General features: G+C 66.9%; 38 protein-coding genes (1 of these 38 running past the window's edge). 21 read left to right on the forward strand and 17 right to left on the reverse strand.

Going from position 1 to position 56,260, the window contains the following annotated elements; all coding sequences use genetic code 11:
* The 10 genes from KF833_09655 to KF833_09700 all read left to right on the forward strand — a co-directional run.
* Nucleotides 1-10,540, forward strand: partial view of a hypothetical protein gene (locus tag KF833_09655; protein MBX3745560.1) — the 3' portion only. The gene continues 1,280 nt to the left of window position 1, outside the view; only the last 10,540 of its 11,820 coding nucleotides appear in the window; the start codon falls outside the window, past its left edge; it ends in the stop codon at nucleotides 10,538-10,540.
* Nucleotides 10,541-10,626: 86 nt separating this feature from the next.
* The gene (locus tag KF833_09660; GenBank protein ID MBX3745561.1) at nucleotides 10,627-11,448 is read left to right on the forward strand and encodes a hypothetical protein; all 822 of its coding nucleotides are present in this window, start codon (nucleotides 10,627-10,629) and stop codon (nucleotides 11,446-11,448) included.
* Nucleotides 11,449-11,690: 242 nt separating this feature from the next.
* On the forward strand, nucleotides 11,691-11,906 hold the full coding sequence (locus KF833_09665; protein ID MBX3745562.1) for a hypothetical protein: 216 nt from the start codon (nucleotides 11,691-11,693) through the stop codon (nucleotides 11,904-11,906).
* On the forward strand, nucleotides 11,903-12,328 hold the full coding sequence (locus KF833_09670) for a four helix bundle protein (protein ID MBX3745563.1): 426 nt from the start codon (nucleotides 11,903-11,905) through the stop codon (nucleotides 12,326-12,328). The genes KF833_09665 and KF833_09670 overlap by 4 nt, the downstream gene beginning before the upstream one ends.
* 954 nt (nucleotides 12,329-13,282) lie before the next feature.
* A complete protein-coding gene (locus tag KF833_09675) occupies nucleotides 13,283-13,576 on the forward strand; it encodes a hypothetical protein (GenBank protein ID MBX3745564.1) in 294 nt (97 codons plus the stop codon).
* 378 nt (nucleotides 13,577-13,954) lie between these two features.
* Nucleotides 13,955-15,439, forward strand: coding sequence for an Eco57I restriction-modification methylase domain-containing protein (locus KF833_09680; protein MBX3745565.1), 1,485 nt, complete (start codon nucleotides 13,955-13,957; stop codon nucleotides 15,437-15,439).
* Nucleotides 15,426-15,914 carry a hypothetical protein gene (locus tag KF833_09685; protein MBX3745566.1) on the forward strand — a complete coding sequence of 163 codons (489 nt, stop codon included), beginning with the start codon at nucleotides 15,426-15,428 and terminating at the stop codon, nucleotides 15,912-15,914. Before KF833_09680 ends, KF833_09685 begins: the two co-directional genes overlap by 14 nt.
* Nucleotides 15,915-16,014: 100 nt before the next feature.
* Nucleotides 16,015-16,431, forward strand: a complete 417-nt coding sequence (locus tag KF833_09690) for a hypothetical protein (GenBank protein MBX3745567.1) — start codon at nucleotides 16,015-16,017, stop codon at nucleotides 16,429-16,431.
* 438 nt (nucleotides 16,432-16,869) lie between these two features.
* Nucleotides 16,870-17,571 carry a hypothetical protein gene (locus KF833_09695; protein ID MBX3745568.1) on the forward strand — a complete coding sequence of 234 codons (702 nt, stop codon included), beginning with the start codon at nucleotides 16,870-16,872 and terminating at the stop codon, nucleotides 17,569-17,571.
* A gap of 142 nt (nucleotides 17,572-17,713) precedes the next feature.
* Nucleotides 17,714-18,742, forward strand: a complete 1,029-nt coding sequence (locus KF833_09700; protein MBX3745569.1) for a hypothetical protein — start codon at nucleotides 17,714-17,716, stop codon at nucleotides 18,740-18,742.
* 247 nt (nucleotides 18,743-18,989) lie between these two features.
* On the opposite strand, the gene pnp is transcribed toward KF833_09700, so the two are convergent.
* The 7 genes from pnp to KF833_09735 form a co-directional block, all read right to left on the reverse strand.
* Nucleotides 18,990-21,128, reverse strand: a complete 2,139-nt coding sequence (pnp, locus tag KF833_09705; protein ID MBX3745570.1) for a polyribonucleotide nucleotidyltransferase — start codon at nucleotides 21,126-21,128, stop codon at nucleotides 18,990-18,992.
* 243 nt (nucleotides 21,129-21,371) lie between these two features.
* Nucleotides 21,372-21,635: a 30S ribosomal protein S15 gene (gene rpsO / locus KF833_09710; protein ID MBX3745571.1), complete on the reverse strand. Its 264-nt coding sequence runs from the start codon at nucleotides 21,633-21,635 to the stop codon at nucleotides 21,372-21,374.
* A 394-nt stretch (nucleotides 21,636-22,029) separates the two neighbouring features.
* Nucleotides 22,030-22,635, reverse strand: coding sequence for a hypothetical protein (locus tag KF833_09715; protein MBX3745572.1), 606 nt, complete (start codon nucleotides 22,633-22,635; stop codon nucleotides 22,030-22,032).
* Nucleotides 22,636-22,721: 86 nt separating this feature from the next.
* Nucleotides 22,722-23,147, reverse strand: coding sequence for a hypothetical protein (locus KF833_09720; GenBank protein MBX3745573.1), 426 nt, complete (start codon nucleotides 23,145-23,147; stop codon nucleotides 22,722-22,724).
* Complete coding sequence (locus tag KF833_09725; protein MBX3745574.1) at nucleotides 23,144-23,428, reverse strand: hypothetical protein; 285 nt, start codon at nucleotides 23,426-23,428, stop codon at nucleotides 23,144-23,146. Before KF833_09725 ends, KF833_09720 begins: the two co-directional genes overlap by 4 nt.
* Nucleotides 23,415-24,017, reverse strand: a complete 603-nt coding sequence (locus KF833_09730; protein ID MBX3745575.1) for a sigma-70 family RNA polymerase sigma factor — start codon at nucleotides 24,015-24,017, stop codon at nucleotides 23,415-23,417. Before KF833_09730 ends, KF833_09725 begins: the two co-directional genes overlap by 14 nt.
* A gap of 111 nt (nucleotides 24,018-24,128) precedes the next feature.
* Nucleotides 24,129-24,752 carry a sigma-70 family RNA polymerase sigma factor gene (locus KF833_09735; GenBank protein ID MBX3745576.1) on the reverse strand — a complete coding sequence of 208 codons (624 nt, stop codon included), beginning with the start codon at nucleotides 24,750-24,752 and terminating at the stop codon, nucleotides 24,129-24,131.
* A 215-nt stretch (nucleotides 24,753-24,967) separates the two neighbouring features.
* On the opposite strand from KF833_09735, the gene KF833_09740 reads away from it, so the two are divergent.
* From KF833_09740 to KF833_09760, 5 genes are all read left to right on the forward strand, one after another.
* Nucleotides 24,968-32,266, forward strand: coding sequence for a hypothetical protein (locus tag KF833_09740; GenBank protein MBX3745577.1), 7,299 nt, complete (start codon nucleotides 24,968-24,970; stop codon nucleotides 32,264-32,266).
* A 61-nt stretch (nucleotides 32,267-32,327) separates the two neighbouring features.
* Nucleotides 32,328-33,224 carry a hypothetical protein gene (locus tag KF833_09745; protein MBX3745578.1) on the forward strand — a complete coding sequence of 299 codons (897 nt, stop codon included), beginning with the start codon at nucleotides 32,328-32,330 and terminating at the stop codon, nucleotides 33,222-33,224.
* A gap of 101 nt (nucleotides 33,225-33,325) precedes the next feature.
* The gene (locus KF833_09750; GenBank protein ID MBX3745579.1) at nucleotides 33,326-37,003 is read left to right on the forward strand and encodes a hypothetical protein; all 3,678 of its coding nucleotides are present in this window, start codon (nucleotides 33,326-33,328) and stop codon (nucleotides 37,001-37,003) included.
* 2 nt (nucleotides 37,004-37,005) lie between these two features.
* Nucleotides 37,006-39,993, forward strand: coding sequence for a hypothetical protein (locus KF833_09755; GenBank protein MBX3745580.1), 2,988 nt, complete (start codon nucleotides 37,006-37,008; stop codon nucleotides 39,991-39,993).
* 77 nt (nucleotides 39,994-40,070) lie between these two features.
* On the forward strand, nucleotides 40,071-41,315 hold the full coding sequence (locus KF833_09760) for a tail fiber protein (GenBank protein MBX3745581.1): 1,245 nt from the start codon (nucleotides 40,071-40,073) through the stop codon (nucleotides 41,313-41,315).
* 12 nt (nucleotides 41,316-41,327) lie between these two features.
* On the opposite strand, the gene KF833_09765 is transcribed toward KF833_09760, so the two are convergent.
* From KF833_09765 to KF833_09775, 3 genes are all read right to left on the reverse strand, one after another.
* Nucleotides 41,328-42,770 (reverse strand): alkaline phosphatase family protein, encoded by a 1,443-nt coding sequence (locus tag KF833_09765; protein ID MBX3745582.1) that lies wholly within the window; start codon nucleotides 42,768-42,770, stop codon nucleotides 41,328-41,330.
* Between the two features lie 194 nt (nucleotides 42,771-42,964).
* Entirely contained in the window at nucleotides 42,965-43,612 is a 648-nt protein-coding gene (locus tag KF833_09770; protein ID MBX3745583.1) for a DUF1080 domain-containing protein, read from the reverse strand.
* A gap of 132 nt (nucleotides 43,613-43,744) precedes the next feature.
* Nucleotides 43,745-45,031 carry a polysaccharide pyruvyl transferase family protein gene (locus KF833_09775; GenBank protein MBX3745584.1) on the reverse strand — a complete coding sequence of 429 codons (1,287 nt, stop codon included), beginning with the start codon at nucleotides 45,029-45,031 and terminating at the stop codon, nucleotides 43,745-43,747.
* A 558-nt stretch (nucleotides 45,032-45,589) separates the two neighbouring features.
* Between KF833_09775 and KF833_09780 the strand changes: the two genes are divergently transcribed.
* Nucleotides 45,590-46,225: a site-2 protease family protein gene (locus tag KF833_09780; GenBank protein MBX3745585.1), complete on the forward strand. Its 636-nt coding sequence runs from the start codon at nucleotides 45,590-45,592 to the stop codon at nucleotides 46,223-46,225.
* 122 nt (nucleotides 46,226-46,347) lie between these two features.
* Here the strand turns inward: KF833_09780 and icd are convergent, their stop codons facing one another.
* The 3 genes from icd to KF833_09795 form a co-directional block, all read right to left on the reverse strand.
* Nucleotides 46,348-47,670 carry an NADP-dependent isocitrate dehydrogenase gene (icd, locus tag KF833_09785; protein MBX3745586.1) on the reverse strand — a complete coding sequence of 441 codons (1,323 nt, stop codon included), beginning with the start codon at nucleotides 47,668-47,670 and terminating at the stop codon, nucleotides 46,348-46,350.
* Between the two features lie 254 nt (nucleotides 47,671-47,924).
* Entirely contained in the window at nucleotides 47,925-48,074 is a 150-nt protein-coding gene (locus KF833_09790) for a lmo0937 family membrane protein (protein MBX3745587.1), read from the reverse strand.
* Between the two features lie 82 nt (nucleotides 48,075-48,156).
* On the reverse strand, nucleotides 48,157-48,462 hold the full coding sequence (locus KF833_09795) for a DUF883 domain-containing protein (GenBank protein ID MBX3745588.1): 306 nt from the start codon (nucleotides 48,460-48,462) through the stop codon (nucleotides 48,157-48,159).
* Nucleotides 48,463-48,852: 390 nt separating this feature from the next.
* Between KF833_09795 and KF833_09800 the strand changes: the two genes are divergently transcribed.
* The 4 genes from KF833_09800 to obgE all read left to right on the forward strand — a co-directional run bounded on the left by KF833_09800 (nucleotide 48,853) and on the right by obgE (nucleotide 51,120).
* Nucleotides 48,853-49,047, forward strand: coding sequence for a CsbD family protein (locus tag KF833_09800; GenBank protein MBX3745589.1), 195 nt, complete (start codon nucleotides 48,853-48,855; stop codon nucleotides 49,045-49,047).
* A gap of 153 nt (nucleotides 49,048-49,200) precedes the next feature.
* On the forward strand, nucleotides 49,201-49,512 hold the full coding sequence (gene rplU / locus KF833_09805) for a 50S ribosomal protein L21 (GenBank protein MBX3745590.1): 312 nt from the start codon (nucleotides 49,201-49,203) through the stop codon (nucleotides 49,510-49,512).
* Nucleotides 49,513-49,521: 9 nt separating this feature from the next.
* Nucleotides 49,522-49,824 (forward strand): 50S ribosomal protein L27, encoded by a 303-nt coding sequence (gene rpmA, locus KF833_09810; protein MBX3745591.1) that lies wholly within the window; start codon nucleotides 49,522-49,524, stop codon nucleotides 49,822-49,824.
* 66 nt (nucleotides 49,825-49,890) lie between these two features.
* Nucleotides 49,891-51,120 carry a GTPase ObgE gene (gene obgE, locus KF833_09815; protein MBX3745592.1) on the forward strand — a complete coding sequence of 410 codons (1,230 nt, stop codon included), beginning with the start codon at nucleotides 49,891-49,893 and terminating at the stop codon, nucleotides 51,118-51,120.
* Between the two features lie 63 nt (nucleotides 51,121-51,183).
* Here obgE and KF833_09820 read toward each other — a convergent pair whose 3' ends face one another.
* Together KF833_09820 and nadB are read right to left on the reverse strand one after the other, a co-directional pair.
* Complete coding sequence (locus tag KF833_09820; protein ID MBX3745593.1) at nucleotides 51,184-51,750, reverse strand: DUF4126 domain-containing protein; 567 nt, start codon at nucleotides 51,748-51,750, stop codon at nucleotides 51,184-51,186.
* A gap of 50 nt (nucleotides 51,751-51,800) precedes the next feature.
* Nucleotides 51,801-53,423 carry an L-aspartate oxidase gene (nadB, locus tag KF833_09825; GenBank protein ID MBX3745594.1) on the reverse strand — a complete coding sequence of 541 codons (1,623 nt, stop codon included), beginning with the start codon at nucleotides 53,421-53,423 and terminating at the stop codon, nucleotides 51,801-51,803.
* Nucleotides 53,424-53,767: 344 nt separating this feature from the next.
* On the opposite strand from nadB, the gene KF833_09830 reads away from it, so the two are divergent.
* Nucleotides 53,768-55,153 (forward strand): Gfo/Idh/MocA family oxidoreductase, encoded by a 1,386-nt coding sequence (locus KF833_09830; GenBank protein ID MBX3745595.1) that lies wholly within the window; start codon nucleotides 53,768-53,770, stop codon nucleotides 55,151-55,153.
* A 157-nt stretch (nucleotides 55,154-55,310) separates the two neighbouring features.
* On the opposite strand, the gene KF833_09835 is transcribed toward KF833_09830, so the two are convergent.
* The gene (locus KF833_09835; protein ID MBX3745596.1) at nucleotides 55,311-55,790 is read right to left on the reverse strand and encodes an Lrp/AsnC family transcriptional regulator; all 480 of its coding nucleotides are present in this window, start codon (nucleotides 55,788-55,790) and stop codon (nucleotides 55,311-55,313) included.
* Between the two features lie 286 nt (nucleotides 55,791-56,076).
* Nucleotides 56,077-56,260 (reverse strand): chemotaxis protein CheW (locus KF833_09840; protein ID MBX3745597.1); only part of this gene is annotated, 184 nt, incomplete at its 5' end.

Raw genomic sequence — 56,260 nt, forward strand, 5'->3', positions numbered from 1 at the left:
CCCCGCCTCCGGCAAGGTCACCGTCAAGGTCACCGACGGCTCGGGCGACTCGGCCAGCAGCAGCTTCACGCTCTATACCTACAACCAGCCGCTGCCGCCCGCCGTCCTCGGCGGCGGCACCGCCCTGGCGCTCAACGACGAGGGCCCCGTCGCGGTCCAGGCCCGCCAATACGCCGTGGACGCCAACGCCACCGATACCGGCGCCGGTTCCACAGCCACCCTCGAGGCCTGGGTCTTCGCCACCGCCCTGCCGGCACCTGACCTCAACGTCGTCGCCGCCATGGGAACACCCTTGAAAACCCGCGGCGTCATCCTCGCCGTCCAGCAGGACGGCAGCCCCGCCCTGGCCAATTGGCTCAATGACTTCGTCCCCACCAACGCCACGGTGAAGATCACCACCAACCGCTGGCATCACGTTGCCAGCGTGGTCAACGGCCGGGCCGTGTCGCTGTACGTGGACGGCCAGATCTCGGCCCGGGGCACCCTGAACGACGCGGCCGACCTGCTGCCCAAGTACGTGTACCTCGGCCACGAACCCTTCGAGGACAACCTCGACCGCCCCTGGTTCGGCTATCTCGACAACGTCCGGCTCTGGAATACCGCCCGTTCCGCCGCCGACATCGCCGCCAACTTCAACCGCCTCGTGCCGCCCGATGCGCCGGGCCTCGTGCGCGACTTCCGCTGCGAGGACGGCTTCGTCCACTTCGACGGTGCCAACCCCGCCCTCGCCCCGGCCGGCGTGCCGGTGGGCGGCCGGTTGCAGGACTTCAGCGCCCGGCAGCGCCACGCCACGCTGGTGGGCTTCCCCGCCTTCGTGCCCGGCGTCTCCCCCGGAGCCACCGTCCATGTGCCCGAGGATCAGCCCGCCTCCTTCGGCCTCGGCGCCGTCCCCGATGGCACCCGGGTCTGGGGCCCCGCCGGCCTGAAGCGTGAGATCTACTTCGGCCCGGTCAACGCGGGGCTCCAGGCCGGCCTGGGCGGCAGCCCCGGCTGGCCGGACCGGCCCGACGCGGTCCTGGCCCTTGGCACGGGTCTCGAGCTGCCGCCCGGCGGACCCGTCGCCTACGGTCAACGTCTCAGCGGCTGGCTGCTCCCGCCCGAGACCGGCAACTACACCTTCGCCATCGCCAGCGCCAACGAGGCCTGGCTGTGGCTCAGCTCCAACGACAGCCCGGATAACCTGTCCGTCCTCGCCCGCTCGCCGGCCAGCGGCGTCGGCTTCCGGCGCTTCGACTTCAACCCCGCGCAGCAGACCGCCACCGTCCATCTCAACGCCGGGCAACGCTATTACCTCGAGGTCCGCCACCAGGCCGACAACGGCGCCAACGGCAGCGCCCACCTGTCGGTCCAATGGACCCTCCCCAGCGGTCTCGTCGAGACCCCCATCCCCGCCTACCGCTTCCAACCCCTCGGCACCCCCAGACTTCCTGCCGACGCGCTGACCTTCACCGTGGAGGTGCCCCCCGCCGCCGGCTCGCTCACCCTCAGCAACGGCGTCGCCACCTACTCGCCCGTACCCAACTTCTTCGGGACCGACTCCTTCGTGTACCGCGCCGCCTACCTCGGGCGCACCTCCGCCCCCGTGGTGGTGAACCTGAACGTGTTGAACCGCGACGACGACCCGGTGGCCGGTTCGGGCAACGCCCTGCAACTGGGCGACGGCCCTTTCACCGTGGCCTCCGCCACCGAACTCAACCTGCGGGGCGGCTCCTTCACCCTCGAACTCTGGGCCCGCCGCGCCAGTGCCAATCCGCCCCCGGCCAACACCACGCAAACCCTCTGGCACCTCGCACCCGACGACCCCGGCAGCGCCAGCTCCCAAGCCTTCCTCGCCTGGCAACCCAACGGCACCGTCGGCGTCTTCCTCGCCCGCCAGGAACCCGATCCACTCCTCCTCAGCGGCACTCCCTACCTCGACACCGACTGGCACCATTGGGCGGTCGTCTTCGACGCAGCGACCGGCCGCCGCGAGCTGTTCCGCGACGGGATCAGCCTCGGCACCGATACCACCACCCAACCGCCGCCCACCTTCGCCCGCCTTCACCTCGGCGCCATGCACAGCCAGTCGAATCGCTTCCAGGGTGACCTCGATGAAGTCCGGCTTTGGACCCGGGCCCGCACCGCCGGGGAACTGCAGGCCACCATGCGCACCCCGCTCACCGGCACCGAAACGGATCTGCTCGCCTACTACCGCCTCGATGAAGGCAACGGCCTCACCGCCCGCGACTCGAGCCCTCCCAAACCCGGCGGCCTCACCTTCGACCTCAGCCTCGTCAACCCGGTCTCCTGGACCACCGGCCTCACCAACCTCGCCACCACGACCGTGCCGCGGAACAGTCCCGGACAGCGCCTCTTCCTGCCCGCCTTCGATCCGGATGGCCAAACGCTCGCCTGGCAGATCCTGTCGCCCACGCCCGCCAACGGCCGCCTCATCCCCGACCCCCTCATCCCAGGGGCCTTCACGTACATCCCCAACCCCAACTTCCACGGCCCCGACCCGGTCCGCTACCAGGTCACCGCCGGAAGCCGGACGTCGCCCGTCGCCACGCTGCTGGTGGACGTCCAGTTCCTGCCCATTCCGCCCACCATCGCCCCGCTCCGCGACGTGGAACTCGAGGAGGAAGACCCGCCGCGCGTCCTCCCCATCGTCCTGTCCGATGTGGACGATCCCACCGGCACCAGCCTCTCGCTGACGGTGCGCTCGTCGAACCCCTCCCTGCTGCCCACCAACAACATCGCCTTCGGCGGCTCCGGCAACGCGCGCTCCGTCACGCTGAACCCGGTGCCCGGCGAGGTCGGCACGGCCACGGTCGAGATCGAGGTCAGCAACGGCGCCCTCTCCGCCTCCGCGTCCTTCCAGGTCCGGGTCAACCCGCGTCTGGCCTTCGTGGTGGTCAATACCGGCGAGCCCACCAGCTTCCCGTCCGGCGTCGCCACCGCCCTCAACCAGGCCGGCCAGCTCGCCGGCTGGGTTGCCGGCTCCGCCGCCCAGACCAACAGCCAGCCCTTCCTCTACGCCGGCTACGGCACCGCCGTCCCGACCCACCTCACCGCCAACCTCGGCGGCAACACCGGCGGCGCCCTCGGCATCAACAACGCCGGCCTTCTGGTCGGTGCCGCCGCCGATTCCCTTGGCGCCACCCGCGCCTTCCTCGTGGACCCCCGACGCGACACGTTGCCCACGGACCTCGGCCTCCTGCCCGGTGGCAATCTCAGCGTCGCCACCGCCGTCAACGATTCCGGCCTCGTCGTCGGTTATGGCCAGCTCGGCGACGGCACCTTCCGCGCCTTCACCGCCGGTACCGGCCCCCTCACCGCCCTCGCCCTCACCAACGGTTACGCCGAAATGTGGGCCACCGCTGTGAACGCCGCCGGCGAGATCGCCGGGTATGCGCGGCTCGCCCAGGGCGGCGCCACCAACGCCTTCCTCCATGCCGCCGGCCAAACCCGCGACCTCGGCCGCCCCAACGGCGCCAACCACGTCTTCGTCACCGCCGTCAACGCCGGCGGCACCGTCTTCGGTCACGCCATCTACCCCACCGGCGCCACCTCCCGCGTGGTCCGCTGGGACGCCGGTCAATGGGTCGAACTGGGTGACATGCTCGGCGGCGGCCGGGCCGAGGTGACCGGCGCCAACCGCTACGGCCAGATCGTCGGTCGTGCCCTCGATCCCCACGGCGTCTGGCGCGCCTTCCTCTACAGCGACGGCCGGGCTTCCGACCTCAATGCCCTGCTGACCATGGGCCCGGGCTGGATCCTCAACGGCGCCGCTGCCATCAACGACCTCAGCCAGATCGCCGCCAACGGCAGCCAGTCCGGCGGACTGTCCCAGGCGCTCTTGCTCTTCCCCGCCACTGAAATCGGTCGCCGCGTCTTCCGACCCGAGGGCACGCTCGCCGAGTTGCCGGACATCACCCTCCTCTCCGGCGGCGGGCATGACCAGTCGGCCAACGCCTTCTTCTGGAGCGCCGGCGACCGCAAACTCTTCGCCATCCGCCCCGTGGTCGCCGAAATCCGCTGGCGCACCGGCACCTACGAAGTCGTCACCAACCTCACCGAGTTCGGCGACACCTTCATCCGGCAGAGGTTCACCAACGAAATCAAACTGCCCACCCTGTCCTTCAACGTTTGGCCCGCCGATCCCGATGTTCATGTCGTGGGCACCCCGGTGCAGGTGGAACCGGACCAGCCGGACTTCCAGTACGGCTTCGTGGATCTCTCCTATACGGAAGCCGACGGCGCGGCCGTGAACGCCGCCAGCAAGGAGTTCACCAGCCCTTCCACCGGCTACAGCGTGCTCCACTACCTCCGCACCGGAGGCCGCGCCCCCAATCCCCAGCTCCAGCCCCACCAGTTCCGCGTGGTGCGCTCCGCCCTCTGGAACGATCCCGGACTCCTCGTCACCCATGTCGCCTGGTCCATCGGTTCCCCCGTCACCAACGCCCTTCACAACGATTACCCCGGTCTCAACGGCTTCATCCTCTTCACCAACGCCCCCTACGACGGCTTCGGTTCCCAGGCCGCCTACGACCGAGCCACGCGCACCGGCCCCATCCTGCCCGTCAACACCCACACCGAAGGTGGCAACCTCGTCGTCGTCTGGTACCGACAAAACCCACTCGGCGTCGCCTGGTCCAGCCTGCCGTACCAGTACGCGCTGAACTGGCCCACCAACGCAGACCGCATCGTCATCGCCAGCCAGCTCGGCTCCGGCCCCCTCTCGCCCGCCCTCTATCCCCAGGCGCACGTGTACCACCAGCCCGATCCCTCCCGGCCGGGCTTCAACCCGAACGAGGAGCACGCCCTCCTCGCCGGTGGTGTGCTCTACGCCCTCCGCAACGACCTCAATGCCCGCGTGAACCCCAAGGCGTCCGATCCGTTCGTCCTCCTCAAGCACCTCGACCCCGCCCGCGGCGAATGGCGCATGAAACCCTACGCCGTGGTGGACGAACAGGCGCCGTGGTTCTTCCGCTTCGACGGCCTCGCCGGTACCGAAATCCAGCCTCCCCTGCCCCTCTCCACCCTGCCACTCATGACCCAGGCCAACCGCATGGTCTCCGGACCCGCCTGGCAGGATGTCCAGGGCAGGTTCTACGCCCGCGCTGCCGGCCTCGACGGCGGGGATGCCGACGTCGTCCTCCAATGGTTCTACCCGCTGCAGCCGGACTTCTTCTACGACCTCGACCGCAACGGCGTCCCCGACTTGCAGCCCGGGCAACCCGTGCCCTGGCTCGACCGCCGCCCCGGCGGCATCACCGGACAACCGATGAACGTCACCTACGTCATCCGCTGGCCCTCAGGCACCCCACCCCTCCTGGTCGGCCAATCCCTCACCACCGCCACCGGAGGCCTGCCGGACATCGCCGACATGGCGGCGGCACAGGTCGTCTTCGACAGCATGGACCCCAACGGCAACCGCCCCGCCAGTGCCGCCGCCCGCCTCTACGATCCGCTCAGCCCCCGCACCGTGACGTTGGAGGAATCCTTCACCTTCCCGGACTCCGTGCGCCGCAGCGTGGACCCAACCACCGGTCTCGAGGTCTTCCCCGATCTCCCCTACGTCCTGCGCGTCCGCCTGTTCCACGATCCCCGGAACCGCCTCCTCGGCTTCCGCGGCGTCGTGTACACCCCGCCCGACGGCGGAGCTGCCATCACGCTCGTCAACGTCATGAATTCGCGCGAACGCGAAACCATCGCCGCCCTTGACACCTCCGGCGGCACGGCCTTCGCCGAAGTCGTCGCGGCCCTCTACCTCAAAAGCCGCAACCCCAACGGGGTGGACCTCGATGGCGACGCCAAACCCGACGAGGCCCTGCTCATCGGCCTGACCATGCAGTCGGTCACCAACAACGGGATCGTCACCAACATCGTCGTCCGCGAAACGCTGCTCGGGCCCAAGGCCCTGACCGCCGGCCAGCCCGTGCCGCCCCTCGCCCCGCCCCCGGCATATGCCGTGCACTTCAACGGCGCGGACGCCGCCATGCAGGTCGGCCCCGTGTTCACGAATGTCACGGACAACTTCACCATCGAGTTCTGGGTCCGACCGGAGAAGGGCATCCTGCAGCCTCCGGAACGTAACGATGCCAACGACGCCCGCCTGGGCCAGAACTTTGCCGTGTTCCCGGTGAACGGAGGGATGGCCTACGGAGGCGGCGCCGGTTGCGGGGTGTCGGTCGGGACCAACGGTGTGGCCGTGGTGCTCCAGGACTACTACCTGTTTGCGGCCCCGCTGGTGTACATGACCAACCTGGTCGGGTGGCATCATGTCGCCGTGGTGTACCATCAGCAGCAGCCCCTCCTGTATCTGAATGGCGCGCTCGTCCACCTCGGGCTCCCCGGACCGGAAAGCATCCGTCCCTCAGCCGACATCTCAGTCAGCCCGTTCACGGATCCGGGCTATGGGTCCAATCCAGGCCCCTTCCTCGGCAGTCTCTCCCATCTCAGGATCTGGGACCACGCTCGGCTGCCATCGGAAATCGCCGTCAACATGTTCCTGCATCTTACCGGCAATGAAACCGGCCTCGTCGGCTTGTGGCCCTTCGAGGAAAACTCCGGCACCACCGTCGCCGACACCTCCCCCTCCGCGAATCCCGGCACGCTGCTCGGCGGCGCCACCTGGACCTCCGACGCACCCGCCCGCGCACCCGCCTCCCGCTACGTGGTCGTGGCCGAAAACAACGATCCGTCCCTCGCCGGCTTGCCCGTGGGCCTTCACGTCCTCCGTGTCGATGACGCCCTCGCCCGCGGTGCCCTCGCCCTTATCCAGCCCGACAATGTCCTCGACGAGCGGGTCACGCTCCGGCACACCGCCGACTTCGCCGGGCAACCCGAAAGCTTCGTCTTCGAATGGTTCTACCAGTTCGATGCCCAGGGCTTCGATCCCACGATCGTCCCAGCCGGGGACAGTTCCGGCTCCCTCACCAACCTCAATTCCTGGGTGCCCTATCCAGCCACCGGCGCCGGGATTAACGACATCACCCTCGGCACCGGCGGTGAATCCAGCCTGCTCTCCCTCTCCGACACCTGGTGGGTGATGCGCTATGGCGTGGCCACCGCCGCCGGCCAGACCAACTGGAGCGGCTGGGTCGGCGACCCCGCCGGCAGCGCCGCCGCGCCGCGCGCGATGCTCGTCCCCGGCTGGATCAAGCGCGTCCTCGGCGGCATCAACCTCTTCGCCCAGCGCAGCACCGACTTCCTCGATAACCCCGTCAACACCCTCGCCAGCACGATCGCCGAGGCCGGACCCCGCTACGAGGGCGATGTGGCCCTCAACCCCGATGTCCTCGACAACTTCGGCCTGATCGAAATCTACGAGACCATCCTCCGCCGCGGCCGTTCCCTCAGCATCGATGGCACGCCCCCCGTGGACTTCCCCCCCGCCGACCAGGCGCTGCTCCTCGCCGCCGGCCGCATCGCCGACCTCTACCTGCTCCACGCCAATGAGGCCTTCGCCGATGCCGCCGATCCCACTGTCGGCCTCACCACCGACTCCACGGAACTGGGCAGCGTGGCGTCCTCGATCTTCGCCTTCGAAAATCAGGTGGATTCCCTGATCGAGGAGGAACTCGCCCTGCTCCGCGGACGCGACGACACCTCCGGCGGCGTCGGCGCCGCCCCGGTGTACAACCGCCTGCTCTGGAACTTCACCGGCAGCGACGGCGAGGTCGCCTACGTGGCCACCTACGGCATCCCCGACCAGAACAGCGACGGCTTCATCAACGCCGCCGATGCCCGCATCCTCTACCCCCAGGGCCACGGTGATGCCTGGGGCCATTACCTCAGCGCCCTCACCACCTACTACGACCTCCTCAGGCACCCGAACTTCACCTGGATCCCCCGCGCCCAGTCCACCCTCGTCGCCGGCATCCCCATCCAGGTCAATTACGAGGACGAACGCCGCTTCGCCCTCGCCGCTGCCGCCAAGGCCCGCACCGGCGTCGAAATCGCCGACCGCGCCTGGCGCCTCAATGACACCGCCGACCCCGTCGCCCAGTTCCGCGGCGACGACGATCCCAACCCGCAACGCGCCTGGAGCCCCACCGACTGGGCCCGCCGCACCACCCTGGGCGCCTACTTCGACTGGGTCACCGGCAATGCCATCCTGCCCCCCACCGACCCCACCCAAACCGGCATCCAACGCGTGGACCGCACCACCGTCCTCGAACTGGTCCAGATCGTGACCGAAGCCGCTTCGGTGATGTCCGTCCTCGACCGTGCCGATGCCGGATTGAACCCCGCCGGACTGGCGCGCGGCACCGTTCCCTTCGACATCGATCCCGACATCCTTCGCACCGGCTTCACCCGCGTAACCCACTTCGAGCAGGTGTACGGGCGCGCCTTGCAGGCCCTCCAGAACGCCGAGGTCACCTTCAACCGCGCCAGCGCCCTCAGCAGCGAACTCCGCAAACAACAGAACTCCGTGTCCGACTACTCAGTGGCCGTCGCCGGGCAGGAAATGGACTTCAGAAACCAGCTCCTCGGTATCTTCGGCTACCCCCACGCCGGCAACCTCGGCGCCGGCCGGCCCTTCCCCGCCAACTACGACGGCCCGGACCTGACGTTTTGGATGTACGTGGACACCCTCGACGTGACCCCGGCCAACAACGCGCGCCGCAGCGAGTTTCTCGGCCTGCAGGACAAGTTCACGGCCCTCACCACCGACTGGAGCGCGAAGTTTTCGCAGGCGGTCACCGACCTCCTGAACCCGGCCACGAACCGCCTGATCGAAGTCGAGTTCCCCGTCTCCACCGCCGATTACGCCTTCCAGGCGCCGTCCGCCTGGGGACGCCGCCGCGCCGAGGGTCGGCTCCAGGCCAACCTTCGCTCCCTCGTGCTCGCCCAGGCCCAACTGCGCCAAACGCTCGGGGCCTACGAGCATCTGGTTACCGAACTGGAGGTGCAGGCCGACCTCATGGACCTGCGCTACGGCCTGCAACGCGACCAGGTCAACCTCCTGAACGCCAAGTTCGCCACGACCGACACGCTCAATGCGGTGATCCTCGCGGCCAAGACCACCAGGATCGTCCTCGGCGGGCTCACCCGAGACGTTCAAAAGCTGTTCGATGACATCGCCGATGGCCTTCCCGGTGTCGAAGGCTTGTCCGTGGACGCGCTGGCGGGCATCCGCCTCTCCATCCTCCTATCCGGTCAGTTCGCTAAATCCGTCCCCGCGAAAGTCGCAGAGGCGGCAGAGATTGCCGAAATCGCCCTCGACTTCGCCAAGGAACTCGCCGTCCTCGAAATCGAACGCGGGGCCCATGCCAAGGAGCAGAACTTCGAAGTCACCCAACGCCTCAAGGAACTCGAAGGCCTCGTCCGCCACGAACCCGGTCTTCGCCTCGATCTCTTCAACGCCACCCAGGCCATCCTCCAGGCCGCCCGCGATCTCGAAGCCACCCTCGCCGAGGGCCAGCGCCTGCTCGTGCAGCGCACGATCTTCCGCCAGGCCACCGCCGGCACCATCCAGGCCGACCGCTATCGCGACCTCGGCCTCCGCATCTTCCGCAACGATGCCCTCCAGAAATACGAGGCCCAGTTCAACCTCGCCTCCCGCTACGTCCACCTCGCCGCCGCCGCCTACGACTACGAACTCAACCTCGGCACCGACGCCGGCGCCGGCGCCATCCTCGGCGCCCAGATCGTCCGCGAACGCAGCCTCGGCGAACTCGCCGGCGGCGAACCCGTGGTCGGCCGCGTCGGCCTCGCCAGTGTCCTCGGCCGCCTCCGCCAGAACTTCGATGTCCTCAAGCCGCAGCTTGGGCTGAACAACGACCGGCCCGAACGCACCCGCTTCTCCCTTCGCACCGAGGCCTTCCGCATCCTCCCCGCCGGCACCAACGACACCTCCAACGCCAGCTGGCGCACCCTCCTCCAGCAGGCCGCCGTCACCAACCTCTGGGACGTCCCCGAGTTCCGCCGTTACTGCCGCCCCTTCGCCCCCGAGTCCGCCGGACCCCAGCCCGGCCTCGTGCTCCGCTTCGGCACCACCATCAACGCCAGTCGCAACTTCTTCGACCAGCCCCTCGGACCCCTCGACTCCAGCTACGACCCGTCCGAGTTCGCCACCCGCATCCGTTCCATGGCGGTCTGGCTCTCCGACTACGACACCGCCGGCCTCGCCGCCCGGCCCCGCGTCTATCTCGTCCCCGTCGGCACCGACCGCCTCCGCGCCTCCGACGCCTACGACTTCACCGTCCACGACTGGCAGGTCCTCGACCAGCGCATCCCCGTCCCCTATCCCCTCACCCCGGCCAGCCTCCTCGGCGCCGGCCCGCAACCCCTCCTGCCGTCCGCCGATGGCGACTTCACCGAACTCCGCCGCCATTCCGCCTTCCGCGCCTACCAGGACGCCGCCTTCGACCTCGAGGAATTCAACGAGACCAGCCGCCTCGTCGGCCGCTCCGTCTGGAACACCCAATGGGTCCTCATCATCCCCGGTGCCTACCTCCTCGGCGATCCCCAGGACGGCATCGACCGCCTCGTCCAGTCCGTCAGCGACATCAAACTCTACTTCCAGACCTACAGCCTCAGCGGCAACTGACCCGCAGCCCAAAGCCCGCTGTCACTGCCACTGCCACTGCCACTGCCACTGCCACTGCCGATCCCGACCCCAAGCCCATGCCCGCCATGAACGCAGCCGCCCTCCTCCGCCTCGCCGTCGCGCTGGCCTTCCCGGCATTGCTCGTCCCGGCCTCCCTCCACGCCGCGATCCCCCTCCCCGACCACATCCTCTACGGAACCGTCTCCATCGGGAACCGCGCCATCACCGCCGCCGAAACCACCGTCCTCATCGAGGCCCGTCGCACCCCCGGCACCCCTCCCGTCGCCACCTATCGCATGGGCTCCCGACCCCGGCTCGGCACCCACCTCTACGAACTCCGCCTTCAACTCGAAGAAGCCCCCGCCTCCTCCCACCGCGCCTTCGAACCCGGCCAGTCCGTCCACCTCACCGTCCGCAACGCTTCCGGCATCCAGTTCCAGACCGTCCATGTCATCTCCGACATCGGCGTCGCCCAGCGCCTCGACTTCGGACTGCCCGTAGATTCCCGCGGCACCGGGGCCCCCGACACCTGGCAACTCGCCCACCTCGGCGGACTCCCCTCCGGCCTCGACATCGATTCCGATGGCGACGGTGTCTCCGACGCCCACGAATACACTGCCGGAACCCTCCCCAGAAACCCCGACGACGCCTTCCGACTCGCCCTGCAACGCGACGGTGACGACCTCCTTGTCACCTTTCTTGCCCTCGCCGCCGACGGTCCCGGCTATCAAGGACGCCAGCGCTTCTACGCCCTCGAATCCGCCCCCGACCCTGTCGCCGGCCCCTGGACTCCGATCGAGAACCACAGCCGCATCCCCGGCCGGAACCAGTTCCTGATCCACATCCAGCCCGCCGGGACCCCCGGCCCCCTCTTCTACCGCGCCCGCGTCTGGCTTGAAGGCCCGTAATCGCCACCCGCCCCCTCCCGCCGCATCGCACCCTCACAGCCTCCTGTCGCCGGCGCATCGAAGAGATCGCGAGCGGGAGCGGGAAGGATCAGCCGAGGTCGCATCTCAAGTCTCAGGAGCTCCCCCAAAGCCATCCCCCGCTGGGGACTCGATCTCGTCCTGGAACCCGAAGGCACACCCTTTCGATCGCCGCCTTGGGTCCGGCCCGCTGGATTCGATCGTACCAGGCCCTCCCATTCCGCGTGGGAACCGGGAACGGAGATCACGATCACAAGCACGAGGCCTGCTGCAAAGCGCTGACATGCACCCATCCCCGCGCGCACCCCAGTCTTGATCCTGATCTTGATCTTGATCTTGATCTTGATCTTGATCTTGATCTTGATCTTGATCTTGATCTTGATCTTGATCTTGATCTTAATCTTAATCTTAATCCTAATCCTAATCTCCCCTCCCCGTGAAACCCCACTTCGACCACGAAAGACTCGATGCCTACAAGAAAGCCCTGGCATTTGCGCGATGGAGCGAGGGAATCCTTGATCACGTTCCCAAGTCCGCCGCGGTTCACAGCCAGCTCGACCGGGCACGAACCTCGATCATTCTCAACATTGCGGAAGGCAACGGTCGCTCCACGCCGGGAGATCGATGCCGCTTCTTTGACATATCCCGTGGCTCGGGCCTGGAGTGTGCCGCTTGCCTCAATCTGTTCTTGATCAAGGGGGAGCTTTCGGAGGCTGAGGTGGACGAGGGAAAAGCCCTGCTGCGGGATATTGTCTGCCTCCTCGTCGGCCTGATTCGGAGCAATTCCCCGGACCGAATGCATGAGAACCATGCTGAGTATCGCCTGCAAAGTGACCGACCGGCAAACAACATCGCAGGCTGAATCTTAATCTTAATCTTAATCTTAATCTCAGTCCCCCCTTCACCATAAACCCCTGAAATGGGCCATCGAGAGCAAGATTAAGAGCAAGATTAAGATTAAGATTAAGAACAAGACTATGACTGAGAGGTGGCATCAAATCTCGCGGTAGGGACACCGGCAGCCGGGTGCCCCCCCCAGATCAGATCCCGGCGGGCAGTCATCCTGCTCCACCCTCGACGAACCCGGTTCATCCCGCAGTTGCGGGTGAGGAGGCAGCGAATCGGAGGGACGAGCTCCGCGAGTCCCCCACCCAACGCTCCACACCGTTGCGGCCTCGTGGAACTTGGCCCTCCGAGGGGACGCTTCGCGAAGTTCGCACCTCCTCCCACCAATCCGGGATGCACGGCGACGAACCATGAACCAGACTTCCTCCTTGACGCCTCTGAGGCGCACTCATAAGCCTTCCCTCCTACAGCCAAAGCCCCTTCAAGATTCCGGATTAACCGCAGCGATCATGCGTGTATTAAGACTGTTCGATCCAATGGATGCCTCTCACGGAGACACAAAGACACGGAGATGAGAAGAAATACCCTGGGCACCATTGTCGCCGACTGCGCTGCTGAGTTACACCGGGATCCGGGGCCCGGTCTGCTGGAGACCGTCTGCGAGGTTCATGACCGGGATGCCTTGTGAATCTCGGTGAGGCGTTGATGCAGGACCGCATCCCGCAAATCATCCCCGGGAATCCGGATCCGGATCCTCCGTGTCTCAGTGCCTCCGTGAGAGGGGAAAGGATCGAACAGGCGGTCGGCCAGGAAGCAGGGTTCACCATGACAATGAACTCGTCACGACCCGGATATCCATTCTGATATGAGGCCGCCTGACAGCCCTGCCTCGAACGGCGGCAGCGTGTCGCGGTTGACAGTCAGTCGTCAGTGGGCCGGCATCGGTGAGCCGGGCGTTGGCTGAAACCCCATGTCCCTTTTGCCGTTACGCTTCTCTGGCGAGGAACGACGCTTCATCGTCGACAATCTCGAGACCGATTTGGTGCTGACAACGGCCGGGCTGAAACTGGTGGATGGTTATTCAAAGGAGGATGGATTTGCCGTCATCGGTGTCTCTCAAAGCGAGTACGAGGAGTTTGTTGCGGATCTCCGGGAGGAGTATTTATGGAAGGCGACACGTATCAGCAATGCGGCGTGCCTGGTCGCCTTGGCCAAGAGGTTCCTGCCCGACTTTGCATCGCTTGAACCCATGGAGTTCGGCTGATTTGGGAGTTGGCGTATCGGCAGTCCCTCGCCTCGGGGTTGATCGCAACCCAGGCACCCCCGCTGGGCGCAGCGTTAGGATGTGGCGGCCCAAGGGTGGCGAACCGGCGGTTGTGGTCGCAGTCGGGACGGCGCAACCCCATGACGAAATCCGGTAGCCCACTGGCTTGGAGCGACCAGGCTGGGTGGATTCGGGGTTGTGCCCCATTCGGCGGTCGTGGGAGAGTCTCAGGACCGGCTCGCGGAGAGTCGGTCGTGGCTGGGCAGGGTCAGGGAAGTTCGAATGCCTTCCGCAACATGGTCTACGACCTTGTTGCAGCAGGAATCAAGCCTCCCGTGCTGGATCGGATCTCTGGCCGCCGCCGGATAGCGTACCCACATGAAGTTCGCGGCAACCGTAGGCGGTCGGGAACGGCAAGGGGAACTTGGACAGTTCCTGACGGCGCCGTGTGTGGCGGAATTGATGGCGTCGATGTTCGGTCCGATGCCAGAGTCGGTCCGGCTTATTGACGCCGGGGCAGGCGCGGGAGGGCTTACCTTGGCCTTCGTCTTGCGGTGCTGCGAGGGGCGGGACCATGTCCGCTCAATTGACGCAACCCTCTACGAACTGGACTTTGAGATCCTCCCCGACTTGGCGGCTACAATGAGCGAGTGCGAGCGACGCTGCGACCAGGCCGGCATACGCTTCTCCTTCACCATTTGCCCAACGGATTTCGTTCAGGAGATGGCGACCTGTCTCGCGGGCGATTTGTTCGGAGCACCTCCACCGATTTTCGATATTGCCATTGCCAATCCTCCGTATCGGAAGATCCGTGCAGCATCCCGCGAGAGAGCTGCGCTGCGATCAGTCGGAGTGGAGACCAGCAATCTCTACACCGGATTTGTGGCCCTGTTGTTGCGTTTGCTCGCGCCGGGCGGACAAATCGTCGCGATCACTCCCAGGAGCTTCTGCAATGGTCCGTATTTTCGCGCCTTCCGAGAGGACTTGCTCGGCAACTTGGAGCTGCACCGCCTCCACGTTTTCGACTCCCGGCAAGCTGCCTTCCGGGATGAAGCCGTGTTGCAGGAGAACGTAATCTTTCACGGCATCAAGCAGCGGCAGATGGCGCCGCGCCTCATCGTGTCCACGAGCAGCGGGGAACCGCGTGCCGCGGTATCTGAGACCCAGGCTTCCTTCTCCGAGATCGTTCATCCTGAAGATCCCGAGAAGTTCATTCATATCCCCTCCAGTTCTGCCCACGCGAATGCCAAGTCCGTCATGGGTCTCCTTCGCGGGAGCCTGGCGTCGCTCGGGATTTCGGTTTCCACGGGTCGTGTCGTGGATTTTCGGCTCAAGGAAGCACTGCGGAAAGATCCCGAACCTGGAACGGTTCCGCTGCTGTATCCATGCCACTTCAATGGTGGCGTTGTTCACTGGCCAAGGCCCGACGCCCGGAAGCCAAACGCAATCGTCGACAACGCCCATACGCGCCCGTGGCTTGTGCCATCAGGAATGTACCTGCTGACGAAGCGATTCACGTCCAAGGAGGAGCGCCGACGACTGGTTGCTTGCGTATTGGATCCGGCCCTCGTACACGCAGAGTGGATCGGATTCGAAAACCACTTGAACTACTTCCATGCAGGAGGACACGGCCTGGAACGGGAACTTGCGTTGGGTCTCTTTGCGTTTCTCAATTCGACGGTAGTCGATCAGTATTTCCGGCGTTTCAGCGGGCACACGCAGGTCAATGCTACTGATCTGCGCACACTGTCCTATCCTGACCGGGATACTCTGGGAGCGATGGGCGCGGAAATAGGCAGGCTCGACCTGAGTCAGGCCGAGATCGATGAAATCGTAGGACGGCACGTCCATGCCTGCCAGTAATTCCACGCGCAAGGCTTCCGCTCAAAAGCGCAAGCTCACCGAGGCCGTCGAGGCGCTGACCGAGCTGCAATTTGGGCCTAGGCAGCGAAACGAGACTGCCGGTTATGCCCTCCTGGCGATGCTCGATCTGCGGGCGGACATGCCTTGGTCCGATGCCCAGGCACCGCTCAGGGGCCTGAAAGGCATCAACGCCTTTGTCGCGGAGGCCTACGGCAAGCGCCGCAAGGAATTGAAGGTACTCTTCGCAGGCTGCCGTGCAGGACTCGTGTTCGTGACTGCGTTCGAGAATCGCCGGAGAATGCAATCTTTCCTGTCACAGATAGCTTGGGAGTCTGAAGTGTGGATCGCCGAGGACCCTGATCACATGATTCACTTCAATGGCGAGCGATTTCTCGGCCCATATCCGGACGTGAATCCATCCGCACACGAATGCCCACATCAGAATGGAGTTCCGAGTAACTGGGGCAGCTCTTAACGTGGTCGCCCCGGCGGCCGTTCCGCCGGATCTGTCCAACGCCTGTCTCGGTACCGGTGCGAAGCCGACCGGGCAGCGCTGAGCCCGCACCCCCACCCCCATGAACACACCCCAGCTCCTCGATCCACCCGCCAGCGTCCCGGGTGGCGCCCAGTACCAACAGCTCGCCTATCTCGACGCCTACGATGCGGTGTTGAACTGCGACTACGCCCTTGTGGCCTACAAGGAAACGGATGGTTTCGGCTGGAGTGTGCGCATCAAGTCCTCGCAGACCGCCGGAGCGGTCTTCGAACCCGACGCCATGAAGAGCCAGGCCCGCGCGACCGGCGCGCAGGGAAAGCCGTGGTTTCAGTGGGGCTACAGCTTCGACCCGGGCGCGAGCGATCCGCGCTGCATCCAGTTCCGGGTTCATGTCGCCAGCGGTGAGCCGTCCGGGATCGAGATGTTCATCCAACTCCGCAGAGCGGACGGTTCGGCGGACGCGCCGAAGTCCGTGACGTTTCCCTGGCCCGCCTGAGAGCCTGAGCCCGGCATCGCTGCCTGCGGGACCTCGCCGGTGAACCGACATGCCCGGATCGAACGGAAGCGCTTCCGACCAAGGTCCGATGCCCGGGGACCACGCCCGCGGGTAGCCTGAAGGGCGCGATGCCTGCCAACCCAGACCGAGCCGCAGCGGCACCTAAGTGGGGTGCCATCGCCCCGATGGCGGGCTTGCCGACGCCGCACCCTGCATTCCGAAGTTGTGGGGAGAGGTGCGAATTTCGCGAAGTGTCATCTCGGAGGGCCGAGTTCCACGAGGCCGCAACGGCGTGGAGCGTTGGGTTGAGGACTCGCAGAGCTCGTCCCTCCGATTCGCTGCCTCGTCACCCAAGACTCCGGGATGCACCGGACGCCGCCGGGCGCGCCTTCGCACAATCCCGCTCGCTCCATCGAGCATCCCCGGGCATGAGACCCCATGGCCTGCACGATTGACCATCTGCGGGCGGATCACCGCGTCAGGGTGCTGCAGGAGATTACGGACCTGGCCGGCAAGCACCTTCGCGCCGGCCAAACCGCCGTGCTGCGCGGCCTCGGTCTGGACCCTGCCCGGATGGAAATCTGGCTGGATCTCGAATGCGACGGTGCGCGCGAGACGCTGCGTTTTGCCCTTCTCGCCTCGGACGGCCCCCGCAACGGTCACATGCGCGAGTTCTTCGAATTGGGGGAAGACCTCACACCGCCCCGCGTCCTTCCGGCACTTCACCACACGTGGAAGCGTCGGATGATCGTGCCGCCGCCGGAGGTCAGCCCAGCCCCGATGAACGCCACAGCCCGGGCGTGCGCTGCGCAAGGCATCGACGGGCCGGACCGGTTGGAAGAGATGGAGAAGGAAATGCTCCGCTCGATCGATCACATCGGGGTGGCGGCTTCGATCGCTGAGGTTTATGCGCAGCGGATGCGCGCCTTTCAGCGCGCCGGCAACGAGGCGCGCGCCGTCGCGGCCTTCAAGCTGGCCGTGGATTGGATGGCCCGTTATGCGGGTTCCGCGACGAGCGGTGGCGAAGGCGCGGCGCTCTCGCTCGAATGCGACGCGTTCCGCCAATCGCTTGTGCTCGAATTCGGTTACGACCCGACCGATGACGGTCCCCAGGCGGAGTCGCATGACCAACTGCCGTGAAACGCATCCGTTCCACTCTGGCGATGATTCGGACCGTGCTGGCCACGCAGAGGGCTGTCGTGCCGGGCACGGGTAAGGGTGCGTACGCCAAACCTGCGGCGATCCGTCGGCTGAGAAGGTGTTGACTGGGCCTCCCGCGACCATGAATTCCCCGTCCCTGCTGCAAACCATCGCGAACCTCTGCGTCGGCCTGGCTGCCGTCATCTACGGGCTGCCACTTCAGTGGATGTTCTTCGAAGCCTTGCACCGACGGAACGGCCAGACCGATCACGGCGCGGGCCTCTTCGTGATGGGCGCGATCCTCGTGGCCATGTGGGTGCTTCTGCTGATCGGACTGTGCTGCGTCATCGCCAGTGGAGGACTTGACGGAATGGGTCCCGCCCGCGGTGGGTGGTACCCGCTCGCCACCGGTGCCGCGCTGTCCATGCTGGCGCTGTCCTTCTTCATCTTCGAGGTTCCGCGCCACCCGGATTTTCTCACCCGGATCCTCGGGCGCATGCCGTTCCATGCCTTCCCGGTGGCAACGATGGCAATGATCGTGCTGTCGATGAATCCGCGACTCACTGCCGGCATTCCGTTGACACCCGTCCAGCTGACATGGCTTGGGTGCGCCGGATTGAGCCTGCTGCTCTGCGGCGGGTATCTTGGCTATCGGTTTGCCGTCCCGGTGCTGGGGCGCGCCGTCGGTCTGGGCACCGAGCTCGCCCGGCGCGGGCCAACGGACCGGGACACGCTCAGCAGGATTGCCACGCTCGATCCGCAGCGTGATTTCGCGGATCTCCTCCGCCTGACCCATTCATCCCAAAGGCGCGCCGTGCGTGAATCCGCCACCGCCCGCCTGCGCAGCCATCCAGATTACCTCGAGGCGCTTGTCGCCACCCTGACGTCGCACCCGTCGGAACCGGCGCTGGAGTTCATTTACAGCGCCACGCTGTTGCCGTCGGAACAGGCCCTCCTGGCGCTGCCCGCGCGCACCGCGCTCGAAGAGTTCATCGCCGGGATCCCTGCGCCGAACTTCATGCCTTCGACCCGCCGCAGGCAGTTGCTTCGTTGGGGGCGCGAAACGCTTCCGGTCATCGCGGAAAAACTCTCAATCCCGGACGTCGATTTCTCCGGCATCATGCCCGCCTTCGAGGAGGCTCTCCGGCCCGACGAGACCCGGCGCAGGTAGGCACCCACCCTCAGCCTGCGAGTTGCAGGGCAATGGGGTCGAATCCGTATCACGGGACAATCTCACGGTGCGGCTTCCGCTCCCGAGTCGGTCCTCATCGCTGCGAATTCCGACGTCCACCTGGGGTGGTGGGAGGAAGGTCCCGAAGAAACGAAGCGGCCCCTCACCTCAACCCTCCGGCCCCGGGCGGACAGAGGGTTTCGATGAGGGGCCGCCGTAGCCTTGCGGCGACACGCGGTCGGGCCGCTCAGCCCGCCTGCGCTTCGAGTTCCTTGGCCCGTTCCGCCATCGCCGCCTTGCGGCTGAGTCGCACCCGGCCCTTCTCGTCCACCCCGATGCACTTGACCCAGATGACATCGCCGAGCTTGACCACATCCTCGGTCGCCTTGACCCGGAAATCGGCCAGCTCGCTGATGTGCACCAGGCCATCCTGACCGGGCAGCACCTCGACAAACGCCCCGAACTCTTTGATCGAGACCACCTTGCCCCGGTAGATCTTGCCCACCTCGATCTCGGCCGCCACGGACTCGACTCCCTCGCGGGCGATCCGCATCCCCTCCTCGTCGATCGAGAAGATCATCACCGTCCCGTCATCCTCGATGTTGATCTCGCAGCCGGAACGTTCCACCAGCGCCTTGATGTTCTTGCCTCCGGGCCCGATCACCGCGCCGATCTTCTCCGGGTTGATCTTCAATCGGAGGATCCGCGGCGCGTACTTGCTCATTTCCTCGCGCGACGCCGGCAGCACCGCCCGCATGGCATCGAGGATCTGCAGACGCGACACCCGCGCCCGTTCGACCGCTTCGGACAACACGTCCAGCGGCAGCCCCTTCAACTTGAGATCGAGCTGGAACCCTGTGATGCCCTGCCCGCTCCCCGCGATCTTGCAATCCATGTCGCAGAATGCGTCCTCCCACCCGATGATGTCGGTCAGAAGCCGGTATCGGGCCAGCGCGCCCGCGTCGTTGTGCTCGGCACAGATCCCGATGCTGATGCCCGCCACCGGCCGCTGAATCGGCACCCCGGCGTCCATCAGGGCCATCGTGGCGGCGCACACCGTTGCCATCGACGACGATCCATTCGATTCCAGGACCTCGCTGGTGACACGGATGGTGTACGGGTAGTCCTCCGCCGGCACGCTTGGCAGAACGCTCCGCTCCGCCAGCGCCCCATGCCCGATTTCGCGACGGCCCGGCCCCATGATCCGGCCGGTCTCGCCGACCGAGAAGTTGGGGAAGTTGTAGTGCAGGATGAACTTCTTCTCCGTCACGCCGCCCGTGTAGGCATCGAACTCCTGCACGTCGTCCGTGGTTCCGAGGGTCGTCAGGGCCAGGGCCTGGGTCTCGCCCCGCGTGAACAGGGCCGACCCGTGGGCTCGCGGCAGCATCCCCACCTCGCCGCTGATCGGGCGCAGATCGTCGAAGCCACGCCCGTCAAGCCGCTGTCCCTGATCGAGAATCAACGCCCTGATCGCCTGCTTCTGCAGCGAGTAGAAGATTTCGCGCACCACCGAGTCGGTGACCTTCTCCGCGCCGAACTCCGCCGCCAATTGGGTCGCGACCTCGGTTTCGATTGCCTTGCAAGCCGCTTCCCGCGCCAGCTTGCCGGGCGTCAGCAGCGCCGGCACCACCCGGCTCATGTCGGCCAACGCCCGCGCACGGGCCATGATGTCGTCCGGCACCGTATTGACGGTGATGGCCCGCTTCGGACGTCCGACCCGCGCCGCCAGCTCCTTCTGCGCGGCGATGATGGGCTGGATGGATTCCTGGCCGAACTGCAGTGCCGCCACGAAATCGGCCTCGGGAATTTCCTTGGCGGACCCCTCGAACATCACCACCTCCCGTTCGTTCCCCACGTAGAACAGGTCGAGATCGCTGTCGGCCAGCTGGTCGTGCGTGGGATTGGCCACGAAGGCTCCACCGACGCGTCCGACCCGCACCGCGCCAATCGGGCCGGCCCACGGGATGTCGCTGATCAGGAGGGCCGCCGACGCCCCGTTTGCCGCCAGCACATCCGCATCGTTCTGGCCGTCCGCGCTGAGCAGGATGGCTTGAACCTGCACCTCATTGAACCACCCCTTGGGGAACAACGGACGCAACGGCCGGTCGATGATGCGGCACGTCAGGATCTCCTTCTCGGAGGGCCTCCCTTCGCGCTTGAAATAGCCCCCTGGGAAGCGCCCCGCCGCCGCCGCCTTTTCGCGGTAGTCAACGGTGAGTGGGAAGAACTCCTGCCCGGGGCGCGCCTTGGTGGCCGCCACGGCCGCCACGATCACAATGGTTTCGCCAAGTCGAACGGTGACCGCACCGTCCGCCTGCTTCGCCATAGTCCCGGTCTCGATGATGATGGATTGGTCGCCCACTTGGGCGACAACTTGCTCTGCCATGGTTACAAGCTCGTAACCGTCGGGCGCGGGGAACTTCATTCAGCGCCCGTGATCCCGGCTTCACGGAGACTGAATGAAATTTCCCAGGTCCGGCGGTTGGATCGTTAAGGATCGTTAAGGATCGTTAAGCGGGTCACGATCTGCGGCTCGCCCGGCCCGCCATTCCGGCCAGCGCCGCCCCGGGATCTGAACGGCTACCTAGCGCCGTCCCGGGACGGCGCATCGGAAGTTCATCGAAGCTTCCTACCGCCGCAGACCGAGCCGCATCGCCAATGCCGCGTAGCGCTCGTTGTCCACCGAACCCAGGTAATCCAGCAACCGCCGCCTCTTCCCCACCATCATCAGCAATCCGCGTCGCGAACTGTGATCCTTCGCATTCGCCTTCAAATGCTCTGTCAAGTGGTTGATGCGTCGGGTCAACAACGCCACCTGCACGTCCGGCGAACCGGTGTCCTTCTCGTGCCGGGCGTACTCCTTGATGCTCTGCGCCTTCGAAACGGCTTCCATACCATTCAAAATAAAGAGCCGAGACCTTAGGGACCCCCTCCCCGGACTGTAAAGCCCCTTTTCCGCACCTTTTTTCCCCTCCGTGCATCCCGGAGTCGTGGGGAGAGGTTCGAACTGCGCGGAGCGTCGCCTCCGAGGGCCGGGTTCCACAAGGCCCAAGGCCGCAACGGTGTGGAGCGTTGGGTTGAGGACTCGCGGAGCTCGTCCCTCCGATTCGCTGCCTCCTCACCTGCAACTCCGGGATAATCGATAATGGGACTGACAGCTGACTGTTGACGCTCCCCTGGACCGGAGCAGTGGACCGGAGGGGCGCAAAAGGGTCCGGATGCCGTGGCACCCGGACCCTCACGCAGGGCATGATGGAGGTCGCGAACCGGTCTGCGGGCGACGCGGATTACCAGTCGGCCAGTTCGGTCACGGAGAGGGTCGCCTGGTACCGGCCGAGGAGCTTCAGGGTCAATCGGCCGAAGTCGCCTTCACGCACCGCCGCGAGGTCGATGGGTTCCGAGGCGGGGGTCTCAACGGAGCGGAGGGGGACCTGCAGGAGCGGTTCCTTGGCTTTGCCGTACACCAGCAGTTCCAACGCCCCGGCTGCCGTGCGGCGCACGGCCAGGGTGCATTGGGGAACCGTGGCTTCGTCGCCCTGCGTCCGCACCGTCACCATCCGCAGGGCGCTGCGCGGAACGGCTTCTCCATGGCGCACCGGGGCGAGCCGGTGAAACCAGAGCTGCCCGACCGGCACCGGCGTTTCACCCGCCGCGGCCAGGGTCTCGACGGTCAACCCCTTCTGGGGCAGCACCAGTCCGCCGTAGTCCTCCTCCCGCATCGCCACCGGACGGGTCAGATCGACCTCGGTGGCGACAGGCAGGCCCTGGACCTGGGTGGCGTGGGGCGCGACGGCGCGGGCGTAGTACAGGGCTTCCTCGCGGGACAACTTCTCCTGGGCGGAGACGAGCTGGTGCGAAACGACGAGGGTCAGGAGGATCGGAATCGATTTCATGTTCATGTGAGGTCGCGTGGGCGGTCATCGCCTCCGCACCCCTCGTAACGCCGGGCGCCGGCCCCGGGTTACGTCCGGGAACCGGATCAACGGGATGGCCGTGCGGGACCGAGGTCGTCCGGGGACAGGTGAAGCACCTCAAGGGTCACTTCGCTGGGTTTCGGTTTCATCGCTTCGAACGCCTGGAGCTGCTCCGGGGTCAGCTCCCGTTCGACCTCCGCGATCAGGCGCCAGATGGCCTGGGTGCTCCGGGCGATGGTATCCAGGCGGATGGCCTTGAGTTCGTCCACAGCGCGGTCCAGGTGAACCTGGATGCGGGCGCCCTGTTCCGCGCTGGGCCGCACGATGCGCTCGAACTCGCGGGTCACATGCTCGTTCCAGGTGGTGGGATCGTTGCGCGCCTCGAGGTGGCGGCGGGCCATGCGATGACCGACCACACCCCCGGACAGCGTGGCCGCCCCGAGAATGCCGAGGAGGCAGACCCAAGCTTTCCATGACCGCAGGGGCTTCATAGCGACCAGACCAGTTGGGCCACGGCATTCTCGATTCCCGGCTCGAACGGGCGGTTGTCCCGCCAGTGGGGCGCTTCCAGGGCCAGGCACAGGGCCAGCACGACGATGGCCGCGGCGAGGAGCCGGGGCAGCGCCAGATCCCAGGAAATCACCGCGGGCTCCGTCTCCCTTGCCCGCGCCACCACCCGGGCGGCGAATCCGAAGGGCGCCCGGGAATCGTGCCGCAGGGCGCGACGGGCCACGGACGCGGCGGCCTTCCATTTCCGGTCAAAATCGTTCATGGGGATGTTCCTTTCTGTAATGCCCGACCAGACGTCGCAGTTTGGCGCGGGCACGGAAGGCCCGAACCTTGACCCGGACCCCGGTCCAACCGGCAAGCCGGGCGATTTCCTTCACGGATCTTCCTTCCAGGTCCAGCCAGGTGAGGACCAGACGATCCTCGGCCGGGAGTTGGGCCAGCAGCCGCTCCAGCAGCTCGCGCACCGAGTTCGGATCGTCCGCGTCCGGGGCGGTGTCGTCGCCGGCCAGATGATCGAACCATCGTTGCTGGTCCTCCGAAAGATCGCTCCACCGGAGTTCGGGGCGGCGTCGTTCGGACCGGAGGCGGTCGAGACAGACGCGCACGGCCAGTCGCGACACCCAGTGCTCGAACGGAACGCCATCGCGCTCGCGGTACCGGTCCAGGCGGTTGAATACCCGCAGGAAGATGTCCTGCACCAGGTCTTCCTCGGCGGTGCGCGCGGGCAGATGGCCGCGCACAATCCGGAGCACCCGGGGATACAATGCCTCCACCAGGAGCCGGGCCGCCTCGTTGTCCCCCGTCCTCGCCCTTTCCCGAAGTGCCGCCAGGTCCGCGTTGTCCCCGGTCATAGGCCATGCCTCATGCGCTCCTGCCGCATCTCCGCTTCAAACGCCGTCCACGGCGTCCCGGTTACGGTGGATGCGCGATTTCCACCCCCTTGCTCCACTCCCTTGCCCCTCTCATCCGTAGCGCTTCTCGAGCCGCTTCACCTCCTTCGACAGCAGCCGCGAGACCCGGTACTTCACCAGGTACACCCGGCTTAGCCGGGTCCCCAGACGACGCGCCACCCGGATCGCCGTCTCCCCCTTCATCGCGTGCAGATCGAACAACTGCCAGTCCTCCGGATCCACCTGTCCCCGCACGTTCTCGATCGCCGCCTCCATCAGGTTCTGGCGCCAGTGCGTCTCCCAGTGCGCCTCGATCTCCTCCCCGGCCGGGTCCGGCACCCGCTCCGCCGTGCCCGTCCGCGCTGTGTCGTCGCCGCCCCGCAAGGGCTGCGCCGGCACCCTGGCCCGTTTGCGGAACTGATCCGCGATCCGCCACCGCGTAGCGTGCAGCAGCCATGACCGGAACGACCCGTGCTCCGAACCGGGCCGGAACTCACCGATCTTTCGCGTCACGGTCAGGACGGTTTCCTGCACCACATCGTGGGCTTCGGCCTCGCTCAGTCCGGAACGGAGCGCCACGGTGTAGATCAGGCGCCAGTACGTGTTGAAGAACTCCTGCCAGCTCTCCTGGTCCTCCAGGTCCTTGAGCCGTCCCACCAGGGTGTGGCGCGTCGGTTGAAGATCGTCCGGTTTCATGTGCAGTGCTCTCGGCCGCGGCGTCGCAGGCCCTTCCGCTTCCCGAGGGCCCCGGGTCCCGCGCCGCACCACCCACCCCACGCGGCCAGCCGACCGGATTTTGAGTCATTCTGCCAGAACTCCGTCATGGGGAACGACCTCTCCGGGTCGATGGCATCCCCATGCCGCGTTTCTCCCGAACTTTTTTTCAAAATTCCCGCCGCCGGGTCCGAGCGGTGTCCGTGATCGATCGGTTCCGTGACCCTCGCCGCCCCTCGCCGGGGACCTGCCTCGCCTGGATGGCCGGGTGCCTCCTTGCCGCCGCCGCCGCCGCCCAGTCCCCACCCGACAAGTCCGGCATCAAGGCCAGCGTCCTTTCCCTGCCCTCCGGCGCCGGCTCGATCGAGGGCCTCGGGGAATCGTTCGAACCGCAGCTCAATACCGGCGGCTCCTCCTACGGCGTCTCCATCGAGCTGCCCCCGGGCCGCGCCGGCCTCACCCCGGCCGTCCGCCTCGCCTACCACTCCTTCTCCGGCAACGGCATCGCCGGCATCGGATGGTCCCTCGAGTTCCCCGCCATCCGGCGCCAGACCGACAAGGGATTCCCGGAATACAATCCCGGTGACACCTTCGTCTTCCAGGGCGAGGAACTCGTCCCCCTCGACAACGTCCACCGCGACTGGCGGGCCGAGAACGAACGCGCCTTCCAACGCCTTCGCCAGATCGACTCCGACGGCGACGGCACCCCCGATGCCTGGGAAGCCACCGACCGCGACGGCACCCGCCACACCTTCGGCCGCTTCCGCGGCGCCAACCAGCGCTGGAGCGTCGTCGAGCATCCCCGGTTCGACGGTCGCTCCGACTTCGATCGCACCTACGCCTGGCATCTCGATTCCACCACCGACCTCCACGGCAACCGCATCGAGTACGAGTACGTTCCCGGGCCCGGAACGCTCTTCCCCAGCCGCATCACCTACGGCCACCACGAGGACCGGCACCACGAGGTGCTCTTCGAATACGAGGACCGACCCGACGCCCTCGATGATTATCGCCCCACCTTTCCCGCCCGGCTCGACCGGCGCCTCACCCGCATCGAAGTCCGCAGCCTCGGTCAACGCGTGCGCGCCTATCGGTTCCAGTACGACTATCAGACCGGCGATCTCACTCCCGACGTCGAACAGCGGCAGCGCTCCTACCTCGACCTCGGCGTCACCCTCCTCAAACGCGTGGTCCAGTCCGGCCACCTCGGCGACGCCCACCACCTTCCGCCCCTCATCTTCCTCTACTCCGGTCTCGACCTCACCCGCAGCGAACGCCGGGCCTTCGCCGCACCGCCGGACCTCGATCTCGCTGATCCCAGCGGACGCGTACAACTCGCCGACCTCGACGGCGACGCCCTCCCCGACCTGATCGCCACCACCGCCGAAGGCGCCGGCCGCGTCCAGCGCGTTGCCCTCAATCGCGGCGAATCCCGCCGCACCGGCCAGCCCCTCCTCACCTTCGCTCCGGCCCGCCTGGTCGTCGGCTCCTCCCCCGTGGACCTCGGCCAGCCCGAGACCGTCATCCACGATCCCCGCGGCAAGGGTCTCGTGGACATCTCCTCCCTCGAACGCGACGGTTCGAACCTCCGCCTCGAAACCTTCGGCAATCGTGCCCGCCTCGACCTCGTGGACGAGGACCGCCTCGGCTTCACCGCCGACGAACTCGAGTCCACCCTCATCGAGAATCCCCCCGCCTTCGTCACCTACAGCGGCGCCGCCACGCGCCACATGGACGTCAACTTCGACAAGCGCGGCGACTTCGTTCACCTCGAACCCACCTTCGCCGGCATGAAGGTCAACACCTTCCACTTCGGCCGCGAACTCCGCTGGATCCATGGCGAAGCCCTCCTCCCCCCGAGCTATCCCCTCGCCAACACCTTCGATGCCCCGGACGGCCAGCCCAATCCCCATGTCCACCTCGCCGACATGAACGGCGACCGCCTCCTTGATCTCGTCGCCCTCGACCTCGTCCCCGGAGGCGCCGGCCGCCGCCTCTCCATCCGCTACTGGCCCCTCGCCGGGACCGGTCACTACGCCGAACAACACGTCATGGCCGCCGTCCCCGGGGATCCCTTCGATCTGGGCCAGGCCGACCTTCGCGACGTGTTCATCGACGACTTCACCGGCGACGGCCTCGCCGATGTCCTCATCCTCGACGGCAGCGGCCCCGAGACGGTCCTCATCCTCCGCGTCAACATCGCCGGCCAGCGCTGGTCCCCGCCCTACACCCGCACCGGGCTTCCCCGCTACGCCCCGCGCGATCCCGTCGCCCCCACCGTCCTCCGGGTTGCCGACCTCAACGCCAGCGGCTCCCTCGATCTTCTCTTTCGCAACACCGGCCTCCACGACACCTGGGAATACCTCGAACTCCTCCCCGACGGTCCCCCCAGCCTCATGACCGGCATCGACAACGGAATCGGCAAACGCACCACCATCACCTACGGCACCGCCGCCGAAGACGAACAACTCGCCCGCGAGGCCGGTCACCCCTGGACCACCTACGCCCCCCTCGCCCTCCAGATCGTCCGCCGCGTCAGCACCACCAGCGGACAGGACCTCAACGGCGACGGTCGCGAGGACGCCGCCGTCGTCGAGTTCCGGTATCGCGATCCCTTCTACGACGGTTTCGAACGCGAGTTCCGCGGCTTCGCCTTCGCCCAGCGCATCGACTACGGCGACGACTTCATCCTCGATCCCGTCACCGGCCTCATGAACGTCAGTTCGGGCTGGAACGTCGCCCGCACGCCGACCGGCCAGGTCAGCGGCCCCTCGCTCGTCCGCCGCTACCGCTTCCATACCGGCGCCGCCGACCAGATCGACAACGACGACTACGGCGATGCCACCCCCGCCGAACGCCATATCGACGAGTTCACCGTCATCGGCGGCCGCGAGGAGGAACCCCTCAAAGGCCTCCAGTGGATCGAGGAACAGATCGATCCCGTCGTCCTCCATGCCGCCCCCGACGGCGGCTTCGATGCCGGCTGCGCCGCCGCCACCTTCGCCCCCACCCCCGGGGAACGCGGGCGCCTCACCCCCGACGCCTACGTGTACGCCCGCACCCTCCAAGAGTGGACCCTCCGCCGCCTCTACCGTCCCACCGAACCGCTCCCCTACCTCGCCGACCAGAACGCCGACGGGATCATGGAGGATTATCGCGACTTCCCCGCACCCCCCATCCCCGCCGGTCGTTTCGCGGCTCAGGGCATTCACGTCCTCCCCGGCAACGGCCGCTCCGTCAGTTACGCCTTCCTCAGCCGCCGCGTCACCGAGGTCCGCGACGCCAACGGCCTCCTCTCCGTCGCCCTCGATCACCCCGTCACCCCGGCCGTTCTCACCGTCCAGGAGTTCGATCACGACGACTACGGCAATGCCGTCCTCGTCCGCAACCTCGGCTCCGATCAACCCGGCCACGACGACGAAATCGTCACCACCACCGCCTACGCCCACGGCGGCAACGCCCTCGCCCTCTGGATCGTCGATCGCCCCGCGTCGGTCGTCGTGACCGACGAATTCGGCGCCTTCGCGGCGCGGACCGATTACCGCTACGACGGCGATCCCTTCGAGGGCCTGAACGGCGCCATCCAGGACCGTGCCCTCCTCCATCAGCGCCTCGATTACCCCGAACCCGGTCGGGCCATCCCCACCCAGCGCGTCCGCTTCGACGCCCACGGCAATATCGTCGAGTCCCGCGACGCCCTCGGAAACGCGCGCCGCACCGAATGGGATCCGCACTTCCTCACCTACCCCACCGCCGAGATCGTGGTGCTCGACGGCGACACTCCGGATCTCCGCCTGGAAGCCGACTACGATCCCGTCCTCGGCGTCGTCATCGCCTCGCGCGATGCCAACGGCCATGCCACCACCTACGGTTACGACGCCTTTGCCCGCCTCGTGACCCTCGTCGCACCCGGCGACACCTCCGAGTTCCCCACCGTCACCCACCAGTACCAGCCCGCCGACCCCATCCGCGGCCGCGCCTTCCACTACGATCCTGAAGGCCGCCTCACCCTCGCCTCCGTGCCGCTCGGTTCGGTGAGCCGCGTCGTCACCCGGCGCCGCGAAATGTCCGGCCAGCCCGGCGAATTCATCACCGCCACCTACACCGATGGGAGCGGCACCCAGCTCGCCACCCTCGAGGAAGGCGACGTCCCGGGTTCCTGGATCGTCCGCAGCGCCACCAGCTACAACCTTCGCGGCCTTCCCCAGTCCGAATGGCTCCCCTACCGCGTCGCCAGTGCCGACATCCCCCAGTTCCCCGTCCTCTGGCCCGCCGGCCGTCCGCCCCTCGCCGACGACGCCCAGCCGTCCATCGTCGCCACCGACCACTTCTACGATCCCAACGGACGATCCATCCGCACCGTGGCACCCCCCGAGTTCTGGAACGGTCCCCGCCGCGCCACCTTCGTCCAGCACCTCCCCCTCCTGCGCCGCATCTTCGATGAGGAGGATCTCCTCCCCGACTCCCCCCACACCGGCACCCCCACGGTTGAAGCCTACGACGGCCTCGGCCGACTCGTCGCCGTCCACGAGACGGTCCGGCTCGCCGACAACGGTTCCCCCGCCGACACCCCCGCCACCTGGACCACCCGCTATGAGTACGACCTCAACCACCGTCTCACCCGCCTCACCGACGCCCTCGGCAACATCAAGACCCTCCGCTACGACGGCCTCAAACGCCTCGTCCGGATGGATGATCCGGACCGCGGCCGGCTCCTCCACGAGTACGACGACGCCTCCAACCTCATCGCCACGGTCGATGCCCGCGGCCGGCGTACCACCTACACCTACGACGCCGCCAACCGCCTTCTGACCGAGACCTTCCACCCCGGGGAGGAAGCCGGCTCCGAAGCACCCCTGGCGCCGGACATCACCTACATCTACGACCGTCCCGCCGGTCCCATTGACCTGGGCGACGGCTCATTCGCCAACGCCCGCAATCTCCGCGGCTTCCTCGCCGCCGTCGTCGATCCCAGCGGCGAGGAACACATGTCCTACGACCCGCGCGGCCGCGAGGAATGGACCGTCAAGCGCATCCGCCTCCCGGACCCCAAACCCCCGGTGTCGTTCATCACCCGCTTCGACTACGACGCCCTCGACCGGCTGGTCCGGCTGACCTATCCCGACCACGACGCCGTCGCCTTCCACTACAACGCCCGCAACCAGATCGAACGGATCGGAGGCGACCCAGGCCGCGACGTGGTCACCGACATCCGCTACCGCCCCTCCGGACAGATCGCCCGCATCGATTACGGCAACGGGACCCGCACCGACTACGAATACGATCCCCGTCTCCGCCTGGCCCAACTCGTCACCGTCTCGCGGCACCTCCCCGGCCAGCCCGCCCTCCTTCACTTCGAATACGAGTTCGACGCCGTCTCCAACGTCCGCGCCATTCATGACCGACGCCCCGACGACGTCGTCCCCCTCACCGATCCGCGCCGCAACACCCAGCACTTCGACTACGACGACCTCTACCGGCTCACCCGCGTCCGCTACAACCATTCCGCCCCGCCGGCCTCCAACGGCGGCGCCATCCACTATCGTTACGACCGGCTCGGCAGCCTCATCGACCAGCGCAGCGACATTCCCCACGTCGAGCATGGCCGTTCCCTGACCGACCTCGGGCCCCTCGGCCATGGCGGTGCCGCCGGCTCGTCCGGGCGCGGTGGACGTCAGCCCGGCGATCCTCCGGGACCCCGCGCCCTCTCCTCCATCCCTCCCTCCGATCTCGGCCTTCCCGAGGTTCCCTACGACGACAACGGCAATGTCACCCGCGCCCACGGCTTCACCTGCCACTGGGACCATCGCAACCGTCTCGTCGCCGCCGAGAACGATTTCGTCCGTGCCGACTACACCTACGACTACACCGGGCGGCGCGTGATCAAGCGCGTCACCCGCAAGTCCGGCCCGTCCTCCTCCGCTCCGGAATCCGAAACCGTCCTTTACGTCGGCGAACACTTCGAGGTCCGCGAACACGGTCAACCCACCAAGTACGTCTTCAACGGTCCCACCCGTATCGCCCGCATCACCGGGTCCCTCTCCGACCGGCCCCGTCTCCAGCGCCTCCCGCTCGAACCCGGCTGGAACCTCGTCGCCCTCGCCATTTCCGTCACCAACGCCCTCGAACGTCTGGCCGGACCCGCCCTCCAGCCGCCCGGTGCCGTGGACCCGCGCTGGATCGCCCGCTGGGATGCCGCGGTCGGGGCCTGGCTGCCCCTCGACGAGACCGGTGATCTCCCCGCCGGCACCGTTCTCTGGATCCACGCATCGTTCCACGCCCTTCTTTCCCTCGCCGGTCCCTACGCCGATCCCCAATCCCTCACCCTCCCCCCGGGCGGCGCCTTCGCCTCCGGCGCCGGTCTCGAGACCCTGTCCCGGTCCACGCTCGACACCGGGGCCGCGAGCTTCTGGCACTTCGACCCGGCCGCCCAACAGTGGCTGCCGCCCCTTCTCGAACCGGAGGCTCCGGTTCCCGCCGCCCCCCTTCCGCCCGGCTCCGCCTGGTTCGTGCGCGTCGGGGAACCGCTCGACCTCCCGCTCCCACACATTCCCCTCCGCCTCCGCTACTACCACCAGGACCACCTCGGCTCCTCCAGCGTCATCACCGATGCCGACGGTTCCGTCATCGAGGAAACCGCCTATTACCCCTTCGGCGTCGTGCGTCACACCGGCGGATCCCGTGCGGGCGACGAACCCTACCGCTTCGCCCAGAAGGAACGGGACCGGGAAACCGGACTCGACGACTTCGAAGCCCGCATGTTCTCCGGTCCCCTGGCGCGCTTCCTCTCGCCCGATCCCAAGTTCGCCGATCCCGGACGGCTCGATTCGGAGGAACTGACCCGGTTCCTCGCCAACCCCCAACTGCAGCACCCCTACGCCTACGCCCTCAACAATCCGCTCCGCTACATCGACCCCACCGGACTCGACCCTGAAGAGGCGAATGCCGCCTTCGACGTCGCGAGCAAGGCCGTCGGTCTCGCCAGCACGGCCTCCGATGTCGCGCAACACGCGGGCAAGCTCGCCAAGTTCAAGGGCCCCGGCCTCTTCCTCGATGGTGTCGATATCGGCATGAAGACCGCCCGGTTCGTGGACGAGCCCAACCTCTACAACGGCGCCACCACCGTCTATTCCGTCGGCAAGGCCGCCCTCACGGCCTATCTCCCCGCCGCCGGCATCGCCCTCCAGGTCATGGACCACGTCGGCATCGGTCCCGGCAGTGTCCTCGATTGGGGCGAGGAGATCTCCCAGCAGTACCGCGACAACGCCAGGACCTGGAAACGCGTCACCCAGAGCTACAACGAACTCAGCCAGCGCTACGAAGAACTGGGTCGCCAGTACCAGGCCGAGACCGAGTTCTACCGCGCCGAGACCCAGCGGCTCCGTGCCGAGACGCAGAAGACCCTCGAACGCATCGAACGCACCCGCGAACTCACCCGCCAGACCAACGAGCTGATCCGCAAGTCCAACCGCCTCCTCGAAAACCACAGGAAGTAGTCCCTCCGCCGCTCATCCCGTCCCCGTCGTTCCCCGCATCCCCACTGCCTCCGGCCCCCCCATGAACGCCTCGCCATCCGTCCCCCGCGTCCTCGCCCTTGCCCTCGCGCAGCTCACTGCCTTCACCACCTTCGCCGCCATTCCCCCGGGCGTTCCCGAACCCGGCCTCGTCGTCTGGGGCTCCGTCGTCCATCGCACCAACACCTCCCAGGCCATTCCCATCCAGTCCGCGCACTGGTCGGTCTCCGACGGCACCCGGACGGCCTCGTTCTCGACGACCTCCCGCCCCGCGGTCCGCATCGTCCAGGCCCAGGGCCAGTCGTTCTACATCCTCGAAGTCCCCTTCGATTCGCGCCGCCTCGGTGCCGTGGAACTCTCCGACCCCGCCCAGTCGGGCCGCAACTCGTTCGACCTGCGCGCGGCCTCGCCTCCCACCTACACCCTCGCCCCCACCATCAACGGCGTTCCCGCAACCGTCCGCTCCGTCAATGGCGCCCCGGCTTCCGGCGAAGCCTTCCCCGTTGCCGGCTTCAACGCCGCCCAGCGCGGACGCACGCTCCGCGTCGATCTCGCCATCCTGCCGCCCGCCGATTCCTATGAACTCTGGGCCGCCGCCCATTTCGGCGATCCCACCCTCCCCGAAGCCGCTCGTGATGCCGATCCCGACGGCGACGGCATGACCAACGAAGCCGAGTTCGCCGCCGGCACCGACCCGCGTTCCGCCAGTTCCGTCCTCCGTCTCCTCTCCGTCTCCGTCCTCCCCGGCGGATCCCAGACCGCCCTGGCCTGGAACGCCGTGCAGGGCAGGTCGTACACCCTCCAGGGCGCCCCCAACCCCGGGGGACCCTGGACCGATCTCGGCAGTCCCGTCCCCGGTTCCGCCCCGACCACCGAAGTGACGCTCCCCGCCTCCAATCCGGAACCGCACCGATTCTACCGCGTCCGTCTCGTCCCCTGATGCACCGCGCCCATCCGCGCCTCATCAACCCCCGCCCGGCGCCTCCCATGCAACACCCCCCTTCGTCCTGCCACGCCCCTCGCCCGGATCGTGCGTTCCCGGTGCCTTCCCCAACCCGCCGCAGGACCCGCTCGCGAGCGCATACCCTGGCCGCCCTTGCCGCCGGGTTCCTGCTGCACGCCGCCCCGGACACACCCGCCGACACCCAGACCTTCCGGCTCGCCCCGCAATGGAATCTCATCGCCTTCCAGATCGTCCCCGACGATCCCTCCCCCGAGGCGGTGTTCGCCACCCTCCCCGGGTTCCAGGCCGCCTGGACCTTCGAAGCCGCCCGCGGCGGCTGGCTCCGTTACCTCGCACCGTCCGGGGAACCCGCCGCGGCTCCCACCGAAGCCCTCGCCAACCAGCTCCTCGCCTTCCCCCGCATCGAACCCGGCCGCGCCTACTGGATCTTCACCAGCCAGAATGTCCCCGCCTGGTCCGTCACCGGCACCGCCCCCCGCGGCACCGACCTCCCCGCCCTCGAACTGCATTCGGGCTGGAATCTCATCGGCATCCCCCTCGGCGCCGCCTCCGTCACCAACACCGAACCCGTCAGCCTCCTCGCCGTCCTCACCGCCGCCGGCTTCGACTACGACGCCCTCCTGACCTGGGAGAACCAGTCGTTCCGGAAGATGTTCCGTCCCCAGCCCGCCGGCCCCGGCGAACCCCCCAATCCCCTCGAGGGACTCCCGCCCGAAACCCCGTTCCCCGCCTTCAACCTCCAGTCCGATCCCGGCCGCGGCTACTGGATCCATGCCCTCAACCCCGCCGTCCTCCGCCCCAGACTGGTCACCACCGTCCGCCCCGACATCGATGTCGAACCCCTCGGCAATTTCCCCTCCCGCGAAGACATCAACGTCTCCGGCCTGTCCGCCCCCGCGCCGCCCCGCTCCGTCCAGGAACAGGACACCATCCGCTTCTTCCCCGGCGAAGACATCCAGACCCTCGGCATCGCCAACGTCGGCGATGCCACTTCCGGCGGCGGTCTCCTCCTCTGGGAGGCCATCTGGCAGCCCCTCTCGAACCCCGATACCCCCGAACCCTGGATCCGGCTCTTCGCGTCCCCCGGCGAACGTGAAGTCCGCGATGCCCAGGGGAACCTCCTCTCCTCCCACACCCGCCTCACCGGCGTCACCACCCTCGAAAGCGATCTCGTCTATCTCCGGCTCGATCGCGTGAACCTCGGACGCGGCCGCCACGAAGGCACCCTTCTCCTCCGCACCAGCGTCGGCGACAAATCCTACCGCGTCGTCGCCGACATCCCCGGCCTCGAAGGCGACTTCAAAGGCCACGCCGTCATCCACTCCGTCAACGGCCACCGCAATCCCGTCCCCGACATCGATCTCCACGTCAGCCTCTACGAAGACCCGCGCATCGACGGTCTCCTCCGCGGCGTCATCGACAGCTCCCAGGCCCTCGTCTGGCCCGTCGATGTCCCCCTCGTCGGACACCGCGTCGCCGATGCCGGCAACCGTTTCGTCCTCGGCGGCTCCTTCGTCCTCCCCCCGGGCGACCAGAACGGCGAACCCTACGATCGCTGGGACGATTCGGATCCCACCGCCGGCGAGGACGTGGACTGGCTCGACGACGGGATTCTCGATGTCCGCAATCCCTTCCCGTTCCCCGTCCAGCGCACCGTCTCCTTCGAAGGCGCCCTCGTCCACGGCAACCCCACCGACGGCTACATCCTCGAAGGCGACTACCGCGAGATCGTGTACGGCATGTCCCGCCAGCCCATCGTCCTCGAAGGCGCCTTTCGCCTCGAACGACGCCATCCCCGCCCCCTGGCCACCCGGCGCCTCACCGATTCCGACACCGGCATCGAACCCGTCGTCGCCCGCAGGAACTCCGACCCCGTCGTCATCCCGCCCGGGGCCACCCGCGACTCGACCCTCGGTGTCGTCACCGAGATGGAACTGCAGTCGCTCCAGGTCGCCCTCGCCTTCAATGCCCCCGTCCCCCATTCCGCCCTCCTCATCAAACTGCTCTCCCCCGCCTCGCCCCCGGCCGAACTTGTCCTCTACGACGGACGCCCGTCCGCCGACCGCATCCATCCGCGCCTCTTCCAATCCCTGAACTTCCCCATCGACCGCCCCACCCGCGGCGATCTCACCGCCTTCCTGCATCAGGTCCGGCAAACCCGCTCCGAACCCGCCCTCGGGCGACTCTGGAAACTCTCCGTCGAAAACCACGGCGCCCAACCCGTCACCCTCGCCCACTGGAGCCTTCGCCTCGATGGCCAGCCGGTCACCGATGTCCACGGCGTCGTCTCCGACGGTTCGAACCCCCTCCCCGGCGTCCGTGTCTCCCTCGACGGCGTCCCTTTCAGCCTCTACTCGGACCTCACCGACGATCAGGGGCGCTTCCTGCTCCGCCGCGTCCCGCTGCTCCCGGTCAACCTCTCCGCGTCGCGCCCGGGCTTCGGTCCCGCCCACCCCGATCAACCCGGCCTCGACCCCCGGTTCACCCGTCCCTTCGCCTTTCAACCCGACCTCGCCCTCTCCCCGCTCGAACGCCGCCTGATCGAGCGCTTCAATCCCCTCGCCGGCGCTCCACCCGCCTCCGCCGGCGTGCCCGGCTTCCTCCACGGCACCGCCGAATCCCCGTTCGAACTCGAACTCCGCCCCGATCCAACGGGCCAGCCCGCCTTCACCGCCGGTCCCCTCCTCGCCTCCGCCGGGTCCCGCGTCGAGTTCCACGCCGTCGCCCCCGCCCCCGTCCGCTGGGACTTCGGCGATGGCGCCACCGCCACCGGCCATGCCGCCTTTCACAACTACTCCGCCGCCGGACATTACCGCGCCCGGGCCTTCTCCCCGCCCGACAGCGACGTCCCCGCGTATTCGGTCGAGGTGATCGCCCTGCCCGCTCCCGGCCGCGCTCCAACCCGTCCTGCCGACCTCCGCGGCGAACCCACCGGGCTCCCCGCCCAGACCGCCAACACCCCTTATCCGGCCTACGCCTTCCAACCCTTCCTCATCGGAGCGGGAGTCCTCCCCGCCACCCGGGTCGGCCTCGACCCCGACACCGGCGCCGACCGCTACCTCCCCATCCTCACACCCCAGTTCCCCGCCGCCTTCGGCCCCGGCGACACCAACGCCCTCGGCGCCGCCTACGTCGCCGCCACACCGCTCCAGATGACCTACGCCGCCTCCTTCGACATCGATCTCGAACCCCGCCTCACACCCGCCGGTCGCAGCCAGCCCTTCGCCTCCGACGGCTTCAACCCGCTCCCGGTGCCCGGCTTCGACCCGTCCATCAACCGCAATGCCCTCGGTTTCCGCGACGAGGACTTCAATTACGCGCTCCTCGCCGATCTCTGGCGCAACACCCGCGCCGGCGACGGTTCCCACGAGTATCCCCAGGACGCCCAGAACGGCCTCATCGTCTGGGGCAACACCCTCGTCACCCCCCATCGCAATTACGCCACCCAGACCTTCGAGGCCCTCGACGGCGCCGGGTTCACGCCGTCCCGCGAGGACGACGTCTTCCATCCGCATCCCGGCACCACATCGCTCCCCGACCTCGCCACGCACGCCATCGCCACACACTTCCGGCTCACCTGCTCCATCGGCGCCGCCATCCTCACCGCCCCCACCCCCGCCGTGTCCGTCCAGCCCGCCCGCCTCCGGCGCAGTCAGCCCCCCAATCCGCTCCTTCCCGATCTCCTCCCCGCCCCGGGCCCCGCCGCCGCCAACCTCCACTACCGCCTCCTCACCGGCGCCATCGCCGCCCAATAGTCATGAACCGTCCCCAGCCTGCCCCGGGCGTCGCCGCTGTCGTCGCCGCCCCGCTCCTCGGACTCCTTGCCGTCAGCCTCGTCGTCGCCCCGGCCCGCGCCGACGATCTCGACGACGCCTTTGCCCGCCTCGTCGAGGGACGCGCCTACCTCAAGGACTTCCCGCGATCCAAGACCCGGAACCGCCTGGTGGACGATTTCCTCGGCGCCAGTGGCGAAACCCCCAACCGTCCCGCCCTTCTCGATGCCGTGGCCCGCGCCGTCGCGATCCGCCACGCCGAACCTCCCGAACCCGACACCTTCCCCGCTGGCGCGCCGCCCCGTTCCGTTCAGGCCAGGGTCATCGCCTGGGAAGCCCTCGAAGCCCTCCTCAGCGGCTACCTCTACGCCGGCAATCGCGACCTCCTCAACGCCACCCGCATCGCCTACCCCGGATCCAATTCCGGCAACGACACCCGCGCCCTCCCCGCCGAGGAAACGGAACCGTTCGACGGCACCGCCCAGAAACCCCTCGCCTACGCCCGTCTCTACTTCACCCAGGGCCTCAAGGATGTCCTCCACTTCATTGCCGAGGACACCACCGGACAACTCCGCGCCGGCAGCCCGATCTATCCCACCGTCCCCCACTACGTCGCGTTCGACGACGAACAGAGCCAGATCCTCCCGTTCCCCCGCTTCGACGATCCCAACTTCGGCGGTCCCGCCGCCCTCGACCGCGAGGCCCTTCAATCCGTGGCCCACCTCTACGGTTCCGCCCTTGAACGTGCCGGTCTCGCCGCCGTCGCCTACGCCGACCAGCTCTGGCGCTCCGCCCACGCCGGTCCGGGCGCCGGCGCCAAACGCCCCGAACCCGAGAAGAACAGGATGCTGGGCCACGCCGTCCAGGTCCTTCGCGAGAATGTCCACGCCCAGTTCCTCGCCTCCCTCCCCCTGGCCGCCCAGCTCGACGACGGCACCCACGACACCCCCAACCTCTACCGCCAGGCCAACATCGACCGCGCCCGCATCAGCGTGACCAGTGCCCTCCGGCTCCGCGAACAGATCCTCGCCGGCGACAAACCCACCCAGACCGCCCTCGTCTCCGCCTGGGACCCCGTCGCCATCGACCAGCAGATCGCCCGTTGCCGCGATGCCGAGGAGGCCGCCCGCCTCAAGTGGGGCGGCGATGCCAGTCCCCCCGCCGATGGTTCCGTCGCCTTCGAACTCCAGCGCGCCGAACTCGCCCAGTCCCTCAACGCCGACCGCGAAGTCGCCCTCCGCAATTCCATCGAAACCCAGCTCTTCGACATCACCGGCCTCGACCCCGGCCGCTACGGCGGACTGCGCACCGCCCATGAACGCGCCGCCTATCTCAAGGCCGTCCAGGACACCTACAACCACCTCCTCGACGCCCAGGACCCGAACGCCCCCGCCCTCCGCACCGGCAGCCTCATGGCCACCCAGGCCCTCCGCCTCATCCAGGCCCTCCGCGAAGCCGTCGCCGCCCGAGCCCGCGTCGATTCCTACGCCCAGCGCATGCAGGTGGAACTCACACGGAACGGCGACATCAACGCCACCCTGTTCATCAACGGCGTCGCCTACGCCGCCATCGAGGTCGCCCTCGCCGCCGCCCACGCCGCCCCCCAGTTCTCCGTCTGCACCTGCGGCGTCGCCTCCGGCGTCACCGTCCATCACAACCCCGGCGCCATCCCCGCCGGCGTCCAGGAGGCCCTTCGCGTCATGCGCCTGGCCACCGAGACCATCGCCATCAATTCCCTCAACTCCGAGGCCGTCATCCGCAACATCCTCATCGACCAGCAGATCGCCATCGAGGAACTCCCCGTCGTCCAGATCAATGCCGACATCGCCGGCGCCGAACTCCGCGCCCTCCACGCCCGCGCCCGGCGCCTGGTCGAGGATCACGTCTTCTACCAGGGCGTCACCGATGCCCTCTGGTATCGCGACCCCAATCTCGCCTTCAAACTCGAACGCGCCGAGGAGGAATACCAGGGCCTCCTCCAGGAGTACCGCATCGAACTCTTCAAGCTCGCCCGCATGCTCGAGGCCGCCTGGACCGAACCCTTCCAGAACCCGGTCCGCCAGGCCAACGGCTCGACCATCGAACCCCTCAACAACGGCTCGTTCGACGAGTTCACCGACGCCGAAAGCGTCTTCTCCATCGCCAACCACGTCCGCGGTCGCGCCTTCCTCAACGCCCTCAAAGCCTGGGACCTCAAACTCCGCGAACCCCAGTTCCGCGGCCCCCACAACCCCACCCTCTGGGACGCCAATTCCTTCAGCGGCCAGCCCATCAGCCTCCGCCGCGACATCTTCAAACTCATCGACTACCGCTACGACTTCGAAGGCAACCGCTACGACGTCGATGCCGCCCTCACCCGCCAGAGCGTCCAGCGCTTCCGCGCCATCCTCCTCGACCTCGCCTCCCGCGACCCCGCCAACGCCGACGGTCTCCGCCGCCTGCGCATCGACTTTCCCCTCACCTACAACCAGGCCCGCGTCATCCTCGGTCAGCAGGCCCCCGTCCCCATCGTCCAGCAGAACCGCCCCGGCGGAACCTTCGACCAGTTCTGGAATCACCGGGTCCGCGAAATCGGCGTCAAGATCGCCGGCAAGAACGTCTTCGCCGCCGGCAGCACCGTCCCGGTCTCCCTCGAACTCTACGGCAACGTCGATCGCATCGCCTTCTTCCCCGACAGCCTCGCCACCTTCAGCCGCGCCGTATGGTCCTTCCAGGTCCCCCTCTACCAGCGCGATCCCGACCGGCGCCTCGTCGGCGAACCGTTCCTCGGCTCCGCCACCGGTTTCCCCGCCGCCATCGGCACCACCCAGGTCCCCATGAACCCCGTCCCCGGTTGGCCCCTCTTCTGCGACAACATCGTCCTCCGCTTCGACAGCCAGAACACCCTGCGCCTCGAGAACATCGACGACATCGAACTCCACCTCCGCATGGAGGTCGGTTCCCCTCCCCCCATCCATTCCCCCGCCTGGTGATCCATCCCGTACCGCTCCATTCCCCACCCCCAACCCCAACCCAACCCATCCTCCCCATAAACCCCAACCCTCCTCCCATGCCTTCCCATCTCTCGAACGCATCCCCTCGCCGTCGCCTCGCCGTCGCCCTCGCAATGCTCGCGGCCTTCGGCACCCTCAACTCCCTGTCCGTCGCCCTCGGCGCCGAACCCCGCCTCCTCCCCTTCCAGGGACGTCTCACCGATGCCCAGGGACAACCCCTCCCGGGCGGCACCCGCGTCGTCCAGTTCAAGATCTACGACGCCCCCGTCGGCGGTCGCGCCGTCTGGAACGGCGAAGTCCATCACCTCACGGTCAACGACGGCCTCGTCAACACCGTCCTCGGCACCCGGGCCGACCTGTCCCAGGTGGACTTCGATCGCAGCCTCTATCTGGAGATCACCATCGACGCCAACCAGGACGGCGAAATCGGGCCCGCCGACCCGCCCCTCCTTCCCCGCCAGAGCATCATCCCGTCCTTCTTTGCCCGCGAAAGCGCCAACACCCGCCTCCTCGGCGGCTATGACTGGTCCCCCCTCTTCGGCACCAACAACCCCGCCGACGGCACCCTCCTCGATTCCAAGATTCGCGACGGGAGCCTCCCCGGCGCCAAACTCCAGCCCCGTTCCCTTCACGCCGGACTTCTCCAGTCCAATACCCTCACCCTCGCCACCCTCGCCCAGGAGGTCCTCGACCTCCTCGTCCCCCCCGGCTCCATCATGGCCTTCGGCGGCAACACCAATACCATCCCCCAGGGCTGGCTCCTCTGCGACGGCCGCCCCGTGTCCAGCGCCACCTACCCGCGCCTCTTCCAGAATATCGGCGTTGCCTGGGGCAATGGCACCGACGACGCCGATCCCTCCACGGACTTCAACCTCCCGGATCTCAGTGGCCGGTTCCTCCGCGGTTCCGATGGCGGCTCCGGTCGCGATCCCAACGCCAATGCCCGTACCCGCAGCAATCCCGGCGGCAACCAGGGCAACCGGGTCGGCACCCTCCAGAACGACGCCTTCGCCGAACACAAACACTTCGTCTTCCTCAGCGGCCAGACCGGACTCGCCGGCGAACACACCCATCCCATCCACCGTTCCGACGGCCATGAGATCCGCTGGGGCGACGGCAGCGGGAATTCCGTGGACCGCATCGATGCCGCCGACTCCGTCGGGGCCGACCCTCATCGCCTGACCGCCGCCGCCGCCGGCGCCCATCGCCACTCCGTCATTCTCTCCGGCGATTCCAATGCCACCGGCGGCGCCGAAACCCGGCCCCGAAACGCCAGCGTCCTCTTCCTCATCAAACACTGAGGACTGCGCGTGTCAGCCCTCCCACGCCCGCAGCAGCAAGTCCCGGACTTCGGTGGCCGCGATGGATGCCGGGGCGTCCCAACCGGACGGCGTCAGCACCACCGGCCAGTCGGCCGAATCGGCCGGACGCACCCCGTGCGAACCTTTCACCAGGGACGTGTCGAGCGGGATCAGATCCATCAGCATCCGGAACCCCAACCGCTTCTTCAAAAGCCGCCAGGCCACCCGCGCCTTGAGACCAAACGGGGAGAAGGCCGGATCGGTGAACAACTCGACCGGGTCGTACCCGGGTTTGCGGTGGATGTCCACGCAGCGCGCGAAGTCCGGCGCCCGGCGGTCGTCGGGCCAGTAGTAGTAGTCGAACCACGCATCCTCACGCGCCAGGGCGATGAGATCGCCGGCGCGCGGATGATCCAACCCCCGCTCCCGCTTCTCCTCCGGACCCCAGACCTGATCCACCCCCGGCAGTGCCGCGACCCTTTCCCGCACCTCGTCTGACAGCGACGGATCGTTGAGGTAAAGGTGCGCCACCTGGTGGTCGGCCACGGCAAACACCCGGCTCGCTCCCGCATCCAGATGGTCCCGGCCCAGCTCGTCCTTCACCGTCAGCCAGCCCCGTTCCCGGAACATCCGGTTCAGGGAAATGGAACGGGTCACGTTGGTGATGCCGTACTCGGAGAGCACGATCACCCGGACACCGCGTTGCGCGTAGAACGCCAGCAGGTCGCCAACCAGCGCATCGATCCGTTCCAGGTCCGCCCGGATCCCGGGGTGCCACGCTGGATTGCCGGCCGGGGAAGGCATGGTTGAGTCCGGAGTGACGCCGAGGCGTTGAAGGTTGTAATCGAGGTGGGGCAGGTACACCAGGGACAGGTCGGGCCGGTGTCTTCGCTCAATCCATTTGGCCGACTCCGCAATCCAGCGGCTGGCGCCTTCGGGCGGGCCCTGCGGAGTGGAACGACCCGCCGCCGGGCCCCAGAATGTCGGGAAGGGAAACGGACCGAGATCGCGCTGGATCTCCGTTCGGATCGAGTAGGGCCAGGTGTGGATGTCGAAAACCTTCCGCCCATCGGCGGGATACAAGGGCCGGGGCGTGATCGACCAGTCCGCGCTGGAGTACATGTTGTACCACCAGAACAGCTTGGCGCAGGTGAACCCCGGACGTCGCCGCCGCACCGTCTCCCACAGCTTCTCGCCCGCCACCAGCCGGTTGCTCTGCTTCCAGAACTGGACCTCCGAGAGCGTCCGGTCATACCAGCCGTTGCCCACAATGCCGTGCCCGGAGGGCGGCGTTCCGGTCAGGTAGGTCGCCTGGGCCGTGCAGGTGACTGCGGGAAAGGCGGGTTCAATCCGGCTCAACCGCCCGGCCCGGGCGTACCGCGACAGATGGGGCGTGGCCTCACCCAGCAACCGGGGCGTGAGACCGACCACATTGAGGACCGCCACACGTTCCATGCCTGAGACTCAAGGGCTCTTCCGTCAACCACCTCGCGTCCGCCCGGAGCGCGGACAGCCCTGTCCGCACTGCCCCCAAGCCTGATCGCCGATTCCGCAGACCGAACTGACCGCCCTCCGTGCCGCGCCTTCAACTGGCGGCTCGGCCTGAAAGCCAGTCGCCGCCTTCGCGGGAGTCAATCCGGGGGGGGAACCTAGTTCAGGCGCTTGACCTGGATGTTCCGGTAGTAGATGACGCTCTCAGGATCGTGCGCCTGGAGCGCGAACGTGCCGCGGTCCAGCTTCCGGGTGAAATCGCGTCCGGCCCCCGCCCCGACGGGTTCATTGTACTGGAACAGCCGCTCCCCGTTGATGATCACCGTCACCGACCGGCCCTGCACGATGATCTCGTGCGTCCACCATTGATTGTCCGGCGCGGCGGCCCGGGCGATGTTGACGAGCCCGTACAGGCTTCCGGTCTTGATCCAGTCGCTGTGGGTGGCGTTGACCTGCGATTCGAAGCCCCAGCGCGGCCAGCCCTCCTCCTGGTAACGCGTGTGGAAGTAGATCCCGCCATTCGATCCCGGCTTGGTCATCACCTCCATCTTGAGGTGGAAGTTCACGAACGGTTCCTCGTCCCCCACATAGAACAGATGGCAACGCGGTCCGCGCGCCACGAACGCGCCATCTTCCACGGTCCAGGTATCCGGATTCTCAACCGCCTTCTTCCAGCCGTTGAACGTCTTGCCATCCATCAACGAAACAAATCCGTCGTCGGCAGCGGCTGCGGTCAGCGATGCCGTCAGGGCCGTAACCACCACAAGGAGCAGGGACGGGAGCAGGGACGAGAGGGTGCGTTTCATGGCCGGGCAGGTTGCCAGCCGGCCCCGGCCATTTCCAAGCAAATCGGGATGGCAACCACCCGAAACTTCGTGCATATGCACGAAGTTTCCGTCCATTTGCGACGCCGGACCGGCCGCGCCTTTTCGATGGGCCTACCGGTACCGTCTCTCCTCGATTCGGCAGGCCAGAGCGTCGTAGGCGGCCCGACTTCGGCCCACAAGATCGGCAGTGATCCCACGGGCGCGCTCGCGGGCTTCATCCCCAACCCCCCAGGCTCTCACCAATGAGGGGCCGACCTCGGGAAGCGGATCCGATCCCTCCCAACCGACCAAGAGGCACACGTCGCCGAAGGCATCCACCAGACCCTGGAACTTGCCCCGATAGTACTCCGTCCGTGCCAGGCAGACGGTGGGGATGCCCATGCCGAGGGCGAACACCGCTGCGTGGTAGCTCGCGGTGACCATGATGCGGCACCGGGCGATGCGCCGGACCAGATCCTCGGGGGTGGAGGGAGGAGCCGGATCTTCAAGGAGGTCCGCTTCCTCAAGGACCGCCCGGGCGGAGGCATCGTCCCCGTCCGGATGACCCACATCAACGGGGCAGGGGAGCAGTCGGGTGCCATGGGCGCGGGCAAATGACGAGACCCTGCGCGCCACTTCCTGCCAGGGCGCGATCCCATCCCCGGAGTAGCGGGCAAGACGCACATTCCAGCCGATTCGGCCGGCCCCTTCCCGGCCAGGCTCGGGATCCGGCGGCGGGTCCACCCAGGCGAGAGCGTCGTCGCCCGTCAGGTACAGACGGTCCTCCGCCACGCCCAGGTCGCGCAGAAGGGCGGGCCCGTGACGCTCCTCCCGCACGGCGATCAGGCAGGCGCGGCGCAGGACGTTGCCAGCCAGGGCGCCCAGGTGCCGGTCCCGGATCGGTCCGATTCCCTGCCCGAACAAGGCCACCGGCTTCCCGAGATGCAGAGCCGTCTCAAGCAGGCCAAGCACGCGGCGGGCGTGTCCTGGGAAGACATCGTTCAGGTAGCCGCCCCCGGCGGCCACCACCAGGTCCGCTTCGTACAGGACATTCAGGGCTGCCCGCGTTGTCGCGGCCATGGCCGGGTCCCGCAGGCAACGGCGGATACGGCCATTCAGCACGGCCAGCGGCCAGCGCCGGAGGGCGACATCCTCGATGCGTCCAAGAAATGGGCAGACATCGTGAATGCGACCCGGGATCAGGCGGCGCCAGAACAGCGCCTGGAGGGCGTCCTCGAGGAGAGGAAAGGCATGGGGACAGACTCTCAAAAACGCCTCGGGGGCGTGGGTGGCCACATGGATTTGCACGCCGGGGAACAGGTGTTCGAGGCGCCGGACGGCCACGAGAAGCATGGCCAGATCGCCCAGATTCCGGAGGGATTGACCGCCCCAGTCCACCACCACGTTGCGCACCGCCACCGGGCGATGCTAGGTCGTGGCCGGCCGGCCCGCGAGGGTCAATCTTTCAGGCCGCCCCAATGGATTGGGGCCTTTTGAATCTTGACCCGGGAGCCCAACCCTCAGCGCTCAGCGAACGGTATGGCTTGAGGATTGTTGACGCATTCTTCCGGACCTCCGGGCTCGCATGCCCACTTCTGCGTTGCGGGGAAAGTTCTAAGGAGTCCGGTCAGGCACGAGCCCATCATGGCCATGACCCAAGATAATACGCCCGGCATACTGATGTTGACGGGCCTCCCTATAAATAGTCTGACAGCTTGAAGTTGACTGACGGGCGACAGGGCATCGACCTCGGCGGGATGCAATTTCTGGGGAGGCGGGCCGGGAGTCGGGAGGGGTGGTGGAATAAAGCGTCAACAATAGACAACCTGCCTATTTGTTTTATGAGTCCACTCAATTGGGGGGGGCAGGCGGTGGTTGGAGGGGTGGCGGCGTTGCGAGGCAGGGAAGGGGGCGCGCTGCGCAGGGTTGGTGGACGGGATTGCAATTTGGGCGATCCCAAGGCATGGCGGGGCCCGCATGCTGAGGTTCACGATCTTCGGGTACCCCGTGACAGTCGAATTCTGGTTCTGGATCACCTGCCTGCTGCTGGGCGGGGGGCTCCAGCCGGGGGCCTATTCAAGCGTGGCCAACCTGGCCGGGATGGGGATCTGGATCATCGTCGTCTTCTTCTCGATCCTCGTCCATGAGCTGGGCCATGCGTCGGTGGGACGGCGGTACGGGGCCAATCCGGAGATCGTGCTGCACGGATTTGGAGGGGCTGCGATCATGCACGGGGCCCGGTTCAACCGGAAGGAGGACCTGCTGGTCACCGCAGCGGGTCCGGCCGCCAGCTTTGCGCTGGGGACGTTGGCGATCCTTCTGCTGAGCATGACGGCCCATCGGCCCGGGATGGGCGACCTGCGGGAGGTCCTGGTCTATCTCGTCTGGATCAATTACTTCTGGACCCTGATCAACCTGCTCCCGATCCAGCCCTTGGATGGCGGCCTGCTGCTGCGAACGACCCTGGGGGACCGGCGATATCAGCTTACCTGCATGGTCGGATTCGTATGCGCCACGGCCGTCGCGCTGCTCGCGCTGCTCAGCGGGCGCGTCTTCCTGACCCTTCTGATGGCACTGCTGGCCTTCGAGAACTACCGCATGGGCCGGCGGTAGTGGGCCGGCGGTGGTGGGCCGGCGGTGGTGGGCCGGAAAACCGGGCGGGCTGCGGCCCAGGTGGCGTCCGGATTGGCCAGGGGAGGAACATGGAGCCACCCCCCCCCACCGGTACTCAGCCATCAGCCCATGTGGGCCACGATGTTCTCCCCGAACTCGCTGCAGGCAATCTGCGTCGCCCCTTCCATCTGCCGGGCAAAGTCGTAGGTGACCCTTCGGCTGCCGATGGCGCCGTTAAGGCCCTTCAGAATCAGGTCTGCCACTTCTGTCCAGCCGAGGTGCCGGAACATCATCTCCCCGGACAGGATCACCGAACCGGGATTGACCATGTCCTTGCCGGCATACTTGGGCGCCGTGCCGTGGGTGGCCTCGAAGATGGCGTGGCCGGTGATGTAATTGATGTTGCCGCCCGGGGCGATTCCAATGCCGCCCACCTGCGCGGCGAGCGCGTCGCTCAGGTAATCCCCGTTGAGATTGAGGGTGGCGATGACATCGAAGTCCTCCGGCCGGGTCAGAACCTGCTGCAGGGTGATGTCGGCAATGGCATCCTTGATCACGATGCCGGCTCCGGGCCGGCCTTCGGGAATGCGGCACCAGGGTCCGCCATCGATCTCGACCGCCCCAAAGTGCTCTTTCGCCACCTGGTATCCCCAGTCGCGGAATGCGCCCTCGGTGAACTTCATGATGTTGCCCTTATGGACCAGGGTGACGGACTTGCGTCCGGCTCGGACGGCATAGGCGATGGCGCTGTGAATCAGGCGGGCACTGCCGGAGAAGCTGACCGGTTTGATCCCCAGGCCCACTTGGACCTCGGTCGGGAAGCCCTCCGAGCCAACACTCTTCCAGAAAGCCTCCGCCTTCCCTGTCGTGCCGAAGCGGATCTTGTCGAACTGCTTGGGGAAGGTCTGCTGCAGGAACTCGAGAACCTTGGCAGCCTCCGGAGTTCCGGCGGCGTACTCGATCCCCGCGTAGATGTCTTCTGTGTTCTCCCGGAAGATCACCATGTCCACCTTTTCCGGGTGCTTCACCGGGCTGGGAACCCCTGTGAAGTACTGGACCGGTCGCAGGCAGACATAGAGGTCGAGGAGCTGGCGCAGGGCGACGTTCAGGGACCGGATACCCCCGCCCACCGGCGTCGTCAGGGGCCCCTTGATTCCGACCAGGAATTCCTTGAAGGCCTGCACCGTGTCGTCCGGCAGCCATTCGTTGAAGCGGCGATGGCTCTCCTCCCCCGCGAACACCTCCATCCAGGCCACCTTGCGACGGCCCCCGTAGGCCCTGGCCACGGCCGCATCGAAGACCCTTTCGCTTGCCCGCCAGATGTCGGGCCCCGTGCCGTCGCCACGAATGAACGGAATAATCGGTTGATCAGGGACCTCGAGCTTCCCGCCGGCGATGGCGATCTTGGCGCCATGGGCGGGGACGGTGCAGGTGGTGTAGGACATGGGTGGCGTTGGATTGGGACCGGACGCATACGGGCAGGCCGGAGCGCCCGGCGACGACCGGGGGCGAATTAAGCGGTTTCCGAATCCGCGTCGCAAGCGTGTCGTGCCGGACGGCAACCGTCGGTTGCTCGAATCCGGGGGCACACCCCGGTTCCAAGTCAGGCGGGCTGATGCCTCCCGGAGACGTCCAGGAACCGGCGTCCGGATGTTCATCAAGCCGTGACCGTTTCCGCTCGTGCCACGGGCGGGCGCAATCAATGGATCCGGCGTCCCTGGATCAGGCGGATCAGGATCACAACGGCCGCGATGATGACGAGAATGTGGATGAAGCCGCCCAGCGTATAGGAGGAGACGAGTCCGAGGAGCCAGGCTATGACCAGAACGAGTGCCAGGGTGTAGAGCATATGCGGGAGTTGGGGGATGGCGGGCCCGGGATTTCCTCCGGGCCCGCGGGTGGACGGGTCAGGCTGCCATGGATGGGGCGTGTTAGATTCTCCTTCCGGACAGCAGGCAGAGCAGGATGGCGCCAAGCCCGAGGGCGACGGCGGCGGTCGTGACGGGGTGTTCACGGACGACGCGTTCCGCGGCTCGCGCTCCGTCGAAGGTCCGCTCCTGCATGCGACAAAAGCCGTCACGGCCGCGATCGAGGGTCCGGAGAAGGTGTTCCCTTGCCTCGGTGATCCGGCGATCGGTGGCTTCGGATGTGGCGTCGAGCAGCGATCGGGCGCTGTCGGCCAGGGAGTGAAGGTCGTTTCGCAGGGCAGTGGGGGTTTCGAAGTGAGAGTAGTTCATGTCGTAACGGGATTGTTTCGCTACTTCCTTCAGCGGGCGGCATGCCGAACCTGGTGGATATCGGGATTTCCCTCGTTATTTCGGAATTCCAGGCGGATTCGCTCATGACAGTCACGTTCGGCGATCATGCATTCTGCAACGGTGGAGCTCCGTGCCTGGGCGTTTTGCCCTGCCATGTGAGTTCCAAACGTCTCCATTTCGGGCTGCCATCGCGGTTCGGGCAGGCGACGAATTCCGCCGGTTCAGCAGGGTTGTGGACGGGAGTTGGGCGGTTGCCGTCGAGTCGGGTGCGTTCCTGGCACCCGCTTTGCGAAGAGAGGGGGCGGTGCCGTGGCGGACGGCGCCGCGACGATTCGGATCTGAAACGGAAGACCAACGAAAGGAACGCGGATGAACAAACTGCAGATCAAGGGGAACTGGAATGTCGCCAAAGGCCTGTTGAAGCAGCGGTACGGGCAGCTCACGGACGATGACCTGACCTACGTCGAGGGCAAGGAGGATGAACTAGTCGGGCGGATCCAACGGGTCACCGGCCGTGCCAGGGAGGAGGTGGAACGGGCCGTTCGCGAAGTATGCGACGGCTGAGAGGGGGGGGTGCCCTGGGGCGCCGGCCTGTCGGCGCCCCAGGGTCAGGATGTCAGGATCCCCGCTGAGCGGAATTGAGATGAGTCGAAATGAGTCGTTGACACCGGGTAACAGATCGGCGCAAGGTCTCGGCCCTTTTTGGGGGCCAGTATTATGTATGCCGTTCTAGAGACAGGCGGAAAACAATACCGTGTTGCGGCCGGTGATCGTTTGGAGATCGAGCGTCTTGCCGTGGAGCCCGGGCAATCGGTGACCTTCGAGCGGGTGCTTTTGCTCCAGCGTGATGGCCAGGTGCGTGTTGGCGCGCCGGTGGTCGAGGGAGCGAAGGTCGTTGCCGACCTGATCGAGCACAAGCGAGGCGAGAAGGAGATCGTCTGGAAGATGAAGCGGCGCAAAGGGTACCACAAGAAACAGGGGCACCGGCAGGAGTTGTCGGTGGTGGAGGTGAAAGAGATCCAAGGCTGAGGAAAACCCATGGCACACAAGAAAGGTCAGGGCAGTTCGCGCAACGGGCGCGACAGCAACAGCAAGCGGCTGGGTGTGAAGCGTTTCGGTGGGGAGCAGGTCACTGCCGGCACGATTTTGGTCCGGCAGCGCGGCTCCCGCTTTCATCCAGGTCGAAACGTCGGAGTGGGGCGGGATTGGACCTTGTATGCGCTGGCCGACGGTCATGTGAAGTTTGAGACCCACGCAAGGCGGATCCATGTGCTTGCTCCGGTCCCGGCGACGCTGGCGGCGGCCGACAGCGCATCGTCTTCGGAATCCGACAAAAACTAGTTTCCGGGGTCTCGACCCCTCTCGAAAAGGGCGAGGCACCCAGCCTCGCCTTTTCCATTCTCTGCCATGTTCGTGGATGAGGTCCGGATCTTCGCCCGCGCAGGCCATGGCGGAAAGGGCTGCGTGGCCTTTCTGCGCGAGGCCTACCGTCCCAAGGGCGGTCCCGATGGCGGCAACGGAGGGCGCGGCGGAAGCGTGATCCTCGAGGCCGACCACGACCTCAACAACCTCATCCAGCAATTCTACCAGCCCCGTTTGATCGCGAGGAATGGGGACCATGGAATGGGGAAGGGGATGGATGGCCATGCCGGGAAGGATCTGCTCGTGAAGGTCCCCTGCGGCACACTGGTGTGGCGCCTGCCGGACCCGGTTCCTCAACCTCCGGTCGTTCCCGAAGCGGAGTCCCCCGCCGAGCCCTCCCGACCGTCCAGTGCGCCCCTCCTCCAAGCGGGCACCAGCCAGCGTCCGCTGATCCGACACGTCGGTTCGGTGCGCGCCATGGAGGTGGATCTCTCCGCCGAATCGCCCGAAGCAGGCGGGGCTGGCGACGAGCGCGAGTTGGTGGCCGACCTGACGGCGCACGGGCAGCGGTTGGTGCTCTGCAAGGGAGGGCGGGGTGGCTTGGGCAACCGCAACTTCGCCACCGCCACCCGCCAGACGCCGCGCTTTGCCCAGCCGGGGGAACCCGGGGAGGAAGGTCATTTCCTGTTCGAATTGCGAATCCTGGCCGATGTCGGGTTGGTCGGGTTTCCCAACGCCGGGAAGTCCACCCTGCTGACGGCGATCTCCAAGGCGCGTCCGAAAATCGCCCCCTATCCCTTCACCACGCTCACCCCTCAAATCGGGATCGTCGAGTATCCCGACTTCCACCGGATCGTCGTCTGCGATGTGCCCGGGCTCATCGAAGGGGCCCACCGCAATGTGGGATTGGGACACGCCTTCCTCCGTCACATCCGGCGTTGCCGGACGCTGGTGACCGTCCTGGACATGGCCGGGACCGACGGGCGCCGGCCGTGGGATGATTATCGTCAGCTTCTGCTCGAGTTGGAACGGTACGACCCGGATCTGCTTGGGCGTCCCCGCCTGGTGGTGGCCAACAAGATGGATGAACCGGCCGCCGAGGCGAACCTGCGATCGTTCAAGCGCCGGGTTCCGAAGGTGCGGGTCATTCCCATGGCGGCCGCGTTCGATGAGGGGATCGAGGTGTTCAAGGGGGTGGTGCGGGAAACGTTGGAGGACGCCGCCGACCTCCCGGCGCCGCCTGGCGATGTGGCACCCGACGGAGATGGCGACTAGGAGCCGCGAAGGGATGACCCTCAGAGGTTGAGCGATAGCGGGGACTGGGAGACAGGGAGGTTTTCAGCCGACCCGGCTGCCGGACCGGCGTCGCACGACGAAGGTGACGGCCAGGAGTCCGACGGCCACCAGGCCGAGGATGGCCAGCCACGGCATGACAACGGCCAGGGTACTGGTGACCAGGGCACCGCCCAGTTCCGCGGTGGATACCCCGGGATTGGTGATGCCGCCGCTCATCGAGAGGGACATCCCGCGTGCGGCAACCGTGCCGGTCTGCACGGTCGCTGCCAGTCCGCCGCCGGCGACGATGGCCAGCGTCCAGCGAAGGAAGGGGTCCATATCCACCGCGAACGAAGCCGCCACGACGCTGCCGGCGACCACCGCGGCGGGGGAGGCGAGGGTATCGAGGAAATTGTCCAGCCAGGGGACGTAGTACGCGGTGATTTCAGCCACGGTGGCCACGGTGAACATGATCAGGGCGGGCCAGGTGCCGAGCCAGGCGAACCCCTCGGTGGGTTCGAGATAGCCGGCATGCACGGCCAGACTGGCCACCCAAAGGGGAACGAAGACGCGAAATCCGCATGCGGCGGCCAGGGCCAGACCCGCGAGAACGCCAAAGACGGTATCCATACGACCCACCACACCTACCGCGTCTCGCGCGTTGCGGCAAACTCCACCTTTCACGGACCCGGCCCTGCGATACCGCCGATCACGGTGTCGCGCTGGGCCCAGGCGGGGTCCGGATCGGGATAGTCGAGGTTGTAGTGGAGTCCCCGGCTTTCCAGGCGCTCGAGGGCGCAGCGGACGATCAACTCCGCAACGGTGGCGATATTCCGCAGCTCCAGGAGGTCCGCGCTGACAGTGAAGTTCCAGTAGTACTCGCGGATTTCCTCCTGGAGGAGGGCCAGGCGTTTCGCCGCCCGCTGCAGTCGCTTGTTGGTCCGGACAATGCCGACGTAGTCCCACATCAGGCGCCGGATCTCATCCCAGTTGTGGGATACCACGACCATCTCGTCGGCGTCGGCGGCCTGGCCCGATCGCCAGGGCGGGATGGACGTGTCCGAAACGGCAATCTGCCGATCGAGGAGCTGGCGGGCGGCACGGCGGGCGCAGACCACCGCTTCGAGGAGCGAATTGCTGGCCAGGCGGTTGGCGCCATGGAGCCCGGTGCAGGCGACCTCGCCGATGGCCAGAAGGCCGGGCAGGGAGGTTTCGCCGTCCAGGGTGGTCACCACGCCCCCGCACTGGTAATGGGCGGCCGGCACCACCGGGATCGGTTCCTTGGTCATGTCGATCCCGTACTCAAGGCAGGTCCGGTAGATATTGGGGAAGTGCGAGATGATGAACGGTGCCGGCTTGTGGGTGATTTCCAGCACCACGTGCTCCGCGCCGCTCCGTTTCATCTCCGAATCGATGGCCCGGGCCACCACATCCCGCGGGGCCAGGGACTTCCGGGCATCATATCGGTCCATGAACTCCAACCCGTCGCGGGTCTTGAGAATGCCCCCTTCGCCGCGGACCGCCTCGGAGATGAGGAAGGACTTGGCCTTGGGGTGGTACAGGCAGGTGGGGTGGAACTGAATGAACTCCATGTTGGCGATGGACACCCCCGCCCGGCTGGCCATGGCCACGCCGTCCCCCGTCGCGATGTCCGGGTTGGTGGTGTAGAGATAGACCTTTCCGCATCCGCCGGTGGCCAGCACCGTCACCGGGGCCTGAAACGCCTTGACGGCTCCCGTCGCCCGATCGAGCACATACACGCCAAGACAGCGGTCGTCTCCGGCCAATCCCAGCTTGCGCCGCGTGATCAGGTCGATGGCCAGGTGGCCCTCGAAGACCGTCAGGTTCCGTTCCCGCTCCGTCGCCGCCAGGAGGGCCCGCTCCACTTCGCGCCCGGTCACATCCCGATAGTGCAGCACCCGGCGACGGGAGTGTCCGCCTTCGCGGGTCAGGTGCGGGGTTCCGCGTGTGGCCGGGTCCGAACCTTCGATGGCATCGAACTGCATCCCGAAGGCAATCAACTCGCGGATCGCGTCCGGACCCTCGCTGACGATCGTGCGAACGATGTCCTCGCGGCACAATCCCGCGCCGGCATCGAGGGTGTCCTGCACGTGATCCTCGAAGGAATCGCCCGGACCCAGCACGGCCGCGATGCCGCCCTGGGCCCAGTTGGTATTGGAATCGGCCCGGCTCTTCTTGGTCACCAGGGCCACCCGGCCACGGGCCGCCACCTTCAGGGCAAAGAACAAACCGGCGATGCCCGTGCCCAGCACCACGAAGTCAAAACGTTCCACGCCCGTCATGCGGGAGCGTTTGCCGCCGTGTTCCGCAAGGCAAGCCACGGGTGGCCGCGGAAGTCCGGCAGGGGAAAGGCGGTGGTCGGTGCCTCCCGGAGTTGGGGGTGAGGAGGCCGCGAATCGGAGAGCGAATCGGAGGGACGAGCTCCGCGAGTCCCCAACCCAATTCTCCATACCGTTGCATCCTCGTGGAACTCGGCCCTCCGAGGCGACGCTGCGCGGAGTTCGCACCTCTCCCCACAACGCCGGGATGCACGGGTACACGGTTTCAGAAGAAGTTCAGGTTTGACCGGGGCCCCCAAAACCATAAGTTCCACTGCACGACCGCAACCCTCAAACCGTCCCGAGCTATGCAGACCAGATCAGGCCAGACTGTCGCGGGCAAGGCCACCCGCCGAGACTTCATCAAACAGAGTGCCGTCGCCGCCACCGCTGTCGCCGCCGTGTCCTCTCTCAAGACTCCGGTTTATGGACAGAGCCTGGCTCCGTCCACCGGCCGGGTGATCGGAGCCAACGACCGCATCGTGGTGGGGTTCGTCGGGGTCGGGGGGCAGGGAATGGCCCACCTCAACAGCATCAAGGCCGGCCTCGCGGAGAACAATGTGGCCATCGCGGCCGTCTGCGACGTCTCCAAGCACCGCACCGCATCGGCCAAGGCCACCTCGGAACGCGACGGTGGCGGCAGTTGCGCGACCTTCGACGACTACCGGAAGCTTCTCGAGCGCAATGACATCGATGCCATCTGCTGCTCGACCGTGGATCACTGGCACGCCCGGATCTCGATCGACACCCTGAATGCGGGCAAGCACATCTACGTGGAGAAGCCCATGACCCGGTACCTGCCGGAGGCGTTCGACGTGTACGATGCCTGCAAGCGGACCAAGAAGGTCTTCCAAGTCGGTTCCCAAGGCTGTTCGGACGCCAAATGGCACAAGGCGGCCGAGTTGTGCAAGGCCGGCGGCATCGGGCCCCTGGTGCTGGGGCAGGGGTCGTACATGCGAAACAGCCCGAAGGGCGAGTGGAACTACGCCATCGAGCAGTGGGCGTCCGCCTCGGACATCGATTGGAAACAATGGAAGGGGCCGGTGGTGCAGAACCGGCCGTTTTCGGTCGATGACTACTTCCGCTGGCGGAAATACTACCCGTACTGCGCCGGCCTCCTGGGCGACCTGTTCCCGCACCGGTTGCATCCGCTGATGCTGGCCACGGGCAACCCGGAATTTCCGCGTCGCGTGGTGGCCACCGGGGCACGGAACGTTCACACCGACCGGAACACGCCCGGCACCCCGGAACGGGACGTGCCCGAAACGGTGTCGTCCCTCGTCGAGTTCCCCAGCGGCTACCAGTTGATGGTCTGCAGTTCGAGTGTCAGCGAGCAAGGGCTGCGTGACATCATCCAAGGCCACCTGGCGACGCTGTACATCGGCGGCAACCGGGTGGAACTCAAGCCGGAGCGTCCTTACGCGGAGGACATCGATCCGGAGGATTTCAACAACCTGGCGCCCATCGAAGCCATCAAGTGGCACGAGAACAACTGGTTCGACTGCATCCGGTCGGGCAAGGAACCCAACGGCAGCATCGACCTCGCCATCCGTGTCCAGACGGTGGTCTCCCTCGCCGAGATGTCCGAGCGGCTCAACGTGGCCTGCGTCTTCGATGAGAAGACCCGCAAGATCACCACCGAGAGCGGCCGGGAACTGTCGGCGTTGTCCTACGGGACGACCGAACTCTCATAGGTCCGGCCGGCGAAGCGCCTTCGGGCGTCCGGCGCATCGCGTTGGGAAATCGCATTTCGCCCGAGGCCCGTCACGTTGGTGGCGGGCCTTTTCCCTGTCAGGGGGAAGACCGGCTGGATCGAGAGGGACACGTCCAGCGGGCCGGGAGGCACCCAGGTCAGGGCGTGACGGGCAGCCGTTCATCGGCAGCCGGGCCTCCCATCAGCACGCCCTGTTCCTTGTAGGGCTTCAGCAGGAAATGGGTCGAGGTCGAGATGACGCCCTGCAGCGTCGAGAGTTTCTCCGAAACGAAGGTGGCGACTTCGCGCAGATCGTGACCCACCACCACCACCAGCAGATCATACCCGCCGGACATCAGGTAACAGGATTCCACCTCGGTGTACTTCGAGATCCGATCGGCCAGGCGATCGAACCCGCCGCCGCGTTCCGGCGTGATTCGCACCTCGATGACCGCCCGGACCATTTCGCGGCCCAACTTCTCCTCGTTGAGGACCGTCCGGTAGCCGAGGATCACGCGATCCGCCTCGTACGCCCGGATCCGCTCGCGCACCTGCGCCTCGGGGAGCCCCAACAAAGAGGCCAGCCGTTCGGGACTCAGGGCGGCGTTCTCTCGCAGCAGCTTCAGCAGCGGATCCATGGCCGTGCTTGTAGGCGTCCCCAAGACCGGAGGAAAGGGTAAAGATGCCGGAGCAACGCAGGGCGGTGCATCCCGGAGTTATGGGTGAGCAGGCAGCGAATCGGAGGGACGAGCTCCGCGAGTCCTCAACCCAACGCTCCACGCCGTTGCGGCCTCGTGGAACTCGGCCCTCCGAAGCGATGCTTGGCGAAGTTCGCATCACTCCCTACAACTCCGGGATGCACGGAACGCAGGGCCGTGTCGCCCCGGATTGTCGGTGAGGTGACGTCATCCCAGATGCGGCGAGTTACCCCACCGCCTCGACGCGGAGATTTCGCAACACGGTAAGCCCAGGGATCGGAGCGCCCCGGATGGTGCGGGCGCCGCTCTTGCGCCGCTTGCCGAACTTGTCCCGGTGCCGTTCCCACATCTCGTCCACGAACTCCTTCGATCCCAGGAACACTCCGTCGGTCATGTGCCGGATCCGTAAC

The organism is Verrucomicrobiia bacterium (assembly GCA_019634625.1).
In the GTDB taxonomy this organism is placed as follows: domain Bacteria; phylum Verrucomicrobiota; class Verrucomicrobiia; order Limisphaerales; family CAIMTB01; genus CAIMTB01.

Bases quoted from the DNA above. Each gene is read 5' to 3' on its own strand.
- rpmA (MBX3745591.1), top strand. From the start codon at position 49,522: ATGGCACACAAGAAAGGTCAGGGCAGTTCGCGCAACGGGCGCGACAGC.
- KF833_09795 (MBX3745588.1), bottom strand. From the start codon at position 48,462: ATGAACTACTCTCACTTCGAAACCCCCACTGCCCTGCGAAACGACCTT.
- KF833_09730 (MBX3745575.1), bottom strand. From the start codon at position 24,017: ATGACCGGGGACAACGCGGACCTGGCGGCACTTCGGGAAAGGGCGAGG.
- KF833_09830 (MBX3745595.1), top strand. From the start codon at position 53,768: ATGCAGACCAGATCAGGCCAGACTGTCGCGGGCAAGGCCACCCGCCGA.
- KF833_09765 (MBX3745582.1), bottom strand. From the start codon at position 42,770: ATGGAACGTGTGGCGGTCCTCAATGTGGTCGGTCTCACGCCCCGGTTG.
- KF833_09680 (MBX3745565.1), top strand. From the start codon at position 13,955: ATGAAGTTCGCGGCAACCGTAGGCGGTCGGGAACGGCAAGGGGAACTT.
- KF833_09685 (MBX3745566.1), top strand. From the start codon at position 15,426: ATGCCTGCCAGTAATTCCACGCGCAAGGCTTCCGCTCAAAAGCGCAAG.
- KF833_09660 (MBX3745561.1), top strand. From the start codon at position 10,627: ATGAACGCAGCCGCCCTCCTCCGCCTCGCCGTCGCGCTGGCCTTCCCG.
- KF833_09720 (MBX3745573.1), bottom strand. From the start codon at position 23,147: ATGAAGCCCCTGCGGTCATGGAAAGCTTGGGTCTGCCTCCTCGGCATT.
- KF833_09760 (MBX3745581.1), top strand. From the start codon at position 40,071: ATGCCTTCCCATCTCTCGAACGCATCCCCTCGCCGTCGCCTCGCCGTC.
- KF833_09690 (MBX3745567.1), top strand. From the start codon at position 16,015: ATGAACACACCCCAGCTCCTCGATCCACCCGCCAGCGTCCCGGGTGGC.
- nadB (MBX3745594.1), bottom strand. From the start codon at position 53,423: ATGACGGGCGTGGAACGTTTTGACTTCGTGGTGCTGGGCACGGGCATC.
- KF833_09835 (MBX3745596.1), bottom strand. From the start codon at position 55,790: ATGGATCCGCTGCTGAAGCTGCTGCGAGAGAACGCCGCCCTGAGTCCC.
- KF833_09700 (MBX3745569.1), top strand. From the start codon at position 17,714: ATGAATTCCCCGTCCCTGCTGCAAACCATCGCGAACCTCTGCGTCGGC.
- KF833_09735 (MBX3745576.1), bottom strand. From the start codon at position 24,752: ATGAAACCGGACGATCTTCAACCGACGCGCCACACCCTGGTGGGACGG.
- KF833_09790 (MBX3745587.1), bottom strand. From the start codon at position 48,074: ATGCTCTACACCCTGGCACTCGTTCTGGTCATAGCCTGGCTCCTCGGA.
- rplU (MBX3745590.1), top strand. From the start codon at position 49,201: ATGTATGCCGTTCTAGAGACAGGCGGAAAACAATACCGTGTTGCGGCC.
- icd (MBX3745586.1), bottom strand. From the start codon at position 47,670: ATGTCCTACACCACCTGCACCGTCCCCGCCCATGGCGCCAAGATCGCC.
- pnp (MBX3745570.1), bottom strand. From the start codon at position 21,128: ATGGCAGAGCAAGTTGTCGCCCAAGTGGGCGACCAATCCATCATCATC.
- KF833_09675 (MBX3745564.1), top strand. From the start codon at position 13,283: ATGTCCCTTTTGCCGTTACGCTTCTCTGGCGAGGAACGACGCTTCATC.
- KF833_09755 (MBX3745580.1), top strand. From the start codon at position 37,006: ATGAACCGTCCCCAGCCTGCCCCGGGCGTCGCCGCTGTCGTCGCCGCC.
- rpsO (MBX3745571.1), bottom strand. From the start codon at position 21,635: ATGGAAGCCGTTTCGAAGGCGCAGAGCATCAAGGAGTACGCCCGGCAC.
- KF833_09725 (MBX3745574.1), bottom strand. From the start codon at position 23,428: ATGAACGATTTTGACCGGAAATGGAAGGCCGCCGCGTCCGTGGCCCGT.
- obgE (MBX3745592.1), top strand. From the start codon at position 49,891: ATGTTCGTGGATGAGGTCCGGATCTTCGCCCGCGCAGGCCATGGCGGA.
- KF833_09770 (MBX3745583.1), bottom strand. From the start codon at position 43,612: ATGAAACGCACCCTCTCGTCCCTGCTCCCGTCCCTGCTCCTTGTGGTG.
- KF833_09780 (MBX3745585.1), top strand. From the start codon at position 45,590: ATGCTGAGGTTCACGATCTTCGGGTACCCCGTGACAGTCGAATTCTGG.
- KF833_09695 (MBX3745568.1), top strand. From the start codon at position 16,870: ATGGCCTGCACGATTGACCATCTGCGGGCGGATCACCGCGTCAGGGTG.
- KF833_09745 (MBX3745578.1), top strand. From the start codon at position 32,328: ATGAACGCCTCGCCATCCGTCCCCCGCGTCCTCGCCCTTGCCCTCGCG.
- KF833_09715 (MBX3745572.1), bottom strand. From the start codon at position 22,635: ATGAAATCGATTCCGATCCTCCTGACCCTCGTCGTTTCGCACCAGCTC.
- KF833_09820 (MBX3745593.1), bottom strand. From the start codon at position 51,750: ATGGATACCGTCTTTGGCGTTCTCGCGGGTCTGGCCCTGGCCGCCGCA.
- KF833_09800 (MBX3745589.1), top strand. From the start codon at position 48,853: ATGAACAAACTGCAGATCAAGGGGAACTGGAATGTCGCCAAAGGCCTG.